Here is a 57,671-nt window from a genome sequence, read left to right as displayed (position 1 = left end):
CCTGGTAGCGGTGATTCGCCGGCATCTTGAGTGCCACTTCTGTTGAGGTCGTTAAATTTAATCCCGCTAATCTTGCCGACTTGGAAGTTCCCGAAGTCTTGACCCACGATCGGCGTATTGCTAACAGGGTTAACTGTATAAAAAGTCGGGCCGCCGGTTTGTGAGAAACCTGCGGGGACATCTTCTCTCACAAAGTGCCGACCGCTGCCTACGCCAGTGAAGCTATAAGTGCCGGGAGCCGCAGGCGCTGTGCCGGAAACTTGAGTGGCGACTGGGGCGTCACTGGTATCTAAAGTGCTGTTATTGTTAGTATCCTTGAACAGGCGAACAGTAGTACCGTTGAGGGGCGTATCGTCAGGACTCAGCCCGTTACCGGTCACGTCGGTTAATACCCTGCCGCTGACGGTGATGTTTTGGAAAATGCCGAAGTTTTGCAGGGTGACGGGAGTACCGCTAGCGGCGGTAACTGGAATTGCCGCAGCGGGGAAAGAGATGCTGGAGTTGGCTGGGGCAGTGGCTTGGATCAGGTACTTGCCCGGGCCGATATCTGGGAATAGGTAATCTCCCGCTCCCGCAGTCGTTTGCGCTGTGCCGACAACTGTATCTGTGGCTGCTTGGAATATGTCGTCGTTGTTGGTGTCTTTGTAGAGATTGACTACGACGCCGTTTAATACGGTGTCGGTAGGAATATCTAAAACGCCGTTGCCGGCGACATCGGTGTAGGTTTTGCCCGCGATCGTGGTTTTCTGGAAATTACCGAAGTTGGCGTTAGAGACATCAGCAGTACCAGTGGTCACTGTTGGTGCTAACGTCTGGACGTAGCCCGGTTGTAACGTTTCTACGATCGCAGTGTTTGCCTTAGTATCCGTGAGGGTGTATTGACCCAAAGTTGCAGCAACCGCAGAGCTAACAGCAGTAGTGACAGATGTAGTAGAAGTCGGGGTTCCTGCGGTAATAGTAAAACCCCCTAGACCTGGATCTGTCGCAGCTTTAACGCCGTCGCCGTTGATATCGTTGAATTTCTGACCCTGGACAACCGGCCCATACTCGTAAGCACCGATGTCAACATTGGGTTTTGCAACGAGAGTATTGTTAATTTGGCGAGGGAAACCTGTGCCGCGTTGGTCTGTAGCTCCAACAATCGCCGTGTTGTCGCCTCCACCAATTGCAGGATTACTGCTAGTGGTGACGACGGGGTTGCCAACTAAGGCAAGGGTGAAAGGAGCGGGAGCAGTTGCGCCGTTGAGTCCGGCAGCGGCGGCTGGTGCTAATACAGTCGCCAGAGGAACCGCTAATGCCTGACCTGTAAAACCCGTGCTAGTGCCGAGAACTCCAATCAGGTTATTGTTCCCTATAAATGCCCCTGTCACATCTGTGTTGGTAGCAGCAGTGTTGCCAGCGACGATCGTATTCTTGACCGTGACAGTACCGCCGTTGTTGTAAATTCCTCCGCCATTAGCAATCAGACTAGGCGGTGCGCCAACAGTAGCCGCTGTGGCAGAGTTATAGGCGATCGTGTTGTTAGTCAGGGTGGCTTGAGCACCAAAGTTGACAAAAATTGAACCGCCTGCGGCTGTACCCGCACCTGCGGTAGCAGCACCAGCATTTCCACCCCTGACTGTATTGCTATACAAGGTGCTGTTGGTCAAGGTTAAGCTGCCGCCACCGACAAAAATCGCACCACCTAAACCAGCACCGCCACCGCCTGCGGTAGCGACAGCAGTCCCACCAGGGGTGAAGAGATTGATAGCAGTGCTGACACCAGGAGTAGCTCCCGCGCCGCCACCGCCACCGAAGCCCCCAGCACCGCCTGCGCCGTTAGCACCAGCAAGAGCAGGGGGAGTAGACGTACCACCAGTACCGCCTGCGCCGCCACCGCCGCCGAAGCCACCAGCAGCACCAGCACCACCAACGCCACCGCCACCGTTGGTGATAGCACCAGTACCGCCAGCACCGCCAGCACCGCCAGCACCACCGCCACCACCAATAGAGCCGATCACACCAGCGCCACCAGTGCCACCACTGCCGCCTACGCCAGCAGGCCCGATCCCATTGCCGCCGGCGCCAGCAGCACCACCACTACCAGCAGGGGCACCTGCGGAGAAGCCAGGAGAACCGCTGTTGCCGGGGTTGCCATTGGGGGTAAAACTACCACCTGCGCTGGCCGCAGTTGGGAAAGCGGTGCCAGGGCTGCCTCCAAAGGGAACACCACCGAAATCAGCAGTGCCACCTTTGCCACCGATTCCAGCAGCACCTGCACCGCCGATCGCCTGGTTGTTCGAGAAAGTCACTCTGTCAACGTTGACTGTGCCGCTGTTGATAAAAAGTGCGCCGCCTAAACCCGCAGCGCCACCACCACCACCAGCCGGTGCGATTCCTCCTACTGCTGTTGCAGAATCAATGGTGAGGTTGGAGATGCTGACTAGGCCGGTACTGTTAACTACAAAGGCTCGGGCTGTGGGACTGCCGGTGATTTTGAAACCGCCGCCAATAATATCAGTAGGGCCGGTAATGCTGGGTAGCAACCCTGTCAGGGTGAAGTTGGTCTTAATGGTGATTGTGTCTGGGCCAGCGTTGGTGTTGGCAACCCTAATAGCATTGTCTAGTTCGCTAAAGTTGTTAACGTCTAGGTTAATCAGCACACCACTATAGGCTTCTCTCGCTGCTGCTGAAAATGCTAAAGGTGTTTCTATATTGCCCGTAGTTACTTCTAGTTCCCAGTCTCCACCGAGGGCCGCACTACCAGTCAAGTTATCGGAAGCGGCAATATTTGCTCCGGTGAGCTGGCTCAGCCTTTGCACGAAGGCGACACCGGCTTCTCCAGCGCCGACGTTGCAACCGTAAAGTAGAATTTCTGGTTTAGCTGTAATTGGAGAGTTTAAGTTTGTCTCTGCTGCTGGTAAAGCAAACCATGTTTCTAAATAATTACGGTAGCTTTCAATGTTGCTGAGATTGAGCTCTGTCGTTCCCAGTTGCAAGCTGGCTGATGCGCCGTGAGATAAAATGTGGATGGCTGCAATGTTTTTTCGCTGTTTAAGTGTTTCGGCGATTTGCTCGATGCCGTCGCGATCGCCCTTCAGGATAACAACTTCTGTATCGGAATTCGCGGTTTCTGTTAAATTTTCGCAATCTGTAACTTGTGAATCTGCAAAAACTATCTGATTTTTCGGTCTTTTGTCGAGTTCCATGATTAAATTCCTCTGGTACACACACACATCAAATTCATAGCACAAACCAAGCGCAGCCGCTTTAGATCTTTTTTCCGCTGCGGATGCCGGTCGTTGGCCTTAGCTTTCGCAATCTAAAGATGAAAGCCCGTCCCTATCGGGGCTACGCCAACCAAGAGGAGCGCCCCCAACTTTTACCTCAATTGAATATTGACAAAAACGTTTGTTTATGCCAAGCCTACCATAAGTGAGTTAGTTTGATTGTTTAGAAGTTTTAAAGGGGGATGTTGTTCCGGCTGTTATAAAAATGTTGGAGAAAACTTGCGCGCTATTTTTTTAGATAATGTTTGGTCACAGAGATGGGATATGTACCAGATTGTGTCAAAATTGTCAATTAAATAATTAACTGATGGCGATCGATATTTGTCAGCTAAGAGTCATCAGTCGTGGCAGGGGGCTGTTAACTGATGTTACTTGGTGTTTTTTAGCTGCTGAATGATATTTTGGGCGATCGCACAACCGCAATAAAATAGGTTTGTAGTGAGGACTTCAGTCCTCATAAAACTACTAGGACTAAAATCCTCACTACAAACCTTTACCAAGTTTCTTCATCGGGATGATTGGAATTGCTCCAGATTTCTACATCTAAATCGTTCAGGTAAATCAAAGCACTTTCAATCTGTTGAGCAGTACCATTAAGTTCCAAATCAAACCAACCATCATCGGTAGTTTTAGCACCCAATAAAGCTGCATTAAAATTTACCGTCAAACCCTGTTGCGAAATCAGGTTAGAGATTACAGGTTCCTGATGGTATTCTTTGGGAACACGAATGCGAATGCGGGTTTGAGTTGGTCTGTTGTCTCCTGACTCAGTGTGCGGGATGTCTGATTGTTGAGTTTGGTGAAAATTGTCGATCGGCTCAAATTCAGATTCGCCAGTATTTTGAGTTAACATTTTAGTCTCCTATGTTACATTTACGAGGATTTGCGATGAGCGAGAGAGCGCAAAAACACATGGTTTGATTTTATTCTTTAACCTCCTTAATGCTCGTTTTTTGTTCCAAAATCTCCTTAAGTACGAGAGTAACCACGGCTAAAAAACCGAGAACAACCGCAGCGGAAAAAGCTGCTTGCGTCGCATACTGTTTATAAGCATCCTCGACAAACAAAGGCAAAGTTTGGGTTTTTTTAGCAATATTTCCCGACACCACAGAGACAGCTCCAAATTCTCCCATTGCTCTAGCATTTGTCAAAATCACTCCGTAAAGCAATCCCCAGCGAATATTCGGTAGCGTGACATTCCAGAAAATTTGCCAATCATTTGCTCCCAAAGTTTTCGCCGCTTCTTCTTGATCCGTTCCCACTTCTTCCAAAACGGGAATCACTTCGCGGGCGACAAAAGGTAGAGTGACAAAAGCAGTAGCTAGCACCATTCCGGGGAAAGCAAAGATAATCTTAATTCCGGCAGTTTCCAGCCACGGCCCGAACCATCCAAGCCGACCGTAAAGCAGTACAATCATTAAACCTGCAACTACGGGAGAGATGGCAAATGGCACGTCTAAAATGGTGATTAATAGGGTGCGTCCGGGAAATTTGTTACGGCCGATTACCCAAGCTGCACACAAACCGAATACTGTATTTACAGGTACAACTATCAGAGCAATTAGCAGGGTAAGCTGTGCTGCTGACAGAAAATCTGGTGAGGTTAAGTTAGTGAAAAATGGCTCGAATCCCTTGCTGAAAGCTTGGTAAAAAACGTTCAGAGCCGGAATAAATAAGACGAGGCCGAGATAGGCGATCGCAATTCCGATCAAAGTTGGCTTTACCCAGGCTTTTTCGTTGCTGCGTGACGAGCCCGCTGGCGGAACTGTGTAGTTTTTAGATAAATTGATATCAGCCGTCATAGCGTCTTCTCCATGCTTGTAAAATATTGATTGCAAACAGCATTACCAGGGAAATACCTAACATGACAGTGCCGATTACTGTGGCTCCTGCATAGTCGTACTGTTCCAATCTTTGGAAAATTAAGACTGGCGTGATTAAATCTTGAAACGGCACGTTGGAAGCTACTATTACAACAGAACCGTACTCGCCAACTGCTCGCGAAAATCCGAGGGCAACTCCGGTTAAAATTGATGGAAATAGCGGCGGTAAAACTACTCGCCAGAAGGTTTGGAATTGAGACGCACCCAAGCACCAAGCTGCTTCTTCGATGTCTTTTTCCATTTCCTGTAAAACTGGCTGTACAGTCCGCACGATAAAGGGTAAGGAAATAAAGATCATTGCTATTCCTACGCCCAAGCGAGTAAATGATATTTTGATTCCCAAGGGTGCAAACAGCGAACCGATCCAGCCGTTATCGCTGTAAACTGTGGCGAGGGTTAAACCTGCTACGGATGTCGGTAGTGCAAAGGGTAAATCGACTGCTGCATCGATAATCCGTTTTAAGGGAAAGTCGTAGCGGACTAATATCCAGGCAATTAATGTGCCGAAGACTCCGTTGATTAAGGCGGCGATTAATGCCGTAAAGAAGGTGACATCGTAGGCGGAAAGGGCGATCGGGCTGGTGGCTATTTTCCAAAATTCGCCGGGGTTTGCTGTGCTGGCTTTTAGCAGCATTGCTGTGACTGGCAGAAATAGCATGAGGCTGAGGTAGCCGATGGTTATTCCCCAAGGTAGGGTGATTTTGCCGATCGCCCTTTTGATATTTGCGATCGGAGATTGAGCGTTAGTTGCTGGAGATGATACTGCCATTTAGGTTTGAGTATTTCTTCGTTTGTAGTCAGGACTTGCTCGTTCCCAGGCTCTGCCTGGGAATGCCGATTTCAAGGCTCTGCCTTGCTTTTTGACGAAACAGCAAGTGAGGAAGATCAGAAAGCTTTACAGGGAGGCAGAGCCTCCGGATCTGCGTTTCCAGGCAGAGCCTGGGAACGAGTAAACGGGTTTCGGGAATTAGCGTTTAATTGAACCTTGGATTTTGTCAAAAGCGGCTCCGTCATCAAAGAATTTCTTTTGAATGTCTCCCCAACCTCCCAAATCTTGAGCTGTAAATAGGGTTTTGACTGCGGGATATTTTTGGACAAATTCTGCTTCTGCGGCGACTGTCGCATCTACTGGGCGAAATCCTGCTTTGGCAAATTCTCGCTGGGCTTCTGGGGTGTACAGAAATTTGACAAATGCTTCGGCGACTTCGCGAGTGCCGTGTTTGTCCACGTTTTTATCGACGACGGCGATCGGATTGTCGATCGACACATTCACGTCGGGAATAGTATAAGTCGGTTTTTCGCCTTTCTGACCTGCCAAAATAATCTCGTTTTCGTAGTTAATTAAGGCGTCACCTTGGCCTTGTTTGAAAAATACGTCGGTGGCTTCGCGGGCGTCTTTGGTCAGGATGGGAACGTTTTTGTAGACTTTGGTGGTAAAATCTAATGCTTTCGTGTCGTCGCCTCCGGTTTTGAGAACCGAGCCCCAAAGTGCTAGGAAATTCCAGCGAGCAACGCCGGATGTTTTGGGATCGGCGGTAATTAATTTCACTCCGTCTTTGCCTAAATCTTCCCAGGTTTTGATGTTTTTGGGATTGCCTTCGCGGGTGACTATTGCTCCTACGGATTTGCTGACTATGCCTTCGTTGGGGACTTCTTTTTCCCACCCCGGTTGGATGAGTCCGGCTTTCTCGATTTTGGCGGTGTCGAGGGCGAGGGCTAGGTGTACGATGTCTGCTTCTAATCCGTCAATTACCGCGCGGGTTTGGGAACCGGAACCGCCGTAGCTTTGGTTAAAGCTGACGGTTTGGCCCTTTTCTTTTTGCCACTGTTCTATAAATTTGGGAATTATCGCTTCGTGGGCGGCTTTGGTGACGGCGAAGGAAACCAGGGTTAATTCTACTTTGCCTTTGTTGGCTGCTGGGGTACCGCCGCCTGGAGTCGTTGCGGAGTTTGTTGGTGTTCCTTGCTGGCAGGATACAATCGCCAGACTTAAAGTTATTCCCACTAAGAATAGGGACACAAATCTTTTAAGCGCAGTCAACGATTGATTTTTGCCGCTCGATCGCTGTTGTGACCGCTGAAAGTGTTGAGTTAGGGGTTGCCACGGAGTCATTATATTTGTGCCTCGACTAAAGTACGGTTATTAGGTCGGAATACCGTAATTATGGTTGTGAAGTACGATTATAAACAAGCGCGGGTAAAAATGGCAACAAAAAAAAACGAATAGGGGCACTCAGGGTCGATCGAATATCCTGAAGTCTTTTCTGTCGGTGGTTTCGCATCATATTCGCGGTAAAATGCAAACAGTATAAACACTATGATTGAGTTAGGGTGCTAAGCCTGTAAAGCTGCACGATCGGTCTTACGGATAGGCTGGCTCCTCGCCCAAATGTAGGGGCAATGCCTTGAGTCCCCGCCCAGCGAGATCGGCCTGACGAAGAGCTCGCCCTTAAGTGAAGAAAAAGTTTTAACTGGTATGTCCTTACCCCGCCCCGTCTCAGATACCCTAATTGAACTGTTGAAGCCTGTAGCCTGCGAATTGGGAGAAAGATTGGGAGCAAGCGCTGTCAACGAACGCTATGCAGAAATTGATCCGTCTGGTTCTTCTGCTTTGAACCAGCAAATCAAAAAAGACCCCCGCTGGATTAAAGCACAAGTGAAGTATTTGCAGCGACAGCAGATCAGAGAACAAGAGTTAATTGCGATCGCCAGCATAGAAGAAGAATGGGTAAAGGCAGAACGCGCTAATCGAGTTAAAGCAGAAGAAGTCAGAGACAAGCGGGTAATTAGCCGGCTTTCCCGCGAGTTGATGCGGGAGTTTCAATCAGAAGCAATTCGAGTCAAGCTGAGCGAAATTCAAACAATTTGGGACAAAGATAACTGGTTTTCTAATTTGAGCAGGCAGGAAACTGAACAGATTTTGCAGCAGCAGCAGCACCGATTGCTGTTGTTAGTTGCTCCGGCAAAAATTAGCCAAGATTGCCCGGATTCGTTTCGCCACAATCTGAATATCGAGCTGCCCGCTAAGCTGAGATCTTTTTTGAACCAGCACTACCCTCAACACGGAGAATTGTGTCCGGTTCAGTTTTACGGAGATTATTTCAAAAAGCCGATTTCTGATATTGATGTGGAGCGGTTGCAGACTGTTTTGTCTCCCGTGCCGACAGCTATATTGTACAGCGATATCAGCGACTATGAAGTTAATTTTCATGTCGGTTTTTGGGGAATCATCAATCAGAGCGTTTCTCTAGTGGCGATGCAGCCTTGGAATTGGGAAGAGGTTTATCACCAGTTGGAGGCAGAGGGTAAAGATGAAAAGGTGAGCCTGCGGATTATTCGGCAAATAATTGTGACTATTCATAAGTTGTTGGCGGCTTTTTTAGCTGATTTGTATTATTTAAATATCGATTTTAATCACGAACCTCAGCTATTTAATTTAGAAGCGGAATTTGCTCAGGAATGGTTTTCTAAAGATTGGGCTCTACCGTATATGGAAACTCTTAAAGAAATTCAGGAGCAGCAGCGAATAACTTATAAGGGAGAGATGCGGCGGCTGGCGCTGCGAGAGGCGAAAGCTAGGGCGGCAGCTAAGCGTTTGGAGGAGGAGGAACTCAAACGCAGAGAGGAAGCTGAGGCGGCAGCTAAACGGGCGAAGGAGTTAGCTCACAAATTCAAAAATCTGAGATGGCGGTGCGTGTACACGCTACCGGGACATTCGTCGTTTGTGAATTCTCTGGCGATTAGTCCTGATGGCAAAATTCTGGCTAGCGGCAGTTGGGATAAAACTATTAAGATTTGGAAGTTAGAAACAGGGGAATTAATTGGCACTCTGACGGGACATTCCGATCGCGTAAATTCGGTGGCTATTAGCTCGGACGGAAAAATGTTGGTCAGCGGCAGTTCGGACGAAACAATTAAGTTTTGGAATTTGTACAACGGTGATTTGCTGTGTACTTTTCCAGGACATTCTATGGAGGTAAATTCGGTGGCGATTAACCCGAAGGGGCAGGTAATTGCTAGCTGTGGCGGGGCTGATAATACGATTAAGCTGTGGAATTTGCGGACGGGTGAGTTGCTGCGGACTTTGAGGGGTCATTCTAACAATGTGAATGCGGTGGTTTTTAGCCCGGATGGTAAGATATTGGCGAGCGGGAGTTCGGATGCGACGAGTAAGGTTTGGGATGTGGAAACGGGTAAGTTGCTGCGGACTCTTTCGGGGTTGAATGTTGGGGTGAATTCTGTGGCGATCGCGCCGGATGGTCAGACTCTGGCTAGCGTCAGCAATGATTATACTATTAAGCTGCGGAATTTGCACACGGGCAGTTTGTTGCGGATTTTAAATTCTAATTCGGCGAAGGGGAATGGTGTAGCGAATTTAGGAATGAATGAGGCGCTGCATATTTTGCAGAATTATGTGAGTCGGGGCGATTCGGTTGCTATCAGTCGGGACGGTTTGACTTTGGCTAGCGGCTGCGATGATAATACGATTAATATTTGGAATTTGCAGACGGGGGAGCTGTTGAGCACTCTTAAGGGGCATTCGGGTACTGTATACTCGGTGGCGATCGCACCTTCGGGCAATTTGCTCGCCAGTGGCAGCGCGGATGAGACGATTAAGATTTGGCGCTGCGATTAATGATGAGTCAGTAGTCATCAGTCAGTAGTCATTAGTTTAGATAATCTGCTTTGGCTGCGAGTCAGCCCGGTTTAAAGCCCGCAGCGAGAAGTTCAACAAAATTTACCCACGGAGGCGAGAAACCGGGTTTCTTGGAAAATTTGGGTTGAGTGACGAGAAATATAGGAAGAAACCCGGTTTCTGAGGTCTCGGTGCGTCCAAGACTCTAAAACACGACTGCGGGATTTAGCTCTCTTGGCGATAATTCCGGTTCTGCCCTTACGGGAAGCGCTTTTGGGCGAATTTGAAAAAAAAATGGCTGGGGGGGTTGCGCTAATGGCTATAAGTTTGCTATATTAAGTTTCACTGCTGGTGTAACTCAGTTGGTAGAGTAGCTGATTTGTAATCAGCCTGTCGCAGGTTCAAATCCTGTCACCAGCTTTATAAATGTGATTTTTGTAGATATAGCTACCTACAGGTCATAACCTCTATGTTGACGATCGAGCAAATTGAAGCCGCTATCCTTGACCTACCGCCAGATAAGTTTCATCAACTTCTGGAGTGGTTTTTTGAGTTGGATTATCGGCGTTGGGACGAGCAGTTAGAACAAGATATTGCTGGCGGTAAGTTGGAAGATTTAGCTATTGAGGCGATCGCAGATTTTGAGGCGGGGCGCTATCGGGAAATTTGATGCACAACACGACTCGTCGATTTTGGGAGTGCTACAACGCTTTACCTGAAGCCGTAAAGCTTTCGGCCGATCGATGTTACGAATTACTCAAAGCCGATCCAACTCATCCATCACTGCATTTCAAAAAAGTCGGCAAGTATTGGTCAGTCAGAGTAGGACAAGACTACCGAGCTCTGGGTTTAGGAATTGAGGAGGGGATTTTGTGGTTTTGGATCGGCACGCACGCAGAGTACGATCGGCTTATTGGCTAACAGTAACATCAACATCAATTTTACCTAACGCAGCCGCCGCTTTTTTCAACCATGCAATTGCTGCTGCATCGAGTACGGGTTCCAGTTTCTCGATTACCGAAGCGTGATAGTTGTTCAACCATTGTAATTGAGTCTTTGACAGCCGATCGACATTTATCAATTTTTGCTCAAACGGAATATACGTCAGCGGTTCAAATCCGTACCAAACAGTACCATTTTTTGACGGCATTTCCCTGACAATATAGAGATTTTCGAGACGAATTCCGCCCCATCCCGGTTCGTAATATCCCGGTTCAATGCTTGTCACCATTCCCGGTTCCAGCGGATATTGGACAGATTTGCTGATGCCATTGGGCCCTTCGTGAACGGCTAAAAATACGCCGACTCCGTGCCCAGTTCCGTGTCCGTAGTCTAGCTGTTGTTGCCATAATACCGCACGGGCGATCGCATCTAACTGCGAGCCCGTTGTACCTTTAGGAAATTGCTGCGCTGCACAGTTGATGTGCGCGATTAACACTGTTGTATAGTGTTCGATTTGCAGCGCCGTCGGTTCCCCGACAATCATGGTTCTGGTGTCGTCCGTTGTACCAGCCAAATATTGCGCGCCTGAGTCTAGCAGCAGCAATTCTCCGGGTTTTAACGTGACTTCGGGGCTTGGGGTGCCGTAATGTACGATCGAGCTATTTGATCCAGCACCTGCGATCGTTCTAAAAGATAAACTCTGAAAATCAGTTTCTTGCTGATAAAAACCTTCGACAGTTTCTTTAACATCAAACTCTGTCAATACATTACCATTTTCTACCTGCTCTGTCAACCACATTAAAGTCAGAGTTTTCGCTCGACTCGCCTTAAAATTAGCCGATTTCATCTGCTCGATTTCCACCGGATTCTTCCGAGCTTTCATCCCTTCTACGGGATTCGGCTCAAAAACTATTTCGATGTTATTTCCAGCTCTTTGCTGGTCTAAAATTAACTGGTACGTGCCTGCTGTGCTGTGTTTCGAGTCCAATAGCACCCGAACTTTTTTCAGCAAACTGACACAAGATACTAAAGTTGACGGATAGTCTGTGTAGGGAAGCAAAGTTACATCCGCCGACAACTCTTGCTTAATTTCTAGTGAAACTCGTTCAGGATTGGTAAACAAAAACGCTGCATCTATGGTGACAATCGCGTAGGATATAAAAATCGGAATGTTGGGAATATCCGAGCCTCGGAGATTGAACAGCCACGCTATTTGATTGAGGTTGCTAATCGGCAGCACATCAATGTTAGCTTTTGCCATCGCTTCCCTGACTCTGGCTAATTTTTGGGCGGCGGTTTCTCCAGTCAGGGATGCAGGTAAGCTAAATATGGGAGATTCGTCAATCGCGGGTAAAGTCTCTACTGTTTGTCGAACTTTGTCTGCTAAATTTTCCGGGCTTGAGACTAGCTCAATTCCCGCAGTTGCAAATTTTTTAACCCAATTTTGATATTGCTCAGTGGATACAGTAAACGGATCAAAGCCAAATCTAATTTTGGTTGATTTCTGGGCAGATTCTGCTGCCAATTTTTCTAAAGTTTCAATCAAGCTTAAATTTTCTTCTAAGCCAAGTTTAGATATTTGAATAATTCCCGTATCGACTTGTAAATCCGCTTGTTCGTAATAGCGAGAATCTACAAACAACCAAGCAGAATCTTTGCCTACTAACAAATCTCCGGCGGAACCGGTAAAACCCGAAATCCAAGCTCGCCTTTGCTTAGCTGCTGGGACTGATAAATTAAAATGTTCGTCAACCGCTGGGATGAAATAGCAATCTAAGTCATATTTTGCCATCATAACTCGCAAATTTGCAAGTTTAGCTGAGATTGAATCTTGATTATTTTGAATAGCTTTGAAGTTACTTGCAATCATATTTCATGCTCCTAAAATTGTTTTCAAACCTTTAACCAATCTGCTAATTCCGGCTGCTGCTGTTGCAGTTTCCAGAGCGCCGTAAGCAACCCGCAAATAACATCCGGTATCCATCCCGAAGGTTGTACCTGGAAGCACTGCTACGTGATGTTCGCGAATTAATCGCTCTACTAATTCCATTGTATCGAGCTGTGTGTCAATTTTCAAGAAAAAGTAGAAAGCTCCGCAGGCTGGGGAAATTGTACACAGATTGGGGATGGTATTGAGTTCGTTTAATACGAGTTGTCGCACAAATGCGATCGCCCTTACATAATTATCGCAGTAAACTCGACCAACTTGCAAGGCTCCCAGGGCTGCATACTGGGAAATTACCGGCGGACAGATTAAGATTGTATCTTGAATTTTCCTCACCGAAACCAGCAAATGCTCTGGAATTACCATGTACCCGATGCGCCAACTCGCAAAACCGTAGGCTTTGGAAAGGGTAAACAGGGAAATTGTATGCTCGCTGCTGTTGGGAAAAGCTGCGGGCGAACAGTGTTTAACACCGTCATAGGTAAAATATTCGTAGGCTTCATCGCTGATGTGATAGATATTGTGTTGGCGGCAAATTTCGTTCACTTCCCGGAGTGCTTCGGCAGAATAAACAACACCGGTTGGGTTGTTGGGTGAAATCGTGACGATGGCGCGGGTTTTGTCGGTGATTGCTTGTTTGATTGCAGGGATATTGAGTTGATAGTTGGCATCTGTTTCTACTATCACTGGCTGGCAATTTGCCATGATTGCTGCCATTTCGTGGTTGAAGTAATAGGGTGATTGGATAATTATTTCGTCTCCCGCCGAGGTGATGGCGAGAATGGCGTTGGTAAATCCCATATTGCTGCCGGCGGTAACGACTATGCAGTTTTTGCTGTTAATCTCTATGCCGTTATCTGTTTTGAGTTTGGCTGCAATTGCATCTTGTAATTCGGGGATTCCTTCAACGGCTTTGTATTTGTGATTGTCGGGATTGGCGAAGAAGTCGGGGATTTTGTTAAATGATTCTTGGGGTGGATTGTAGTAAACTATGCCTTGTCCTAATGATATCGTTCCCGGATTTTGCCGAATTAGTTCGCCTACTACTGGGATGATTGGCGATTGTACCGATTGCATTCGAGTTGGGTGATTTTTCATTTAATTTAACTCTATTTTTAGGATAAAATTTGTTTGTAATCAGATAAGACGGCGGTTGAAACCGCGTCTACAGAAGGGAAGTCCGCCTCCGCGGACTGAAAAAAACAACGTAATTTTAACTACCCAATCTTCAACCCGCGCACCATCCGGGTTTTGCTTGTATAGACGCGGTTTCAACCGCCCTGTCTTCTAAACTCTTACAACTTCTATTCTAGAGCCTTGCGGCGACTTCAACACTTTAACTTGTGCGGGCAATCTTTCGCCCAATCCTTGAACGTGGGTAATCACTCCAATCAGCCTTTCTCGCTGCCGCAAAGATTCTAAAATCTGAGTGACGCTTTCGAGAGTTTCTGCATCTAAAGTGCCGAATCCTTCGTCAAGAAACAAGCTGCCCAATTGAGCTCCTTGAGACAGTTTTTCTGATAAAGCTAAAGCCATTGATAGGGAAGTAGCAAAGGTTTCGCCGCCGGAAAGGGTACGCACTCGTCTAGCTTCGCCACCATTCCAATTATCTGTTACCCAGTATTCGCCTTCGAGGTTTTTTAACTTGTACCGATTGTCGGTTAATTCTTGTAAAATTAAGGTGGCGCTGCCGACTAATTCTGCTTCTAAATGTTCTAAAATGTAGGATTGAAATTCGTTGGATTTGAGATTCTGCGCTAGGGTGTGATAGGTTTGCTCTTGTTCTGTGAAATTTGTGATTTGCTGTGACAGTCTTTGGGCTTGTTCGAGAGTTTGGGCGGCTACTTGAATCCACGCTAAAAGTTCGGCGCGGTTGTTGTTGGCTTGTTTGATGTTTTCTTGGGCGGTGTGTTTTGCCGATCGCACTTGTGCTAAAGTATCTTCATCGGTAGTTCTACCTGCGATCGCCTCACTCAAATCCTTCGCCCGCGTCTCCAACTGAATTTTCGACTCGCGCACAGAGCGAATCGCATTTTCCCACTGCGATTGTTCATTAACGGGCGCCACCGCTGCTAAAAACGTCTCTTCTGTGAAATCAGCCGCTGTTAATTTTGCTAACCAATCAACGCTTAGCTGCTGTTTGTGGCTCGCTGCTCGTGCAAAAACTTCTCCAGCTTGTTGCTCTCTCTCTGCTGCTTGAATAACAGTATTTTGAGCAGTTTGATAAGATTTTTCGGCAACTTTCAGCAGATTTGCCAACTCTTGCTTATCTTCCGCTAAGGCTTGTGCTAAATTAGCATAGGGTTGATATTCGGTAATTTGATAAAGCGCATTGACACAACTTTGCAACTGCTGCTGTCGGCGGTCTGATTCGACGATCGCATCTTGATATTCTTGCTGTTTAGCTGCTTTCGTCGTCGCTGCAAAATTAAATCTTTGTTCGTAATTATTATATTCCAGCGATGCGAGTTGGAATTGCTGCTCGGTTTCTCGGTATTGGCGATCGCTCTCTGCAACTATAACCAACTCCTGCTGCAACTGCAAGACTTCCCACTCGTGATTTTCTAGAACTTGATTGATTTGCTGCTGCAACTGAGCAACTTTATGCGCCGTCACTTCCAACATTTGAGCAATTTCCGACTCTTTTTGCTCGCAGGCTGAAACGGCGCTTTTCCCCTCAGCAGCAGCCATTTGAGCAGCTTGCAAAACTTGACTTGCAGCCGCAACTTTCCGGCGCAAAAGGGCAACATCGACAATTTTTGAAGTCGGCAAAGCAGGGAGCAAATTGCTCTCAGGATGCACGCCTCCGCACACCGGACAAGTATCGCCAGAATTCAGCGACATTCTGACAGCAGCAACACTCTCTAAACGCGCCGCTTCCGCATTAGCAGTTTGGGCAGATTCTAACTCAGCGTCGCACTCTTTCAGCCTGATTTGGGCCGCTGCTAAATTAGTTACCACCTGCGCGTAATTATGTTGAGCGCTTTCTTTGGCTGTGAGTGCTTTTTTGAGTTCTTCCTGCTGAGTTTGTCCCTGCTTGACAATTAGTTGAATTTCCATTAATAAAGGTGCAATTTGTTGCAACTGCTCTAAACGCTCACCACCGGGCGCATACTGTTCTAGCAACGCCGCCGCTCTAGTAACTCGAAAACCCGCCGACTGAATTTTAGTATTAGCAGCTTGCAATTCTTTATCTGCTGCTTGGAAAAAGCGCAGTTTTTCCTGCTGATTTTTTTGGGCGATGGCAACTTCTTTCTCTAATTGAGCGCGCTGTTCTTCATATACTTTTGCAGCAGCCAGAGCATCTTCCCGAGCCTTAATTTGTGGCGCTAATAACTCGGATTTGGCTTGGGAAGCCTCAAGTTTCTGCTGCTCTGCTGCTAGCTCCGAGCGAGCTTTAATCAACCGCTCTCGCGCTGATACAGCGGCAGTTTCGGCAGTTTCATACTGACTGCAAGCCGATCGCACTAAAGCCCAATCTCCCTGTAAATGGTTGGCAGTTTGCGCTCTTTCTAAGCGCTGTGCTAAGATTGTCATATCCGCCGAACTAGCATTTAACTTAGCCAAATCTTGTTCTAGTTCTCGCCAGCGAACGATTTGCGAAAATAGCTGTTCTTGTTCATCAAGAGCCTTTTGAGCTTGGACAACAGCGCGATCGAACTGAGGTAACTGCTGCTCTAAAATCAAAAGTTGCGATCGTTTTAGATCCACCTCATCCGTCGCCGGCGCGCTCAATTCAGCTAACTGCCTTTCCACCATTTCCCGTTCCTGTTTCAGCAGCTTTGCGAGCTCATTTGCCTCCTTCCGCATCTGCTCAAAAATCTCAAATCCCGCTAACTGTCGCAAAATTTCCCGACGCTTAGAAGTATCCCCTTTAATAAACTCATCAAACTTGCCTTGAGGCAGAATAATCGCTCGCGTAAAAGTATCAAAATCCATTCCCAAAATCTGTTCAATCGTATTTTGAACAGCAACAATACTCGTGCCCAACGTTTCCCAGTCGCTGTTTTGCCAACTTTCCAAAATCACCTTATTCTCCGGAGATTTCGGACGAAAACGCCAGCGCCTCGTCACCCGATACTGTGCCGAACCCACAGCAAAACGCAACTGTACTTTTAAATTTTCGCTGCCTTGACTTGCCAAATCCCCTACTTGTTTGCCGCTGCGAGTTGTCATACCAAAAAGCGCGTAAGTCATCGCATCTAGCAGCGAAGATTTGCCGGCACCAGTAGCACCAGTAATTGCAAACAAATCGAGTTGAGAAAAATCTAAACGCTGTTCGCGGCGGAAACTGGTAAATCCTTCGAGCAAAAGTTCTAGTGGACGCATACTGATTTTAAATTTTGGATTTTTACAATTATGTCATTGCGAACGGTAGTGTTAAGCTGTTGCGCTTTTAAATTGCATATTCGGGGCGATGCTCAAAGCCCACCCCACAAGAGTTTAATTACTTATTGACAAACAATTTAAATGCTGCAACAGCTTAGCAATAATTGTCTGAGTTGTGGGATGGGCTTCTAGCCCGTCCTGAGTTGTGGGATGGGCTTCTAGCCCGTCCTGATTAGAAGCCTGAACCACATTCATAACTGACGAAAAAATTGCTATTTACACCCCATTCAACTATTAACTGTTTCCTTAAACTTCTTGTACAAATTATGAAATTCCTCCAATACAGTTGGTTTCGGTGTCGTTCCCAATCGGTTTTGATAATAGTTGCAGAACTCTGCTGCCGGATCGAAATTGTTGGGATCGATATTAGTTATCTCTGTGGGTTCCAGCGCTGCATCCCGATAGCGCGGTTCAATTAACAGCGCTTGAGAACAGATTTGGCGCACGCGATCGGCTAATCCGATTTGCGGGCTGTCCAGTTCGACAATTACCTTCAAGTAACCCGGATGATATTGATGAGCTTCTAAAGCTGCATCAAGATTGTCATTATGACATTGAAGCACTTTTAACGGTTTGTGGCAAGCCACAGGTCTAAATTCCACTTTTGCCTGACTTCCCGGCTCAACTTCTATCAAGCAAAATCCCTTTTCCTGTTCTGCTTCTCCGAAATCTAACTGAATCAAAGAACCGGAATAATAAGCGGGGGAATTTTTAGCAATGCGCTGGTGAATGTGGATGTGTCCGAGGGCGACATACTGAGCTTCCGGTGGCAGAGTTTGCGATGACAGCAGGTATTTATCTCGCGTGTAATAAGCGACTTCGGATTTAGCCAAGCGAGCGCCGTCTATGCTCATGTGTGCCATCAGCATATTCACAGTATTATCTCGAAAATCTGTCGTTAAATTTTGCATTAAATCTGCTACAATGTCGCGGTATTCTTGGCGGCGATCGGCATCGCCAGAGTGCCAGAGAGAATTAGCATCTAACAGTCTTTGTTCGGAAGCAAAAGGCATTGCTCCGACGCAAAGTTTACCGCTTTTTGTATTGAGAGTAATCGTGCCGCCGTCTGCGGAACGCTTGGGTTTGCCTAAAGCGCGAACGCCGGCGAGGGAAAGCAATTGGGCGATGCTGTCGATGCGGGATGCAGAATCGTGATTGCCGGCGATCGCAATTGCGGGAATTCCGGCCGCTTGGAGTTCGCAGAAAAAGTGATAGGCAATGCGTTCAGCGTACGCTGGAGGGTTGGGAACGTCGAAAATGTCGCCGGCTACCAGAACAGCATCGACATCGAGGGCTTTGGCTTGTTTCAAAATCTGTTCCAGGGCGATCGCAATTTCGGAAGTGCGATCGATCCCTCGAAAACGCCGCCCCAAATGCCAGTCAGCAGTATGAATTATTCGCATAATATAAGTGAATTCCAGAGTAGATGTATTCTATAACTTATAATCAATCCGACGGGCGGTTAACTCGAATCAGCATACCTCTTAATGTTTCGAGATTAGAAATAGCCTCATTAATCCGCGCCGCCCGCCGCTCCCTATTTGAATCATCTTTACAAACAATGATACCAGCATGGTCTGGTTGTAATGTATGCAGCTTGATAAAATCACGGCGATTGAGCGTTAAAATAGCGCGGTCAATACTCAATGCAAAAGCTAACACTTCTTCATCAGGAATTTTTTGATTAGCATTTCCTGCTTCCTGTACTGTCATGACATCGTGACCTAAAGTCCTCAGAAATTCCACAACTCGCTTTGGGTATTGTTCATCTGCATAAAAACGTGCCACTTTTCAATCATCCTCATTTTCTTGAATTGCTGTTTCAATCTCATCAGGATATGCCTCAGCATAAGCCCAAGCATTTGCCAAGTCAGCGGCACGCAGAGTCGGATAATCTTCTAGGAGTTCAGATTCAGAAATACCTAAACGGCGAGCATTCACCAGCACCCAAACAGGAATTCGCGTTTGTCTGATGCAAGCATCGCCGCCGCACACGCCAGGAGTCTTTTGAATTCCAGACCAAAAGTTGCTTAAACTTTGGGCTAAAAATTGTATAGCTTGAGTCTTTTCCTCTGGACTTAAAGCCAGGAGTTGCGGTTGCAATTCTTTTAGTGTCATGTTCGTAATTCGTACTAAGTGGTAATAAAAAAAATATGTTTTGTCACCATCAAACTATTCTAGCACTTGTCAGCCCAAATTGTATTCAACATATTTAACGGCTAATTGTAGGGTGCGCACTGCGCACCAAAGCGGAGAACAATGTAACTCAAAACTTTCATTCTACAGGCTTCAAATCGTGAAACCGAGTATAATCAACCACCCGCCCACCATCCGGTTTTCTCAAAACAATATCTACAAACCGCATATTCCAGACAATCTCAGAAGCTACAAAAGAATGCCGCGCGTGAATAGTTTGCGAAACAGTTTCGTCAATTCCCGTTAGCGTAATCACAATTTCGGCTTGGGACTCGATCAAATCTTTTGCAGTAAGTTCGTACAAAGGACTGCTCTCATCAATTGCGTGCATCACCGTCCAACTTAATGCAAAAATAGGAGATTGACTTCGGACTAATTGCAAATCGTAAAAACGCCGCATAAATTCTCCTTCCGATGTTACCTCGTCGCGGATCAAAGTAGCTCGCTGCTGCGCTTCTAAAATTTGGTTGAAGCGCTGATTTCCCGCGCGGTACATCAGAGTCTGAACGCCGTTGAAAGGAGCGATTACAGCTACGCGACTGAAGATAACTCTAGCAGTTGGTCGAGAAAATCTCGAAAAACCGAGTCCCGTAACCATCGCGACTCCCCACAAACCAAAAAACGCTTCGATCGCGACTATAGTATTAGCGTACTCGGTGCGCGGATACATGGCGCCGTAGCCGATTGTCGCCATTGTTTGCACGCTGAAATAAAAGGCATCTTTGAAAGAACCAGGCCGTGCATTAGCAATGCAATCTCCTCCCGCCAAGTAAGCTAAGGCAAATAAAGAATTCGTGAGTATATAGCAGAAACAAATCAGAATGAAAAATTGCGGCCAAGAAAGAATTAACAGCCTGTGGTAGAGGTCGGCAAAATGCAGCCGAGGTACTCCCAACTTGACAATATTTAAGGGGAATTGTCCTTTGCGGGTGACTAAACGAGCCTGTGGTGGGCGGTTGTGGTGAATTTTCATTGCGATTTGTAACTGCGGCTGTGTCAAATTGTAACTATTGCTTGGAGCGGAAAAACTTATCCTTTAGACTGATGTCTAATTCCAAAAATTACGATTAAACCGGAGTTGATAAATGGTTGAGCTTAACTGGCATGACTATCTGGTGATGGTTTCTTTTGTGGCTTCAATTGCGGGTCTAGTGCTGCTGGGCGATAATGGCACCTCGGGCCCGGCGGACGATCGCACTTTGAGCGAAGAAATCTTGATCAAGATGAGCTTTACTTACTGGATAGTGTACTGCATATCTGTTTTCGGGCTGAAACTTCACTTACCAGAGGATAGCTGGTTATTGCACAGTTTGAAGCTGACTACTGTTCTTTCTTACTTGTTGACTGCTTCTAGCATACTCAGCCTGCCACTGCAACGCATGGCTGTCCGACGAGTTGAAGAGTGAAAAAAACAGGTTTGTAGTGAGGACTTCAGTCCTTCCGGTTTGATGGAAGAAGGACTAAAGTCCTCACTACAAACCTATTTGATTTATATTGCTATTAGCTGCGAGTTTGTTTAATTGTTTTTTATGCCAGGAATGCTGACGTAACGCGCCCAAAATGGCTGCGCTCGATCCGAGTTGCAGTTTGAATTACCCTTCTCCTGTGGTTTTCCCTTAAATTCTGAAGTCTCAGAAAAGATCCTCATGCTGCCAATAATCAAGCCTTGGGCATTTCGCAGCGGTGCAGTCGAGATAGAGACATCAATTAACGAACCGTCTTTGCACTGCCGCCTGCACCGCTTGGCAACTTGGGCTTTCCCTGCCAATTCTGACTGAAAGACGAGACGCAAGCCCCTGGCTTTAGACACGGGGAAAAGTCGGCAGCGGTTTCAACCGCCTTGAAAACTTCTTCACATATTGAAATACAATATACAGAGTGGTTAGTGTATACTGTAACAATGAAAGTAAAACTCAAGTCCAATGCCAACGTAACTTACTCCTGTAATTATCATATTGTCTGGTGTCCCAAGTATCGCAGATCGGTATTGATCAAAGGTGTAGATATTCGGTTAAAAGCCATACTACAAGAAGTTTGTACCGAATTCAATGCCGAGTTACTGGAAATGGAAGTCATGCCAGATCATGTTCATGTACTGGTAGGAATAGACCCACAATTCGGGGTCGCAAAATTGATTAGATACCTGAAAGGGCGTTCATCTCGACTACTAAGGCAAGAATTTCCTTGGTTGAAAAGCCGACTACCAACTCTGTGGACAAATAGTTATTTTGTTGCAACGGTCGGCGGTGCACCATTATCTGTCGTTAAACAGTATATCGAGAACCAGAAAAATGTCTAATTACGGCTGTCAGCAAGACTTAATCAGTCCCCATTCTAGTCTGAAAGCAATTTTAGAATTCGTATGCAGTGAGTCAAATAAGTTGGCAAATTGTGCCATCTACTACGGTCGTCAGTTGTATTTTAAGACCAGGAATATTCCTAGAAAACATGATTTACATAAAATGTTCAAGTCGAACTTGCATTTTAAGGCTCTGTATTCTCATGTCGCACAGCAAACTTTAACCAGCGTCGCCGAATCTTTTAGTTCGTACATTGGACTGCTAAAAGGAATTGTATCTGGAACGGTAACGCAACATCCAAAGCTGCCGGGATACAAAAAAGATTCTCTTAAATTAGTTACATTCCCCAAGGCTGATGTCAAATTAAAGGATGGATTGCTGCGCTTCCCATTAGGTAGCAAAGTCAAGCTTTGGTTTGGAGTTGGGGAATTTTTTCTACCAATGCCATCTAATTTGGATTACAAAAAGTTAGTAGAGATTCGGATTCTCCCCAGAAACCGTCGCTTTTATGCCGAGTTTGTGTACAGAACAGAAGAGTTAGCTGTGGACATCAACCCGGATCATGTTTTGGGATTAGACCACGGAATCAACAATTGGTTGACAGGAGTATCCAATGTGGGAACTTCTTTTATTGTTGATGGGCTGCATTTAAAGTCCTTAAATCAGTGGTACAACAAGCGTATCTCTGTCTTGAAAGAGAATCAACCCCAAGGCTTCTGGTCAAATCAATTAGCCCGAATTACTGAGAAGAGGAATCGACAAGTTAGAGATGCGGTAAATAAAGCTGCGAGAATTGTCGTCAATCACTGTATTGAAAACAGAATAGGGAGGGTAGTCTTTGGATGGAACAAAGATCAAAAACAAAGTGTAAATATGGGTAAAAGGACTAATCAAAAATTCGTACAAATTCCCACGGGTAGGTTAAAAGACAGGATCTCTCAGTTATGCAAACAACATGGAATTAAATTTGTAGAAACTGAAGAAGCGTATACTTCAAAAGCCAGTTTTCTCGACAATGATTCACTACCTAAGTTCGGTGAAAAAACTGAAGGGTGGAAAGAATCAGGGAAAAGAGTAACTCGCGGACTGTATCGTTCGGCAGACGGCACAAAAATTAATGCTGATTGCAACGGCGCAGTTAATATTATCAGAAAAGTAGCGGTAAAGCTGGGATTAAATCTTAGTGGAATCAGTAGCGGCGACTTGATAGCGCCTTTGAAAATCCGACTGTGGACTCTTCAAGAATCCCCGTCCCTTTAGGGCTGGGGAGTATCAATGAAGCATAGCACTAAAATCGACAATTTCATCGGTAGGGACGATCGGCAAAAACTCCCCCAAAACTTCAGACTCTTTCCAGCCAAAAATTTGCTCCGCCGCCGGATTCCACAGCGTCACCGCAGCCGACGCATCGATGCCGACAACTGCCAGCGGCAAAGCTGTAATTAACCCTTCTAAAACTTGATTTGTTTCGCACAATGTAGCCTGTACTAACTTTTGTTCGGTGATGTCCTGACAAGCACCGTAAATGCCGACAGCGCGATTCTCGGCTTCATCCCACACAACTTGCCTGCAATCCCACAGCCAGCGGATTTCCCCGGATTTTGTGACAATTCGGTACTCGCTGACTTCCTTGCCGCTGCTAGAGCGAGACTGCATTTGTTCTTGCAACATTTCTCGATCTTCGGGATGAATGCAGTTGCATTCTGGCCAGCCGGAAGTTGCGATTTCTGATGCAGTATAACCTGTAATCTGAGTAAAAGCTTCGGTCATCCACTCGCAGGCCCAAGTTCTATCCGGCAATAAATTAAAAGAATAGGCAAAATCTGAGGTAATTTGCGAGAGAATGCGGTAGCGCGATTCTGATTCCCGCAGAGCTGCTTCGGCTGCTTTAAGTTCAGTAATATCTCTATTTGTGACTAGAATTGCCTCGATGCTGCCCTCCGCGCTCGCAATCGGGCTAAAGATGTAGCTGCTATAATTTTTGCGCCCGGTGCGCGGATTGATAAACTCAGTTTCTGCGGTTACAGTTTGCCCCGTTGCCAGTATATTTTCCCAGCAATTATTGTGCAATTCAATTGCTTCTGGCGGCCAGCCAATCTCTTCTAAAGTTTTGCCGAAAATGTATGCTTCCGACAGCGGAGTTAACTCTAAACCCGCGCGGTTGATATAAGTTAATCGGTGGGAGCGATCGAACATCAAAAGTCTGTCCGGTGTAGTTGAAAGTACAGTGTCGAGCAGCTTGGTTTGCTGTTCTAGCTGAGAGTAGATTTTTTCTAGTGCATTTTCTACTATTTTGCGCTCTGTAATATCTTGAAAGAACACCGATAAGCCTTCTTCCGACGGATAAGCCTCGACTTCAAACCAGATATTGTGCTGCTGGTAATGCCCTTCAAATTTAACAGCAACGTTATGAGATATCGCTTTCTCAAATTCCTTGAAAAAAATCGTATTCGCGGTATCGGGAAACTGCTCCCAAATATTTTTCCCGAGAAGTTCTTGTCGCTTTCTGTGCAAGCACTCCTCTGCTTTCGGGTTGACATGGGTAAACTGCCAATTACGGTCTAGCGTATAAAAGCCATCTGTGATATTTTCTAAGATATTAGCGATTTGCTTTTGCGATTTTGCGAGTTGTGATTCTGAGAGCTTCCGCTGAGTGATGTCGCGGGAATTGATGATGATGCCGTTGATGCTGGAATCGTGCAGCAAATTGTTAGCAATTACTTCTAAATACACCCAATCACCGTTAGCGTGGCGTTTCCGATATTCTATGGGCGGTGCAATCCCCGGCTGTTTGAGCAGTTTGTCAAAATATGCTTGCCAAGCTGGCAAATCGTCTGGGTGCAGCAAATCGCTGTGAAATTTACCAATTTTTTGTTCGGGTTTGTAGCCTAAAATCCGTTCTAGTGCAACTGGACTTTGGTCTCGTATCCGCCCGTCAGCTTCAATAATTGTAATTAAATCGGAAGAGTTTCGCAGGATAGTTTGTAGTTTAGCTTCTCCTTTGGTAAGGGCCTGAGTCACCTTTTTGTACTGCGCCTGACTTTGATGTAAGTCTTTTTCTAACTGTCTAATTATCGCTGCTTGATGTGCAACTTTTGGGTGAAAATTTGAATTTACTTGTTCTCGGTTTGCTCGGGCTGCTTTGGGATTCCCAAGCGGCCCAATCTCTGCCGGTAATTCCTGCAAAGCTGCGGATAAATGGTTAACATTGTTACTTAAAATCGCTTTTTGCTCTGGCGGCAGTTGCTCGATATGTCCCTGCAACTCCTCAAACTGGTTAAATACTTTTTTGATCATTGTAGTAAGCGCTCAAACTTGCGACAGTTAGATTGTCTATTTACTTCCTACAAGGATAGCAGTTATTTTTGTCAAGTATAAAAAGACATCAATTTAAATTCTCAGCGCGAGAGCTAGATTTGCGGTGCTAGTTCCCCGAGGAGGATACAGATAGAAAGTGCCAGAAAGTTCGATCGCTCCAAAAAAATATTGGGCTAAGTAATATTACTGAAAATAGTTGTAAATTTTTAATGTTTAAATTATTTGGTAAGTCCCCGGTGCCGCCGGATTTTGAATTAAAGCTCGATCGAGCTTTGAGCTTGTACCGGAGTCTAGCAGGGGTTTAAACCCCTGCCTCAAAGCTCGCATTCGGTTAAAACCGACTCTCATTTCAAATCCGTTAACTACCGAACGATCGAGCAGTGTAAGCATCGCGCTCATGAGGGGGAAGCTCAGGATTTAAAGCCTTTAGAGGTTTTCTTTTGATCCTGCGGTTTGGATTTTGACTTGTGAACTTCGCCTAAAGCTTGCTGAAATAAGTTGTGCAGGTGCAGGGGAACGCTGGCAATTTCCGGGAGTTCGGGTTCTAAGGGTTTCTTATACTCTTGTAGCAAAGAATCTAAATCAATCTCGATCTGAAAGTCTGTGCGTTCCAATACTGTTTGCAATATTTGTGATAATTTGGCTGGATTAACTTGAGCTAACCGCCGCCAAATCCACACATTAATTGCCGGATCTTCTAGATAGCTGCGAACCAACTTTTCGTAACCGGGAATGGTGGAAAAGTCCTCTGCTGCTAGCAGTTCGGTAAACTGACTGTAATTAGACAAAAAGGTTTGTCCCCAGCGGGGATGAGAAAGTGCTGTCACCTTTTCGGCTTTTTTGAAGCGATCGGGCAATTCAACTTTCGGCGTTACCATTTTTGAACTAGCATTCTTGTCGAGCACCACCTCAACTGCTTTAGTATCGGCGCCTGCTGCTGCGATCGCGACTGCTTTGATTTCTTCAGGATCGACTCCGGCATCTTCAACGATATCCGCCAGAGATTTAGTTTGATCGATGCCAATATCAGCTAGGCGTTTTTTAGTCATTACCTCCTGAAATTCCGCCAACTGTTTGTTCAGGTAATATCCCGATAGCGTCACTTCATCGCTGCCAAAAAATTCGGTAAAATCTTCGTGGTACTTTTCTACCGACTTCCAAGCTTGCTCTAACAGTTCTGGGGCGTCGCTGTACAGGTTATTTTTGTAATTTTGCTTGAAATTGCCGATCGCCACCGCCAGCTTCGGCTTACCCAATTTCCCCATCGGAATCGCAGGCCCTGAGAGTATCCACGAGTCATCGGTGAGGGGCGCAATCCGAGCCCGCAGGATTTCTCCCAGCTTAAAGCGAGACATTTCTTGCAGGAAATTAGCGCTGTTGGGCTTGACAGCGTAGTGCTTCGCCGTCAGCCAGTTCATCAGTTCAAAGCTGTCAGGGGAAATTTGAGTAATTTCAAATAAGCCGGTAAAGCTTCTGTGGCGCCAAGTTTCTAGCAAACTGATCTCGCCAGCGGTTAAATCCGGCTGACTTGCGACAAAAAGGTCGATCGGCGTTTTGTCTCCGACTTTACCTTCGACGGTAAAACTGTCAATCACTTGATTTTGCTGAGCAATATCGTAGCGCTCGCCGATCGATTTAGTTGCGGCAAAAGCTTCCAAAGCTACCGCCAAATCTCCCTCAGCATCCAGCACAAAGTCAATTAAATTTTGCTTGAGTGTCCAAGCTCTTTCCAACATTGCATCCACAAGTTATACCGATTTTGAATGAGAGGATTTAGATTAACAATTATCGGACTTGATGCAGCGGACGCTTTCACGCTCCGGCTGCGATTGCTAGCGCGGATGGCGAACAATGACAGAAATATGCGATCGATGCCTGAGTCCTGAATTAGTTTAATTTTAAGGCTAATTGTCAACAAAAAATGCCTGTCTCAAACTTTTTTGTTAATAAGTTTTTTTGCGATTCAAGCCGCCAAACCAGCCTTGGCAAAATCTTGCTTCCTGAAAAAAACGATTTCCACTCAGTTAAAAATACCCCTCTCAGATGTAGAGAGGGGTAAAAAATCCCCAAGAACTTGGGTAAACTTGCGTTGAAAATAGTGTCAGATATCAAGCACAGTCTTATTTTTGGGGCGTTGCTCCGAGCATCGCCCCACAAGAGTTCAAGAAATAGGATTCTTAAAATTAGATGCGCGTCAGCTTAGCGGCCGTCTTTGTCAATGTCGCCAGGAACAGCCCGTTCTACCCGATCCCAAGCGTCGCGCGTGGCGTGCTTAGCTTTTTCCCAAGTCACATTCGACTTACCGCGATTTGTTTCGTAGTCGCGCTGCAAATCATTTTCGATCTCGTTGAAGCTTTTACCAGTACCGCCATAGCGGCTGTAGCCCTCATAACCGGTGCGGTATGCAGGCTGATAGTCTTCGTAAGTTGTGCTGGTGTCCGCGTAAGAACGGGAGCTGTGGTTGTTTTGCCAGTAAGCATCTTCTACCGTGGGGTCGATCGCCTCTGCGACACCTTTACCCGCCAAACCGCCGCTAAACGCGCCCACAACAGCGCCTACAACGGCTCCCACAGGCCCGCCGATCGCACCGCCGATCGCAGCACCAGCAGCACCCGCACTCGCAGCACCGATACCCGTTCCCACTGGATGAGCCCCTTTTTCCCCGGACAGCGGGTCGAGGTTAGCATCAGGTTGTTTCACCGTTTTTGTGTCATCGCTCATGATATTTTTTCCTTTTATTTAACTGTAACTCTGCTTAAATTTATCTTTTTAATTGCTACTTATTCATCTTCCTTAGGGATGAATCTGCTATCCCAAAAGACAGCTCGCCGGCAGGAAAAAACAATCTGGCCCCAGTCAAGCAAAAAGGTTTGTAGTGAGGACTTTAGTCCGCATAAATTGCGCTAGACTAAAGTTCTCACTACAAACCTTTGTTGTTTCGGTTGTGAGATCCCAAATGATGAATCGCGACCTTTGATATTTGGTCTCCTCACCCAAGCTGCATATTTAGCAACTTGAGTTAGATAGAAAATTTTTAATTTATTCGTTCCCCGTGACCTTTTCGAGCAGATCTTCAGCTTTTTGAACAATGCTTTCTTGCGGGTGTTCTGCATTGTATTCCTTTAAGCTTTCATCGTAAACCTTCTCGACCTTTGCAGGATTTTGAGCGGTTTTGACGATATCTTCGTAAGCTGCTTGGGGATTGAGATCCTCAAAACTTTCTGCGGGGTCAGTAATTTTAGCTGACTGCTGCGCCTGACTGGTGTATTGACCTGCTGCGCGAGCAGCCTGATTTGGTACTGCCACTATACCAGCCAGAGCAATGAAAGCCAGCATACAGACTAGCAAAATGCTTTGACTCAATGTTTGTCCCAGAGCTTTTAAAACCCGCTTCATATCAACGTCTCCTCGTATTTGGTCGCAAAAATTATCGTGTTTGTTGTCCCGATCGGGCGATCGCACATCAAGAACCTTGGTTGAAGCGCCATCTTTGTCGCAGCTACCAGAGAGCGATCGAGCCAAAAGGGATGTTTATCGTGATGTGCAACATATTAAGCGCCTGCTTGTTACCATTACTTCTACCAAAAGATAGATTAGTAGTAGGGTGCGTCAGCAGAGCGTTACTTTTGCGAGGGATCGAGTATCTATGAGCTGACGCACCCTAGAGAATTCCAGTGCTTTCATTACAACCATTCTTGATTAATATTGAGGTTTCTACTCTGCATAGCTCGTTCAAATAGCTCAGTAGAAAGAGCCTGTTCTACCGACCAAACGCCCGGTTTGGTCAGTTTGCCTTCCAACATCAATTGAGCGATGCTGCCAGTACCGATGCCCGTAGCTGTAGCAGCATTTGGGTGTACCGCTGTCGAGCAAACTTTCGCGGCTTGACCGTTTTTGAGGCCGGTCACTTGCGATCGCACAGCCACGCCCACACCGCTAAAATTATTGCTAACAGCGGTCATCCCGTAACTGACATAGGACAAAAACTCAATGACTGAATTATTTTTCAGCCAGCTATCCGGCCAGTATTTGGCAACAAACCAAGTAAGGTGATTGTAAATATCGGGAAAAGTGCCAAATTTAGTAATCACGGTTTTCACGGGGAAAGTTTCGGGCAAAGTAATTGCTTCCGGCATATCGAACCAGTAAACGCCAGTTTTGCCGTAGGGTGCGGGAAATTCTATGGTTTCGCGATCGGTGTAGGGTTTAATCTGCTGTAGTTTGCCATCAACCAAAACATCAAAAGCAGTTTGCAAACCCAAAAAAGTAGTGCGCATGACGGTAACGCCAGCACCGCCGGAACCGCCGACAACATAACTCAAATGGATGTTTTCTGCTGTATCTAATTGCTCCACATCTCGGCGCACCATGCTGTTAGAAACTCCAGGGAAAATCCCCGTGTTAATAATCGCTGTCACCCCGGCATTTTTAGCAAGTTCCCGGCAGTCTAAAGCTCGGCGAGTAAAACTGCGGCTGTCGCTGACATCGGTATAATTAACCCCTGCTTCGATGCAAGTTTTCAATACACCCGCGTCTCGGTAATGAAAAGGCCCGGCACAGTGAATGACCAGGTTAGAGGCTGCAATTGCTTGGGTCAAGCCCGCACTGTCTGCTAAGTCTAACGCTAGATAGCGCGATCGATCCGGCGGCAACTCCGGTGGAAGAGAGCCAGAGGGATCGCGTCCGGTAATAGTAACTTCTGCGTCGGTGTGGGTAACAAGGTCTTGAGCAACGCTGTTGCCAATTCGTCCCCGACCGCCGACAATCAAAACTCGGTTCGTCATCGCTCAAAAAAGGGTAACGCTAATATAAGTTTCTCTATTTTCAGGCATAAATTCCATCTACACAAAGGATGAATTTGTAAGAAATTAGGAGAATGTGGCGATCGACCTCAGCGATTATCCCTTGCCCCCAGTCGAACAAATCCTGAGATTTCTGATGTTGATGGTTCAACAAGGTTAGCGCAGTGAGTTTTCAAAGAGTAGGAACTTGCCCGTTATGTTACAAGGGAAATTAGTCGAGCGTACTAGGTTAGAGGATTTATTGAGGGGCGATCGGCAGTTGGCCTTAACATTATTAGGATTTAAACACTATGGCACAACAGAAACATGACTTCGGAAGGTAACGTCGCCGATACGGGTATAGTAGAAAAAGCGAACCAACTGATCCAAACAGGTCAAGCGCCAGATATGCTTGCAGCCCTCAAAATCCTGAAAGAGCAAGCTAGACAAAATAAAGACAAGGCAGAATTAGATAAAATTAAAACTACCCAGAAAGCATTTGATGATAGAAAAGCAGGCGCAGTGGCAATAAGAAAAAGAGGAAAAAGACAAAGAGATAAGCTTATCAAAAATGAAGTGTGACTGCGAAATCACGAAGCATCTCACTTTGTTAAAGTATTTTTTTACCAATGCGATCGCTAAATATATAAGCAAGCGATGGGGACAGCACTGCCAAACCGAAACTAAGAGGCTCTAAAAAATCATGAATGTCCTGATAACTGAAACACTGCTAGATTATTGCGATTCTGATGATTATGCCCTGCAAACAGAGGCACTCCTACAGCTTGTAGATGCAGAAGTTTATGAGGCTGTACCGAAGATATTAAGATTGCTAAAGTCCTCGGATGAATTAATTCGATCTCATGCAGCAGAAGCCTTGGGTTATCTAGGAATCGAAGAAGTAGAGACAGTTGGCCCTGCATTAATGCCTCTGCTAAAAGATCCTGAAGAACTGGTGAGGTCTGAAACAGTTGAGGCGCTGGGCGAACTGGGTTATACTCCTGCGATCGCACCAATAGAGCATATCTTAAGAAATGACCCTTCGGCACTGGTGCGCGCATCAGCAGCAGAAACTCTCGGATATTTAGAAGACCCTGAAGCAATAAAAACTCTCGAACTTTCGCTGCTTGATGCAGATGAAGATCGAGCAGTTAGAGGCTATGCTGCTAACTCGATAGGGATTTTAGGTACATCGCAGCTATTGCCCAAACTGGAAAAGTATCTAAAATTGGAGCTTCCTTTATCAGTAAAAGCTGAATTGCTGGGTGCAATGTACTGGCTGGGCGCGAAAGAATATCTCAAGCAACTATTAAGTTTGTTGGATAATGCTGATGAACTTCTAGCAATGATAATCCTGAATATTTTAACGGATTTGACGGAACGCGAACCGCGACCAAATCTTGCCAAAGATGCTCCCGATTTAGAAAGGGTATTGAGTGCGATCGCCCAGCGATTTCCTTTGATGCGGCATCAAGCAGACGAAATACTGGCAGACTGCATGAATTAACACAAAAAAACGAAGATATGATTTATCTGCGTTCCTCTTCCTATAGATGTTCTCCACCTTACTAATGTCGCGTTTTGATTTGCTAACTACACAAACTCATAAACAGGGACTTCCAACGTGCGACTTGGCTGTTTTCCTTTCCAGATGATTTGCTGTAGTCGCTCTACTGTTTCTGGTGAGAAAAAACGCTCTCCTGTTTCTACACACAATCGAGCTGGCACATTTTCAACAATGATAAAATTTCCATCTAATTCCAGAGTATAGTTCACTCTTTGTTCAATCATGGTTTCTTTCCAGACTTCATTGCTCATTTTAAGTTCTCCTAACTTTGAAATTCATCCACAGTTCGGGGTTCGGTTCGTATAGGGTAATAATTTTTATCAAAGGGCGAGATGGATAACTACACTGGATGTGCAAAGGTCGAGCTGCTAGGGTAAAACCCAGTATCACGCAGCTTGGGCCATATTTGTCGTCGGGATAATCTTCGATAATTTCACCGCTTGCAATAGCCTCGCGCAGTTCTTGCACGCCGATCTGGCGGACGATGCTTTGATTTAGAGCGTGCTGTGAGAACTCAAACTGGCTTTGAACAATTTTATTGCGGATTTCTTCAATCATTACCAGGCGACATAACAGCTTACGGATTTTGTTTTTATCTAAAACTTAACTTTTAATTATAAATAAAATTACCCTATTTTGCAACTAACCGTACCAGAAGCAGTAGATTGATAAGGGCGGGGAATGCCCGCCCTCTTAGCTTCTAATTACCCCGAAACACCGATTTAGCCGTTGATTTCAGAGAGTTAGCCGCATCTGCTAATGTTTGCGCGATCGGCTGCTGCGAGTGCATGAACACGCGAGCCGTATTGCGTCCGGGCATCCCCGAAATCGAGCCGCCGGGATGCGTGCCCGCACCGGTGAGGAACAAACCGTCGATCGGCGTTTTGTAATTCGCCAACTCCGGTAAAGGACGGAAAAATATCATCTGATCCAGCGTCATGTCAACGTGGTAATAATTCCCCTTCAGCGCCCCCAAACGCTCTCCCAATTCGGCCGGACTTTCCACGCGGCGGCCGATAATTGAATTCTTGATATTCGGCGCGTATTCTGCTAATTTATCAATGCAGCGATCGGCAACTTTGTTCTTCAATTCGTCCGTCCAACCCGTACCATGCTGGCCGGTTCCCTCAGCATTTTCGATTTGGTAAGGAGCAAAAAATTCAATCCAAGCCGTATGGTGTCCGGGAGGAGCCATTGATGGGTCTCGTACCGTGGGAAACACGACATACATCGACGGATCGGAATCGGGGATTTTGCCGATCGCAGGCTGAGTATGAGCAATTTCAACGTGTTTCACCGAGTCTGCAATTAAAACAGAACCCATTAAATATTCATCGCGATGGTTCCAGCGATCGAACTTAGGTACTTCATTCAGAGCCAAGTCAATTTTGAGAATAGTCTCGTTGTTATTAACAATTTTGCGCTCCAATCTTTCCCGCAAGTTCGGATCGGCAGCATCGACATCGCTGTCATCCACTAAGTGCAGAAACAAGCGCTTCGCATCAATATTAGAAATGACGCCTTTAGTAGCTCGATATTCGGTGCCACCTGCAACTCGAACACCGACAGCGCGGCCGCTATCAACTAATATTTTCTCGACGTGCTGATCCGTAAGTATAACACCCGCATAAGTTTTGACTAAATTGACCAGCGCTTGCACCAATGCACCCGTTCCCCCGCGCGGCCTCGCCATGCCCGGATTGTGGCGCATTGCCATCATAATTGCGCCTACAGCAATGGTTTTTTGTGAAGGAGGCGCGCCCAACTCTGCGGCCAGTCTTGCCAAAGGTGCTTTCAGAAATTCCTCATCAAACCACTCGTTGAGAATGTCCTCAGCGCTAGTGAGCATGGTGCGAATAAAGTCCAGCGTTTTGTCTGGGGAACCGATGACTGAAAATAAGTCTTTGAGTTTGGCAATATCGTAGTTGCCAGCAATATCTATAATAGATTTTGGTGGCGCGTTAAACATCGGAATCATTGCACCTAAAGCGCGCTGCCAAAAGTCTGTATATTCGGCATATTTTTTAGCGTCGCGCTCGTTGTAGCGGGCAATTTCTGCACAAGTTTTTTCGACTGAAGTGTGTGCTAAGAAATATTTGCCGTCTGGATGGGGACAAAAAACGACTGGATCGCAGTAAAGATATTCTAAGCCGTATTTTTCCAGTTCTAATTCTTCTACAACCGGCCCTAAATGAATAAATTCGTGGTCGATCGCGCACAAATTGAATTTAAAATCTGGTAATTCGGGAATCGCAGCTTCGGTAGTCGCCGCGCCGCCGGGAACCGAACGTTTTTCTAACAACAGCACGGTATATCCGGCTTTGAGGAGATAAGACGCACAGACCAGTCCGTTGTGACCGGCTCCTATGATAATCACGTCATACGTTTGCATAGATGAAGCTCTGGGGATAGGATATTTTGCTTATTTTACAAATGTTAACAACTTGGCAGTCTCTATCAATAGAAATAGATTCATGTTCAGAGATTAGTTTGAGTATCTTACAAAAGATGGAGTTTTTACCTGGTACTGATGTGCGATCGCCCTTATTTTATCTTGAATTTACCGAGCGATCGCTACTGCCAACTTGCCGCAGGATTATATCACAAGAAAGCAGGTAGGTAACGGATTTTTTTAGAAATTTAACGGATGTAATTGATTACCAATTTCCCATTACCAATTCCCCATTCCCAATTCCCCATTAGTATATTGAGAAATATTACTTCAGTTCATTGAGTGCTGCTTCAGCTTTTTGTGCACCATCATTGTTTCCTTGTTGGCGGTAAGTGTCGAGGGCTTGTTGAAAAGCTTGAATTGCTTCGGATTTGCGATCGCGCGCTTTGAATGCTTTACCCATATTATAATAAGCTTCTGCCCGGTCTGGATCGAGTTGGATCACTCGCCGAAAAGTGATAATCGCTCCTAAAAAATCTTTTTTTTCTAGTTGAATTTGTCCGATCGCAGCGTGTGCTTCGACTAAATTAGGTCGTACCGCAATCGCCCGCTGATAAGCTACCAGCGCTCCGTCGAAGTCGTTTTGAGCCTTGAGAACTTCGCCAATTTCTAACTGCACTTCGGGATTCCTTGGCTCCAATTTAGCAGCTTCTTCAAAAGCTGCTATCCCTTCGGAAGTATTGCCACTGCGGAGCAAAGCAGTACCTAATTTTAGCTGGACGCTGGCTTGTTTGGGAGCGAGTTTGGCTGCTTGTTCGAGTACGGTGACAGCACTGGCAAAGTTTCCCTGCTGGATCAATACTAAACCCATTGAAGAATAAGCTTGCCAACTTTTTGGGTCGAGGGCGATCGCCTCTTGGTATGCTTTAAATGCACCGCTGTAATCTTTTTGCTGAAACAGCACGACTCCCAGACCGATGCGGGCGTTGACATTTTTGCGATCGAGCTGGGCGGCGCGACGGTAAGCGGCGGCGGCGGCGGGATAATTTTGCAGATTCGCCATAGCATATCCCAAGGCGTATTGAAAGTCAGCATTTTTGGGTTCTAGCCCGATCGCCTGTTGGTAAAATTCTACTGAGGCTTGATAGTTGCCCTGACGCGCTTCTAAATAGCCAATACCGGAAAAAATGCGCGGATTTTCGGTATCTAAACGGGCTGCTTGCTGATAAATGGCGATCGCCTGACTGTAATCTCCTGAATTTACCAACTCCCGCCCTTGTCGCAGCAGAGCATCTAAATTTGGATTATTTTGAGGGTTGACTTGAACTGGTGTTTCTGCTGAGAGCGCCCGATGCGGGGCTGCGACAGCGAATCCTGCTACCAACAGCGTACTGAATACCAAGAGACTTTGTTTGTACACGGCCATTTGTTTCAAAGAGTGTGTGGAATAAAAGAGCGGATTGCTGTCAAGTTGCGATCAGTAACAGCTTAGGGTTTGCCTGGAATTTTTGAATAGCGAGATGTAGTAAATCTACAGAACAAGACCAACTCAAAATTTTCGCACTTGAGGCCAACTGATGATTGTAACAACAACTGATATCATTCAAGGAGCAGAAATTCAATCTTACTTGGGAATTGTAACTGCTGAGGTTGTCTACGGCACTAACGCCCTGCGAGATTTCTTCGCGGGCATTCGCGACATCATCGGCGGGCGCACTGGCAGTTATGAGGAAGTGTTTCTCAAGGGACAGCGAGATGCCCTCGCGGAACTGGAAAAACGAGCCCAGCGCCTGGGTGCTAATGCTGTAATCGGGGTGGAAGTTGATACCGGCACGATTAATGTAGACTCTTCTGGCGCTTTGCTGTTGATTACTGCCGTTGGGACTGCTGTCAGATTGCGTTAAGCTGACTTTCCTATATACATCGGCGAAGTTTTTTAACTGGATAAAATAGTTATTGGTTATCGGTCATCAGTCATTAGTCATTAGTCATTAGTCATTAGTCATTAGTCAGCAGTCATTAGCTAATAGCTGTGGACTCAGGGCTAATGACTTTTTTGTTTCTTTCTTCAGACATAGATACTGGTTATTTCCCCAGGCAGATATGGTTTATATCAATCTCAGCCACAATCAATGCTTAGGTGAAAGATTGTTAAAAATAGAACCAACTATCAAAGGAAAGGAAAAGCTATGTCATACGTAAATAGACCAGTAGACAACGTTGTTACCGAGCAGACTCTAGTTAAGCCGGTCATGGAATATCACGATCTAGTGCGGTGGGGCCCGATTTTTTCAGGTTTGGTAATTGCGATCGCCACGCAATTAGTTTTAAGTGCATTGGGCGCTGCGATCGGCTTAAGCAACATCGCTAATTCAGGAGCTCCGCGCAGTATAGCCGGCAGCGTGGGTACTGGAGTCGGAATTTGGTCAATTATCAGTTTGCTGATTAGCTTGGGCGTTGGCGGCTGGGTAACTGCTCGCGCTTGCGGCCCGATGAACCGCAGCACGGCACTTTTGAACGGAGCAATTTTGTGGGCAACTACCTTAACAATTGGCTCTTGGCTGCTAGCAAATGGCGTAGCCGGTACATTTGGCGTAGTAGCTGCGAATGCCGGAGCAGCGATTAATCAAGCGCAGCAGGGTAATGTGAATTTGCCGAACCAAGCGCCTAACGTATCTGCTCAGGATGCTCGCAATATTGCTGAAAATGCTGCGAAAGCTGGTTGGTCATTTTTGTTCGGTTCCCTATTGGGTTTGGTTGCTTCGATGGCAGGAGCATCTGCCGGCGCGCGCGCTCCCCGGAATTACTCGTAAAAGTTTGGTCAGACAATCAAACTTCATGTTCATGAAGCACTTTTTTAAGGTGCTTTTTTATTGGTTTAATTCGTGTATTCTTCCGTCTTTTAGAGAGGGACTTCGTTTGTATAGTAGCGGTTTCAACCGCCGAGTTTTATCTTGTAGCGCAATGCGCTTGTAGGGTGTGCAATGCGCACCAATTGAGCTTGGGTAGGGCCGGGCAGGATGGAGTAAGCTACTTAGATAGAAGTGTTTGCCATTGGTGATATTACATTAGAAATTCATCAAGAGTCCTAATTTTGGCTCAGAAGCGGTCAGTAGTAACGGTCATATCTGGTAAACTGATTGGAAGTACACTGTACTTTATAGATCCTACTCCAAACAAGTAAACTAATAATGACTGACTTAAATAAAAGCACTTCTTCTGAATTAGGCTTGGCTATTGTGCATTATGCAACAGCGCTGAGTGAGTTTGAGGAAGAAGCACCACTACTTTCATCGGAAAAAACTCTGAACGTCCTCCTGGCTCGCGATGCCGTCAGCGTAGCCCTAAACTCACCAACTCAGCCTTCGGGGACAACTATAGCTAGTCTACTTCTATTGGATGAGCGATTAAAAAAACAAGCTGCCGCGATCGCCGAGGCGGGAAAATTAGAAGACTGGCGTAGTAGTTTGAAGCCTCCAGAGTCAGCCTGGTGGTGGTTTTTTCAACCAGCCGAGCAAGCACACCCATTGGATCGCTTCGATAACCTCTGGAATGGCTTAAGCGTCGTCTGTTTAACTGCGTTTGTCGCCTATATGACAGGCCTTGTGCCACGCTTTGCTGTGGGTGGGTTTAGCGTGCTGGAATCTTTTGGTATCATCGGCCCAAGCGGGTTGATGGCAGTGGCTTTGTCCAGTTTGCAGGGCGGGGGAGGGGAGAAAGTGGTTAAGAATGTGATGAAGAAACTGAGGATTCCCTCTCATTTACAAAGCGAAGTTACGTTGGGATTTTCGGCAACACTATTGCTAGGCGCGATCGCCACTCAAGCGAACTTGCCCAAAATCGCTGACTCCTACTATCAGCAGGGACGCAACTATTATAAGGATGGTCTATTGAGAAAAGCAGAGGATAAGTACCTACAGGCACTCAAGCTCGATCCAGACCATGACAAAATCAGCATTGCCTTGGGCGAAGTTTATGAATCCGTGGGAAATTTGGATCTAGCAGAAAAAATGTACAAAGAGTCCTTAGAATCTGGAGAGCTTTTAGCTTTTAATAACCTGGGGCGTGTCTATCGCCACCAAAAAAAATTAGTGGCAGCAGAAGCATTTTTTCGCATGGGTTTGAGGCAGCTTAGCGAGGATAACCCAATAAACTATCAACTCCACAGAAATCTGGGATGGGTTCTATTAGAGCAAAAACAATATGACAAAGCTGCCTTGGAGCTAGAATCTGCTATTGCACTCGACAAAAAGATGAATCAGGGTAAGGGTCAAATAGGCGGCGGGATGGCGCACTGCCTGCTAGCCAAGGTACAAGAAATTCAGAAGAACAAAGAAAGAGGGCGGCAAGAGTGGGAGAATTGCCAAAAATTAGCTCGTCCAGAAACCCTCAACGAGTATCAATGGTTAGTTGAAACTCGGAGAGATATCGCATCCACGGTTGATACTTCGTCAGTAGTAGCAGGCGATCAAAAACCAGAGGCTCCAAATGTTGCCTCCCCCTCTTCCACGCCAATTACTACAAAACCCACTCCTTAAATATCATACCAAATCCGCTTCAGACGATTAGAAATCGCGGCTATACAAACAAAGTCAGCATAAAAAGGTGCGCACTGCGCACCCTACAAATTAAGCGGTGAAGTATTTAGCTGCTGGGTGATAGGTGATAATGGCGGTGGTTGATTGTTCGGGATAAAGTTGTTCGCTTTCATCCATGTGCAAGTTTATACGATCGCACTTTAGCAATTCCAGTTGCTTGTACTGATCCGCCATATTCGGACAAGCCGGATAGCCGAAACTGTAGCGCGAACCGCGATATCGCTGCGCCAGCATATCCCGAATATTGTCCGGTTCCTCGCTACCAAAACCCAATTCCCGCCGAATTCGCGCGTGAGTCCATTCTGCTACCGCTTCCGCTGTCTGTACCGCCAACCCGTGGAAGTAGAGATAATCGGTATATTGATTGTTAGCAAATAGCTTTTGGGCGTACTCCGTCGCAACTTCTCCAACCGTCGCTACTTGCATCGGAAATACATCGATTTTACCCGATTCTTTCGGCGCGAAAAAGTCGGCAATGCACAGCCGACGCGCCGATTTTTGCCGGGGAAATGTCAATGTCGCTGCGGGTGTCGATAAATCTTGCCCGTTACTCATAATTTCCGGATCGTACAGATGCAATGAATTGCCTTCAGCTTGACAGGGAAAATATCCGTAAATTGCTTGCGGATGCAGTAACTTTTCAGTGATGATTTTGTGTTTCCATTCTTCCAATATCGGATAAACTTTCTCCGCTAAGAAAGCATCGTATTCTTCCCGCGATTGGTCTTTTGGCTTGCGGAATTGCCACTGTCCCGCAACTAATGCTTGCAAATCCAAGTGCCAGAAAAGCTCTTCAAAGGGAATTTCTTCGGGCGACAATAGCTTTGTACCCCAGAAAGGAGGATTTGGGCGATCGATATCTGCGTCAACTGCTTCCGATCGCCTGGTATCAATAATCACCGGAATGTCAGCCTTCTTAGCATCCTCAACCGCAGTCTCTGCCGAAGTTTTAGCTGCTTTAACAGCCACATTCTCAGTCCCGACTTCATCCAAGAATCCTTGCAAATCTTCCCAGTTACCAGCAGATTTGGCTGGCATGAGTTTCTCCATAAAGTTCAAGTCAGAAAACGCATCTTTGCCGTAAACAACTTTACCTTTGTAGGTATTTTGGCAATCTTCATGCACAAACTTGGGAGTCAAAGCCGCGCCGCCTAAAATCACAGGTACGGTGATTCCTTTCTGGTTGAATACTTCCAGATTTTCCTTCATAAATGCGGTAGATTTTACAAGCAAACCACTCATTGCAATACAATCAGCTTTGTGCTTTTCGTAGGCTTCGATAATGTTGTCAACCGGCTGTTTAATTCCCAAGTTAATCACTCGGTAGCCGTTGTTTGATAGGATAATATCAACCAAGTTTTTGCCGATGTCGTGAACGTCGCCTTTGACAGTCGCGATCAGGAATGTGCCTTTGGCATTATCCCCGGATTCTGACTTTTCCATGTACGGTTCTAAATAAGCAACGGCCGCTTTCATGGTTTCTGCTGACTGCAATACAAATGGTAGCTGCATTTGTCCCGATCCGAACAATTCCCCTACTACTTTCATCCCGTCTAGCAAGAAGGTATTGATAATTTGCAGCGGCGGATAGGTTTCTAATGCTTTGGCGAGTTGGATGTCGAGTCCAATTCTTTCGCCGTCGATGATGTGCTGCTTAAGGCGTTCTTCGACCGGGAGGTTTGCGTCTTCTGTCCGATCGCGCTTGGTAGTTTTGCCAGCAAACACCGTTGTCAGGTCGCCCAAGGGGTCATAAACGCAAATATCGCCGTCGAACTCCCGTTCGTCGTAGATCAGTTTACGGCAGATTTCCTGGTGTTTGGGGTCGATTTTGGCGATCGGCAAAATCTTGTTGGCGCTGATAATTGCCGAGTCCATCCCCGCCTGCATCGCTTCGTGCAAAAACATGGAATTGAGAACTTGCCGCGCCGCCGGATTCAAGCCAAAGGAAATATTAGAAACTCCTAAAATCACGTGACAACCGGGCAATTCTTGGCGAATGCGGCGGATCGATTCAATCGTAGCTTTGCCGTTTTTTCTGTCTTCTTCAATCCCGGTGGAAATTGGCAAAGCCAGGGTGTCAAAAAAGATTTCTTGGGCGGGAATTCCTCTTTCGACGGCGGCGTTATATGCGCGTTGGGCGATCGCAAATTTTTGGTCAGCAGTACGCGCCATCCCATCTTCATCAATCGTCCCGATAACTATAGCAGCGCCGTATTTCTTCGCCAAATCCAAAACTTGATAAAAACGCGGTTCTCCGTCTTCATAGTTAGTGGAATTAAGCAAACATTTGCCACCCGCAACTTTCAAGCCAGCTTCCATCTTTTCCCACTCGGTGGAATCCAACATTAAAGGCAGAGTTGCATTAGTCACAACGCGGGAAACTAACTCTTTCATATCGCGCACGCCGTCGCGCCCGACATAATCAACGTTGACATCAAGAATGTGCGCGCCTTCTCGCACTTGTTCCCTAGCCATTGCTACTAAACCATCCCAGTCTTCGGCATTCAGCAAATCGCGGCATTTTTTGGAACCGCTGGCGTTGAGTTTTTCGCCGACAATTAGGAATGAATTCTCTTGTTCGTAGGGTTGGGCGCTGTAAATTGAAGCGGCGGATGGTTCCCAAGTAATTTCGCGAATTTTTGGTGTCAGAGTTGCGCCGATTTCTGATAGCTGTTGGATGTGATCGTAGCGGGTTCCGCAGCAGCCGCCGATGACTTGCACGCCTAAGTCTTCGACGAAGCGCATCAAGGCCATTTTTAATTCGATTGGCGTGAGTTTGTAGTGCGCGTGACCGCCGATGTTTTCGGGTAAACCAGCGTTGGGAATGCAGGAAACCACGAAGGGCGAATGTTCGGACAGGTATTTGACGTGTTCGGCCATGCGATCGGGCCCGGTGGCGCAGTTTAATCCTAAAATATCTATGGGATACGGCTGCAAAATAGCTAAAGCGGCGCTGATGTCGGAACCGACTAACATTGTGCCGGTGGCTTCCATTGTGATTGACACCATTAATGGAATCCGCGCACCTTTTTTCTTAAATACTTCTTCAATGGCATTTAATGCTGATTTAATTTGCAGCACATCTTGACAAGTTTCCACAAGAAATAAGTCAACGCCGCCGTCATAAAGTCCTTCTGCTTGTTCGGCAAAAGCGGCGGTGAGTGTGTCAAAATCAATGTGTCCTAATGTTGGCAATTTGGTGCCTGGCCCGATCGATCCTGCGACAAATCTCGGCTTTTCTGGCGTGTCAAATTCGGCGGCGATTCCCTTGGCGAGTTCTGCCGCTGTTTTGTTGAGATAATAGGCTTTGTCTGCTAAATCGTACTCGGCGAGCACGATGGAAGCCGCCCCGAAGGTGTCTGTTTCGATGACATCAGCGCCTGCTTCGAGGAATCCCCTGTGTACGATGGCGACGGCTTCCGGTTTGGTGTGCACGAGATATTCGTTACAGCCTTCGTATTCTTTGCCGCCGAAGTCTTCTGCGGTGAGGTTTTGGACTTGCAGGTTGGTTCCCATTGCGCCGTCGAAGACGATGATGGGGCGCGAGGGGTGGTGGAGTCGATCGAGAAATCTGCTATTCATCGGCGGTAAAAAGACGTAGGTTATATATTTACAATTTTATCCATTGTGCAATATTCTCAACAGTTATGTGAATCTTGGGGAACGGCTGATGACTGAAGGATTTAATGCTGCTGACAATAGTTCGATCACACCTGTGATTTTACCGATCGCCCTGGATCATTGTCAAAATTCTGCTGTGGGCGAGGCTGTGGGCGCAAAACGGGCGATCGACTGCGAGGGGTTTTTCCGCTTAACTGTTGAGGAATTTTCCGCAAATGCGATCGCGATCATTAAACGAGTCATGCAAAAGGGCGATCGTTTTGTCTTGCAGCAAGCAGGGAAAGATCTAGCTGCGATCGTTCCCGAAACAGAATTTCACAAGATAGATTATCTCATGGAAGATCTCAAACCCTCACAATTCTTTCCTGACGAAGAAGCATATTATGAAGATGATGGAGCAATCCACTGCATTTACCCGGACGAACTTGTAGAAGACCTTGATAATATCTTAGCAGATGTCAAGGAATTCGACGAATTATTTGGTTTACTGCCCACTGAGGAAATGGGAGAGAATGTTGATATTTTCATCTCTGTAGCTATTCTGATGTCTGTCGATCGATTTTGGGTACCGGAGTACCTGATTGCTGAGCAAGCCAGACTAAAAATGTTATCATAATACTATTCGTAGGGTGTGTCGCCATATAAAATACGTCGCATCAGATCGACAATCTCATAGCGACGCACCTGACAAAATAGTAAAAAACACTTTTTTCCTAACACGGCTGTCTATAACTGGCATAAGTTTGTTCACCTTTGATCGCAAAACCAATACAGAGGAATCGCAAGATGAACGCGCAAACAATAACTCCGTCTCCTCCCGTACAAGAGCAAATTATCCGAGAGTCAAAGGTTGTTTTGAAAGGCGTTAGCTGGCAAACTTTTCAGGCGTTGCTGGCTGATGTCGGAGACGATCGCGCGTGGAGAATTGCCTATGACAATGGAGTATTAGAAATCAGAATGCCATACCAAGAACACGAAGTCCCTAAACGAATGCTAGAAACCCTAGTTGAAGGGATAGCAGATGAGCTAGAAATCGAGGTAATGAGTGTTGGTTCTTTACTTTTAGAACGAGAAGATTTAAGTCGCGCGATCGAACCAGATAGCTGTTTTTACATCCAGAATGAAGCTTTAGTCAGAAGCAGAGATATTGACTTGGAAACCGATCCGCCACCAGATTTGGCTGTAGAGTCCGACTACACGAATTCTTCTCTAAACAAATTCGCAATTTATGCCGCTTTGGGAGTTCCAGAAATTTGGAGATATCGCCGCCAAACTCTAGAAGTTTATCAACTTGTAGATGGCAAATACGAGACTGTTGCTGAAAGTGTAGTTTTTCCATTTTTGCCGATCGCAGAAGTACCCGGATTTATTGAACAAAGTAAAGCGATCGGACAAAGAGCCGCCGTGCGTCTATTTCGGACAAGAATTAGAGAGATTTTGCCAAATATCGACCTATAAAAAATGCACAAAAAAGGTTCGTAGTGAGGACTTCAGTCCGCATCAAATCAAAGGACTGAAGTCCTCACTACGAACCTTTTAATGTTAAAAAACCTGAAAAGATTTCAGGATTTCTTTCTCACCTTTCTCTGCGAACCTCTTTTCCGCAGGTGGTTAATTTCACTTTCGCCGGGAACTTCAACTGCTTCTACAACTTCTAAATCAACAATTTCTACATCACCGCTGATTGTTTTAGCTTCCTCAATCTCCTCTAAATCCTGCTGACTTTCGATTAATTGCACTCCCAACCCAGAATATACAATCAGCAATTCATCAACTTCTTGACCAATCTCAGCTTCTGCAATCCCATCCTCTATTACCGCCGCTAAATCTTCCTCGACGGATCTATCGATTGCATTTTCTCTAATTTCCTTTTCAGCCAACTGCGCCGATAACTGCTGATTTTCCCCGGACAACTGCTGAATCTGAGTCGCTTGAATTCTTAGCTGTTCATTCAAAACGCGAATTTCTCGATTTTGCTGCTGAATCATTTCTTCGCCATCAGCAATCGTGCGATTTCTCTCTAATATCACCTCATTTCTAGTTTCTAATTCCAAAGCGCTCATGGCTGCTTTAATCACATTATAAAAATGCGGCTTAGACACATCAACTTGCTTAGCATTATGGCGACTTTTCCCCAAAAGCCCAATCTTTGCACCTTGCTTAACAGCCAACACAAAACCTTGATAATTTTTAATTTTTAATTCTTTGACAAAATCAACTTGAACTAAACTGCAAATATATTTGTGACAGTCATAATAAAATTCTGCTTTCATAAAAAAGCACCCCTTTCTGCTACAGTCCCGCAGAATTATAGCACGAACAACGTTAAAACTCGAACAAAATCTCTAAACCTATGGTGCGCGCGGATCTGCGTCCCCTAATTTCAAATCTATGCGATGTCAAGAGTTGCTGCTAAAATTAATCAAAAATAAAGGATCGATCGCCATTTCAATCAAAACGCCAGCTAACATTAATAAATAATATCTTCCTCCAAGTCGATCACACCCGCAATCAACTTCCAACAAGGGTCATCCCCTTCCCAATCATCAGGCCGCCAAGGCATACTTAAACTGACTGTTATCAAACAAGCTTTTTCCGGGCGATAGCCCAAATCCAACCTTCTAGTAAACACGGGATCAGTAATTGTTGCCGTCAATTTTTGATTGTATGCCGTAACAATAGATCCTTCCCATTTATTCCCACCTTCAAATCTTTGACCGACTATTTTTACGGTAAACTTAACTGCTTTTATTAATTGTAAAGTTATGCGGTTTTCCGTTGGCAAAGACTGCATATAATTCACCGTCACAAATCGCAAATCATTATGTAAAATGTATGCCTGATCACGGAAATATTTCAGCAAAAACGCTGACGAAACCTTCCCAACGTGCTGCCATTTTCCCGGCAAAATAGACAGATTTTCGCACTCGAAACCAAAGTCCGGCCCCGTTTTTGCCAAAGGAATGTCTATCACATCTAACAACGCCGGTTCAAGTCTATTTATCTGCCGTATTTCTTTGGGAATCTGGCCGTCTGGTAAGTCGGAAATTGGACGTACCCAGTTACCATTAACTTCATTAATTCCAGCGATGCACCTGTCGCCGTGTTTCCAAGAATTAGCAAGGCAAATTATCCGAGTCATGAGATTTTAGATTTTAGATTGATTCCTCTGTAAGGTATACACTGCACACCAGCTATCTAATGTAGCGTGTGGACTGCGCACCTACTATCTAATACCATTTGTCAAAAATTGTGCTGTAAAACTATTGTTTGGTTTGTTTACTTAAGTATTTGGTAAGGTGCGTCGCAGTCATATTGTCGATTTAATTGAGGGATTGTTTATGGCGACACACCCTACGAATACTGTTGCATCAATCTTGAAAACTGGTATAATTTAAAGATGACTAATCTTGACATTTTGCCACTTATTGCTGAGATATTCAGCAACTAAACGGCGGTGACAGTTGTGAGGTTTTGGTTCGCTACAAAGCAGACACCCGCAGTCTAGAAGATCCTGCGAAATTTTTTGCTCAATTTGTCGATCGCGAATCAACTGCAAAAACTGCTGTTCATAAACATCCCAATCTCCCTTTTTCTTTTTATAATTATCCAAAATCTCTTGAGTCGGGGCTAAATCCAGAATATGAACATACTCAATATTGCCAATTGTCCGCAAAAAATATTCTAAATCTTTCCGCTTAGCAAAACCCGCCAACTGCGACACATTATTCAGCCGCGTATCTATCACCCTGCGGACTCCCGCTTTCATCAAAGTATCAAAAAACTGCTCAGCACTTTTTTGAGTAAAACCAATGGTAAATAAATTAATTGCTTTCTTTTGTGACATAAGCGATTGCTAATCCGTGACGATAATAAGCTGTTTCTAAATCAACTATTTGATCTTTAACTTGAGGATCTAATTCAAACAAGCTTAACTGAATTGGCTCATTATTATTTTTGCCTTTGTTAAACTTGCTCAAAAGCCTTGCTTCTAAATCCTGGTGCGATTCTAAATTTCCATCGGACAGAATATGATTGATCTGCAAATTAAATTCTTTGAGTTTGTGGCACACTAAAATAGTCCGATGACAAGTAATCGGGTCTTTTTCCGCACACATTAAACTGATTTTATAATTTTCTGCGCCTTTGAGCAAGCGCTGAATTCCTGCGGCAAATACAGGAGTGGCTGCTATGCGATCGTACAATGCTTTACCGCCAGTATCGTAACAGCTTAAATCTTCCGGCCTCGCACCCAACTCTTGCCCCAAAAAAACGTATTGAATCCCAGCAGCAGACAAGGAATCTGTAATTTCGGATTTATTGAAATGAGGTAAATAGCGGCTGAAAGGATGCGATCGCACGTCCGCAACCGCTGTAATTCCGTGTTTTTGCAGCAGCAAAACAAACGCTTCAATGCTCAGATTGGAGTGCCCGATCGTAAATAATTCCATTGCTTTGACCTTACTGTTCAGTCTTTGCCTTGCAGGTGAGAGTTTGTGCAGCCCTATGGTTTCAAGCTGTGGTTTTTTTCACCAACTTTTGAATCAAAAGTTGCAAAGCCAACAGCATCAAACCCACAGATGCAAAAGCAAAAACGCCTCCACCCAACGCCACAATTCCCATGACTAATGTTCGCACGGCCGCCGCAATATTAATCACAGTTGTATTGTCAGAATGAATCGGCTTGTTAGCAAAAGTTTGGGCTACCGACAAAGTTAGGGCGTACAAAGCCGCGGCAAATCCGCCCGCCATTAGCGAACCAGTCACGCACCGCAAAACCGTCGGCGGCGAAGCAGATGCGGGTGTTTTATCCCCAGCCGAACTTAGAGATTGAGAAGTAGAACTTGGATTAGTTAAATCAGTCATTGCAATTTGAGATTTGAGATGTTAGATTTTAGATCTCGGCTTAATTGACCAAGAATAAAATCCGTGTTTCATGTCATTTTATCAGTTCTGCGAGCTCAATAGACTCTTCGCAAACTTAGATTGAACTCGACCGATCGCACAATCTGCCAGTTACACCCTCGCAATACCGGGTTTCGGATCGTTTTCCTCCGAAAAAATCCGAATTCCAGTATTGCTAAACTTTGCCACCCAAAAATCCAAATCGGGAGAAGCGATCGCACTTTTAACCCGTTCCATAGCCTGCTGAGCCTGCTCTTGAGACTCACAGAGTGCAAACACCGTCGGCCCGGAACCCGACATCATCGCGCCCAAAACCCCCGCTGCATCAAAGGCTTCCCGCAATTGCAACACCTGCGGATACACGGGTAAAGCAACTTTTTCTAAATCGTTGTGCAATAATTTACCAATTTTCGATCGATCTTTTTGGGCGATCGCCCCCACCATCGGCCCCGAATGCAGCCGTTCCCGGCGACAGTCCAAATCCTCCGACGCACAATAGGAACTACTGAACTGCTGGCGATAAGTTTGATACGACCATGCAGTAGAAATACTGAGATTGCGAAACTTCGCCAGCACCACAGAAAAACCTCCCAAATCAGGCAGCGGCGACAGTTTATCCCCGCGACCAGTTGCCAAAGCCGTACCTCCAGCAATGCAAAAAGGCACATCCGAACCCAAAGTTCCTCCCAACTCTTGCAACTCCGAGTGAGTCAGCCCCAATTGCCACAGCAAATTCATTCCGACTAAAACCGCGGCAGCATTTGCAGAACCGCCGGCGAGCCCAGCAGCCACCGGAATCTGCTTGTGAATGGCAATCTCAACTCCGCCGTATTTCGCCAAAGCATCGGGGAATTGCTGCGCCAACAAATCCGCCGCCCGGTAAGCGAGGTTATTCTTATCCGGCGGGACTTGCGGGTGATCGCAGCGCACGCGGATCGTGTCCGTACCGATCGCGCGCAAGTCAATTCGATCGGCTAAGTCTATGCTTTGAAGAACCATCGCCAGTTCGTGATATCCGTCGGGGCGATCGCCTATAATTTCCAAATACAGATTGATTTTTGCTGAAGCTAGCAGAGAATATGAACGCATAGGTGATTAAGCCGCGGGTGAAAGAAACCCCTGGTTGAAATTAATTGATACCAGTCAGAGTCCATTTTCTCACAACTCAAAGGCAATATTATGCAGGAAATGTGGAAAACTTTTTTTAGTTCCGGGTCATTTATTCCTCACGGGCACTGCTATCTGTGGCAGACCAAGTTAGTCTGGCTTCACGTAGCCTCAGATTCGATCATTGCACTGGCGTATTTTTCCATCCCCATTACACTGATTTACTTTATTTCCAAACGTGAAGATTTGCCTTTCAACTGGATCTTTGCCATGTTTGGAGCCTTTATCGTCGCCTGCGGGATCACTCACATATTTGAAGTCTGGACGCTGTGGCATCCTACCTATTGGCTTTCAGGAACCATGAAAGCAATTACCGCCATTATTTCCTTCGCTACAGCCATACTTTTAGTAGACTTAATCCCTCAAGCCCTAGCCCTTCCCAGTCCCGCACAGTTAGAATTGGCAAACAGCCTCCTACAAGCGGAAATAGTCGAGCGCCAATCAGCAGAAACAGCACTAAAAAAAGCTAAAGACGAGCTAGAAATTAGAGTAGAAGAACGCACCGAACAGTTAAAACAACAAACTCTACAGATCGAAAATTTTTTGTTAGAATTGCAGCGCGAAAAAATGTCATCTCTGGGGCAATTAGTAGCTGGTGTCGCCCACGAAATTAACAATCCTCTCAACTTCATTTACGGCAATCTGGCTCCCGCTAGCGACCATGCAAATAATCTGCTGGAACTGGCCGATATCTACGAACAGCAGTATCCCAATCCCCTACCGAGAGTTAAAGAAAAACTCCAATCTGTAGATTTAGATTTTATCATAGAAGACTTGCCAAAAATCTTATCTTCCATGAAAACAGGGGCTGACAGAATCCGCGATATTGTCAAGTCGCTGCGGAATTTTGCTAGGCTTGATGAGGCAGAAATGAAATTAGCTGACATCCACGAAGGTATTGACAGCACGCTGATGATGTTGCAAAACCGCATGAATCCTAAACCCGATTATCCCGGCATTGAAATTATTAAAAAATACGGCGATTTACTGAAAGTCGAGTGCTATCCCGGACAGCTCAATCAGGTATTTATAAATATATTCAATAACGCTATTGATGCTTTCGAGGAAGATAACGAAGACCCGCCGCTTCCCGCCCGCAAAACCAATTCCAAAATCCTCAGAATTTCTACCAGAGTTTTAGACGGAAAATGGGTAGAAATCAGAATTTTTGACAATGGATTAGGCATGACCGAGGCGGTAGTCGAGCAGATATTTAATCCTTTTTTTACAACGAAACCTGTAGGTAAAGGTACGGGACTGGGTTTGTCGGTCTGCTATCAAATTATCACAGAAAGACACAAAGGTGAATTGTTATGTATTTCAACACTGGGACAAGGTACAGAGTTTATTATAAAAATTCCGATTAGCGTGACACGACTTACGCAGAAATAGGCTCTTTTTAACGAACATACTTCGTTAAATCCCTCGCCAACAGATAACCTACGTATGGAAAGCAAGCAACCCGGAATGTCCGTATAAGTATGTAGGTTATGCGTCCAAGACTGATAAAATAACTGCTCCGAGCGCTCGGAACACAGATAAGTAGGTAGGCGAAAATAAACTTTACTACGTAATATCCTTTCCCCTAGAACGCGATCGCAATCAAACCGTTTTGATTGCGCGTAACTTACCGGAAACGATATCAGATCGTTTCCGGTTGCATCGGAATTATATATTTGAATTGTCGAGAGTGCGAACACTTCAAGAACTCGCGGATTGAGGCCGCGAGCTCTCTAAAGCACTACATAATTCCGATGTTACCGGATTTGATATTACACCTTAAACTTCTCTCCAATCCGTCTCATAGCTTCCTCCACATTCTCGCGACTGTTAAACGCCGAAATGCGGAAATAACCCTCGCCCGCCGCACCGAAACCAGAACCCGGTGTCCCCACCACATTTACAGTTTGCAGCAACTTATCAAAGAACTCCCAACTCGTCAAACCGTGAGGCGTTTTCACCCACACATAAGGTGCATTTTCGCCACCATAAACCTGGATGCCTGCGGCTGTCAATTTCTCGCGAATAATCTTCGCATTTTCCATATAAAAATTGACTAACGCCTGAATTTCTGCTTTACCTTCTGAGGAATAAACCGCCTCTGCACCGCGCTGCACGATGTAAGAAACACCGTTAAACTTAGTAGATTGGCGGCGGTTCCACAATTTCCAAATTTCTACATCGGAACCGTCGGCAGCTTTTCCTGTCAAAGTCTTCGGTACTACTGTAAAGGCGCAGCGAGTACCTGTAAAACCTGCATTCTTTGAGAATGAACGGAATTCGATCGCACAATCGCGCGCTCCTTCAATTTCGTAGATAGAATGTGGTAGACTCGGATCGGAAATATAGGCTTCGTAGGCTGCATCGAAGAAAATAATCGAACCGTTCGCCTTAGCATAGTTTACCCAAGCTTGCAAGTGTTCCTTGGTTGCGGTTGCGCCCGTCGGATTGTTGGGGAAACACAGGTAAATTAAATCGACTTTTTTGTCTGTAGGAATTTCGGCTGTAAAATTGTTGTCTGCGGAAATTGGCAGATAAACAAAGCCTTCGTATTCGCCTTTTTCGTTGGCATCTCCCGTGTGTCCGGCCATCACGTTAGTGTCTACGTACACGGGGTAGACTGGATCTGTAACTGCGATCGTGTTATTGTTGCCAAAGATATCCAGAATGTTGCCGCAGTCGCACTTAGAACCGTCAGAAATAAAGATTTCCGCAGCATCAATCTCGCATCCGCGCGACTGGAAATCGTGCTGGGCAATTTTCTGGCGCAGCCACTCATAACCTTGTTCCGGGCCGTATCCTTTGAAGGTATCCCGCGAGCCCATTTCTGCCACCGCAGCCACCATCGCCTCGCGACAAGCAGCAGGTAGCGGTTCCGTCACGTCGCCAATCCCCAGCCGGATGATGGGTGCACCGGGATTCGCATCCGCAAAGGCTTTCACCCTGCGCCCAATCTCGGGAAACAGGTAGCCGGCTTTGAGTTTGAGGTAGTTGTCGTTGATAGTTGCCATAGTGCGATCGCTCTCAATGTCGTAGAATAGCTTACTGCTAATTGGATGTTAACGGTTGACGGTTGACTGTTGACGGTTGACGGTTGACGGTTGACTGTTGACTGTTGACGGTTGACTGTTCACTGAAAAATCCCTGGATTCATCCGTTAGAGTAATTTTAAAATATAAAATTGGTAGAAAATTGACAAAAAAATCAACCAGCTTGTATAATCAGAATAGTGTGCAGCGCAGAAACTATTATGGACGAGATCGAATATGCCAAACTCTATCAAGAACTGGCGGCAATTCTGAATGAGTTTAAATTGGATTGGGTCGTTGAACAAGTAGCGGATACTGTAGAGATAGGTAAAGTAATTGAAGAGCGATCGCTCAAAAGAAAAACACCCCTGCTGAAGATAGAAGATTATACCGCAAAAGAACAGCTTTTGCTGTTAATTGATGCTGTCGAGCAAGCGACAGTGAACACTTCCGAAATGGAAGACGAAATTGCTTATTTCTTGAAAGTAGAATCAGAAACCTCTCCCCTCGGCACAAAAATTACATTTGCGAATTCCGGTGCAGAAGCAGCCCAAACCATCGAGTTTACCTCCAGCGTGACAGCCCCGCGCCACAAACAGGCGATCGCCCTCAAGCAACTGCTCGAAAAACTGCCCTCCGCCCCCAGCAACTACGCCATCAATGCCGAAATTAAGAGCAAATTAAAAAGCTCGATCGATCCCGATTTTAACGGAGCGGCAGAACAAGCAAACATTTTTGATGCTTACCTATTCACCATTCTGCTAAAAGCAGTGGCTAATGAAGGCGGGAGTATTTATTACAACAATGTTTTAGACGACGAAACACCGAAGTATTTAACATTTAGAAAAACAGCGGGAAAAATCCACGGAACTGCACATCCATACACTCATGCTGTGGTGGAATTTCCCGACAAACCAGCGCTAGAAGTTCACCTGGGAGTAAAAGTCCAAGGTAGAGCCGGAGTGCTGCACAACTGTAACGTTTTAATTCTGTACCAAAAAGAAGCGAATATCTGCCGATTGCTCAACCGCGAACCCAGACACTCGCAAGTGATTTTAGCAGTAAAGTCTCAGCACTGCACCTCGGAACTGCAACTAGAAATGGCCGGTGCTTTTATTGGATTAGCGTCAGATATTCGCTACGAAGGCGGCAGCTATTTCATTTCCAACAGTTACTCCCAACCAGTAGCAAAACTGCTAACTATCGCTCGAAAAAAATGGGAACTCAACATTTTTCCGAGAGCCACAAACGATGTCCATCGGCTGATGTACTCATTTCAAACTATCTTTAAAGACTTTAAGGCTAGAAACTAACATTAGGGCATTGGGCATTGGGCATTGGGCATTGGGCATTGGGAATAGTTAGTGTAGGAATTCGCGTAAATACGAAATAAACCGGGTTTTTCACCAGTATTAAAGGCGAAAATGCACTATTTAGTAAAAAAACGGTTTCCGTATCTAGGACTATAGTGATTAGTGGTTAGTGGTTACTTGTTAGTAGTTTTTCTAATAACAAATAAAAAATAACAAATTACCAATGCTCTTCGGCCCCATGCTCTTCGGCCCCATGCCCGATGCTCCATCCCTCCGCTTCGCTTCGCCCAATCCCCAATATAATTTATGATGTTGCGAGCACCAGAACCTTACGAATAATGTTTAAGAAAGATAAATCTTCCCTGCTGTTTACGATCGGAGCCGCCACACTTCTGATCGGTTTAGGCTTTCTCGCGTACTCGATCGTCATTTCCCGCGGCCAGGCCAAAGATTTGCCACCGGGAGCAACCGTTGTCCCCCAAGATACGATGATGGCCATATCCATCAGCACCGATGAATCGCAGTGGAATAGACTGCGAGAATTTGGTACGCCGGAGTCAAAAGCTGCGTTTGAAAGGTTTTTAAGCGAAATGCGCGATCGCCTCCTGACAAACAACGGTTACGCATACCAGCAAGACATTCAGCCTTGGGTGGGTAACACGGCAATGGTGGCTTTTCTGCGCAACAAAACAGCAATACCAGTCCCCCCGCCCGCACCCAACGCCCCCCCGCCTGCGCCAATTCAACAGTCAGTCGCAATTATCCTGCCAATTGCCAACCCGATCAAAGCCAAAGAATTATTAGCAAAACCCAGACCCCTCAACCAAGGAAAAATGGTTGAGCGCAATTACAAAGGAGTACAAGTTACAGAAACTCAAGGTATAGCCGATCGCAATTTCTCAGTCGCGGTACTCGGCACCAACTATCTAGCAGTCACCACAGATCCCAGCGCCACAGACAGAATCATCGACACCTACAAAGGCGAACCATCCCTCGCCAAAACCCCCGGCTATGCAGACGCCATCCAACAAATAAAAAATTCCGCAGCCTTCGGTCAAATCTACGTCAATATGCCCGTTGCAGCCGCCTATACAGCCGCCAACTCATCCCGAGAAATTTCGCCGGAAAACCTCGAAAAACTGCAACAAAATCAAGGATTTGCCACCACAGCGACGCTGGATGCAGAAGGAATTGAATTCAAATCAATCTCTTGGCTAAAACCAGACTCTACCATTCGTATAGCAGTAGAAAACAACGCTCTAAAAATGGTGAACCGCCTTCCCAGCAATACAATCATGATGGTATCCGGCGGCAACTTGCAGCGTTTGTGGCAAGACTACGTATTGGGAGCCGATGCCAACCCGCTGTCCCCGATTAATCCTCAAGTTTTGCGCACCGGTTTAAAATCCACTATTGGATTGGATTTAGATAAAGACTTCATCAACTGGATGGCGGGAGAATTTTCTGTATCATTAATACCAGCTCCGGCGCAGAATCCCAAAGATAAATTTGCTGCTGGATTTGTATTTATGGTGGAAACAAACAACCGCGGCGCCGCCAACAAATCGCTGAAACAGCTCGATGAAACGATGAAAACGAAAGGGTTTAGAGTTGAAGAAATTCAAGTCGGCGGCCAACCTGCAACTAAATGGACATCGCCGTTTGGAGGGATTGCGGTAACTCGCGGCTGGATGAACGATGTGGCGTTTATTACAGTCGGAGCTCCCGTGGTTGACGCGATTGTTCCGGCGCCGAAAAGTCCGCTTTTAAGCAGCGAATTGTTCCAAAAAACTGTACGATCGCAACTCAAGCCTCACAACGGCAATTTCTTCATCGACACCGAGACTGCGTTTAACCCGAAAAACCTAGCTTTACCGGAGTTTCCTCCCAACCAAAAAATCTGGATTGACGCCACGCGGTCGATCGGCGTTACAGCGGCCGTCATTGGCGATCGTACCACCCGCTACGACGCTTTTGTCGGTCTCAAAAAATCCGACCAATCCACTCCTTCTCCCAATCTCTCACCAAGCCCTGCTTCACCAAGCCCTGCTTCACCAAGCCCTGCTTCACCCAGTCCCTCGCCCACCGTCCAAACTTCTCCAAATTAACTCTTAAATCATTCCACAAATCTGTCACGACCACCTTTTAAACAGCAACGCCGCGCGATCGATTAAAATCGAAAAGCAGCGGCTCGAAACCGACAATAGCGGATTTGACTGTCAAAGGGAAATTGAGCCGAATTTAAGTAGTTTTACTGTACTCTCACGTCACAGAAAAAATCGAAAAACCCGGTTTGTTAAATAAACCGGGTTTTAGAACACTTTATAATTTTGAATTACCAGAAATAATTGGTTTAAAGCCCCAAGCCCTAAAGGCGAGAAATTAAAAGAAAACTATTCATTACTCCAATCCTCTTCCTTATGATTGTCAAGTGCTGTCAACTGTCAACTGTCAACTGTCAACTGAATTACTGATTCTTGTCATAATTTTAATGGCAGACAATTGTAGAGGATGATTTTTTTTATAAAAAACTCAATATTTTTTACCGAGATTTTTCCGGGTCAGTGTTGGACGCAGAAACCGGCTTTTTTAAGCCACATAATTCGTTGTAACTCTTAATAATAATTAAACAACCAGGTTTCTCGGCGTCGGAGTCCGGCTGGGACTGCCTTTTTTTTTAAAATATGTCATGCGGAAGATACAGCTTCTAGGCATTGCAAGTTATATTGAGATAGGGTAAAAGATCCGCTCGGTTAATTGCATATGCTGCGGCCATCTTTGCTCCTTGAGTCCTCAACGCACTTGCCGTCAGCAACTAGGTTGCTTCATACATATAGGGTCTTTAACCGAAATTTTTTGTAGAAAGCGGGTGTCTGTAACAGATTCCTGTGATTTATATATTTTACTTAAAAAGCTATGAAAAACGCCAAAAGAAATATGCAAACTCAGGCGAAATTCCTGTCTAAAGAAAGAATCAGCCAACTGGCACTTTCTCTGCAAATAGTCTTAATAAATCTTTACTTTTTGCAAGCAAAAGCCGAAGGTCAAACTATTGTGCCAGCGGTGGACGGAACGGGCACTACAGTCACTCCCGCACTCCAAACCGGAACTCCTGCACCGCAAACTCGCTTAGACATTCAAGGCGGACAATTATCGAGCGATCGACAAAATCTTTTCCACAGTTTTACACAATTCGGGTTGTCGCAGAATCAGATTGCCAACTTTATCTCAAACCCCAACATTCGCAACATTTTAGCGCGCATCGGCGGCGGCAGCCCCTCGATTATTAACGGCTCAATTCAAGTAACCGGCGGCAATTCTAACTTGTTTTTGATGAATCCATCCGGCATCATATTTGGCAACAGTGCCAGCTTGAACGTGCCGGCTTCTTTCACAGCAACCACCGCCACGGGTATTGGATTCGGTTCTAACTCGTTTAACGCAGTCGGTACAAACACCTACACATCTCTGACAGGCGTGCCCAATTCCTTTGCTTTTGGGGCCGATCGAGCCGGAGCAATTATCAGCACCGCCGACTTAGCAGTCAAGTCAGGGCAGAACTTAACCTTGCTCGGCGGCACCGTTGTCAGCACCGGCAACCTTTCGGCCCCCGGCGGTCAAATTACCGTCGCATCAGTCACGGGGACAAATTTAGTGCGAATCATCCAGGGAAACAGTTTGCTGAGTTTAGAAATCAAGCCGTCGTCAGCGACAAGCAGCCCTGGAACAGCGATCGCATCCTTGCCCGAACTGCTGACAGGCATCGGTCAAACGAACGCTACAGGCATCAGCGTCAATGCCAGCGGTCAATTGGTACTCACGGCGTCTAACAACCGAGTAGTAGCTGCGGGGGACGTTGCAGTCAAAGGTGCAAGCGCTCGGGCGATCGAAATTCAAGCAGCCAACAGCATTGCAGCCAGCGGAAACCTGACGAGTGCCCAAGGCGCGATCGTCCTAGAAGCCAGGGGCAATATTAGCACACTCGCTCTCGACTCCAGTTCCACCACCGCAGCAGGCGGCAACATCACCCTCCGCAGCATTACAGGAAAAGTAGAAACAGGCAATATCAACACAGGCTCCAGCGACAAAACCGGCAACGCCGGAAACGTTAGTATTGAAGCACCCTCAAGCAGCATTCAAACAGGCTTCATAGAAGCCAACTCCGCAGAAAAAAAAGGTGGCGAAGTCACCCTCAAAGCCAGCAACGACATCCAAGTAACCCGTATCAACACCGAAGGCGGAACAGCCGGAGGAAATATTAACATTACAGCCGGCCGTTATTTCCGAGCCACAGGCACTTTCACAAACAATAGCAACTGCTTGGCGCAACCTTGCAGCATTTCCGCCGCCGCGACTATTAGCGCTAACGGTGGAGATATCACCATCAGCCACGGGGGCCAACAAGCCTCGAATAGTCTTTTCAGCGTCGGGCGCGACTATAACAGACTCAACGGTACTGCTGGCAGCATTTCGACTGGGGGCCCGAAGAAGGAAAATACGATCGCATCCGGAGTTTATTCCAGCCCCGGCCCTCAGATAGTACAGCCGACGCAAATTAGGATTACGGCTTCTTCAGGCTCGCCGACACCAACACCCGCACCAACACCCGCGCCAACACCCGCACCTGCACCAACACCCGCACCAACACCCGCGCCTGCACCAACACCCGCGCCAACACCCGCACCTGCACCCGCGCCAACACCCGCACCAACACCCGCACCTGCACCCGCACCAACACCTGCACCAACACCCGCACCCGCACCTGCACCCGCGCCAACACCCGCGCCAACACCCGCGCCTGCGCCAACACCTGCACCTGCACCAACACCCGCGCCTGCGCCAACACCTGCACCTGCACGAATTCCCGCGCCAACACCCGCGCCTGCGCCAACACCTGCACCTGCACCAACACCCGCGCCTGCGCCTGCACGAATTCCCGCGCCAACACCCGCACCCACACCTGCACCCACACCTGCACCCACACCTGCACCTGCGCCAACACCTGCACCCACACCTGCACCTGCACCCGCACAAACGCTAACGCCGACGCCAGCGCCGGTGTCAAATTTGCCAGCAGCACCGACAATTACTGAACCCACCGCGCCAGTATCAAATTTGCCAGCAGCACCGACAATCGTCCAAAATCCAGCGCCGGTGTCAAATTTGCCAGCAGCACCGACAACTACTGAACCCACCGCGCCAGTATCAAATTTGCCAGCAGCACCGACAATCGTCCAAAATCCAGCGCCAGTATCAAATTTGCCGATCGCACCGACAATTACTGAACCCACCGCACCAGTATCAAATTTGCCAGCAGCACCGACAATCGTGCAAAATCCCGCGCCAGTATCAAATTTGCCAGCAGCACCGACAATCGTGCAAAATCCCGCGCCAGTATCAAATTTGCCAGCAGCACCGAC

At 46.2% G+C, this 57,671-nt stretch carries 49 protein-coding genes and 1 tRNA gene (1 of these 50 only partly in view); 19 read left to right on the top strand and 31 right to left on the bottom strand.

The annotated features are described in order from the left end of the window. The 5 genes from QUB68_RS08925 to QUB68_RS08905 form a co-directional block, all read right to left on the bottom strand. On the bottom strand, nucleotides 1-3,188 hold the 5' portion of the coding sequence (locus QUB68_RS08925) for a DUF4347 domain-containing protein (RefSeq protein WP_332991422.1). It extends 1,924 nt beyond the left edge of the window; 3,188 of the gene's 5,112 nt are visible here — the first part of the coding sequence; it begins with the start codon at nucleotides 3,186-3,188; the stop codon falls past the left edge of the window. Nucleotides 3,189-3,762: 574 nt separating this feature from the next. Further along, the gene (locus QUB68_RS08920; protein WP_332991420.1) at nucleotides 3,763-4,122 is read right to left on the bottom strand and encodes an NIL domain-containing protein; all 360 of its coding nucleotides are present in this window, start codon (nucleotides 4,120-4,122) and stop codon (nucleotides 3,763-3,765) included. Nucleotides 4,123-4,192: 70 nt separating this feature from the next. After that, a complete protein-coding gene (gene cysW / locus QUB68_RS08915) occupies nucleotides 4,193-5,071 on the bottom strand; it encodes a sulfate ABC transporter permease subunit CysW (protein ID WP_332991418.1) in 879 nt (292 codons plus the stop codon). Beyond that, nucleotides 5,061-5,921, bottom strand: a complete 861-nt coding sequence (gene cysT / locus QUB68_RS08910) for a sulfate ABC transporter permease subunit CysT (protein ID WP_332991417.1) — start codon at nucleotides 5,919-5,921, stop codon at nucleotides 5,061-5,063. The genes cysW and cysT overlap by 11 nt, the downstream gene beginning before the upstream one ends. Before the next feature lie 198 nt (nucleotides 5,922-6,119). Then, nucleotides 6,120-7,265 (bottom strand): sulfate ABC transporter substrate-binding protein, encoded by a 1,146-nt coding sequence (locus QUB68_RS08905; protein WP_332991414.1) that lies wholly within the window; start codon nucleotides 7,263-7,265, stop codon nucleotides 6,120-6,122. Between the two features lie 363 nt (nucleotides 7,266-7,628). On the opposite strand from QUB68_RS08905, the gene QUB68_RS08900 reads away from it, so the two are divergent. From QUB68_RS08900 to QUB68_RS08885, 4 genes are all read left to right on the top strand, one after another. Beyond that, nucleotides 7,629-9,788: a WD40 repeat domain-containing protein gene (locus QUB68_RS08900; RefSeq protein WP_332991413.1), complete on the top strand. Its 2,160-nt coding sequence runs from the start codon at nucleotides 7,629-7,631 to the stop codon at nucleotides 9,786-9,788. A 347-nt stretch (nucleotides 9,789-10,135) separates the two neighbouring features. Beyond that, nucleotides 10,136-10,208, top strand: a tRNA-Thr gene (locus tag QUB68_RS08895). 49 nt (nucleotides 10,209-10,257) lie between these two features. Further along, nucleotides 10,258-10,458, top strand: a complete 201-nt coding sequence (locus QUB68_RS08890) for a hypothetical protein (RefSeq protein ID WP_332991412.1) — start codon at nucleotides 10,258-10,260, stop codon at nucleotides 10,456-10,458. Then, nucleotides 10,458-10,709, top strand: coding sequence for a ParE family toxin-like protein (locus QUB68_RS08885; protein ID WP_332991409.1), 252 nt, complete (start codon nucleotides 10,458-10,460; stop codon nucleotides 10,707-10,709). Before QUB68_RS08890 ends, QUB68_RS08885 begins: the two co-directional genes overlap by 1 nt. On the opposite strand, the gene QUB68_RS08880 is transcribed toward QUB68_RS08885, so the two are convergent. From QUB68_RS08880 to QUB68_RS08845, 8 genes are all read right to left on the bottom strand, one after another. After that, the gene (locus QUB68_RS08880) at nucleotides 10,699-12,600 is read right to left on the bottom strand and encodes an aminopeptidase P family protein (RefSeq protein ID WP_332991408.1); all 1,902 of its coding nucleotides are present in this window, start codon (nucleotides 12,598-12,600) and stop codon (nucleotides 10,699-10,701) included. The two genes, QUB68_RS08885 and QUB68_RS08880, sit on opposite strands and share 11 nt — an antisense overlap. 3 nt (nucleotides 12,601-12,603) lie before the next feature. Further along, on the bottom strand, nucleotides 12,604-13,773 hold the full coding sequence (locus tag QUB68_RS08875) for a pyridoxal phosphate-dependent aminotransferase (protein WP_332991406.1): 1,170 nt from the start codon (nucleotides 13,771-13,773) through the stop codon (nucleotides 12,604-12,606). Nucleotides 13,774-13,962: 189 nt separating this feature from the next. Then, the gene (locus tag QUB68_RS08870) at nucleotides 13,963-17,004 is read right to left on the bottom strand and encodes an SMC family ATPase (protein WP_332991405.1); all 3,042 of its coding nucleotides are present in this window, start codon (nucleotides 17,002-17,004) and stop codon (nucleotides 13,963-13,965) included. 114 nt (nucleotides 17,005-17,118) lie between these two features. Next, the gene (locus QUB68_RS08865) at nucleotides 17,119-17,259 is read right to left on the bottom strand and encodes a hypothetical protein (RefSeq protein ID WP_332991404.1); all 141 of its coding nucleotides are present in this window, start codon (nucleotides 17,257-17,259) and stop codon (nucleotides 17,119-17,121) included. 32 nt (nucleotides 17,260-17,291) lie between these two features. Beyond that, nucleotides 17,292-18,467 (bottom strand): metallophosphoesterase family protein, encoded by a 1,176-nt coding sequence (locus QUB68_RS08860; RefSeq protein WP_332991401.1) that lies wholly within the window; start codon nucleotides 18,465-18,467, stop codon nucleotides 17,292-17,294. Between the two features lie 43 nt (nucleotides 18,468-18,510). Beyond that, entirely contained in the window at nucleotides 18,511-18,852 is a 342-nt protein-coding gene (locus QUB68_RS08855; protein WP_332991399.1) for a DUF5615 family PIN-like protein, read from the bottom strand. Between the two features lie 3 nt (nucleotides 18,853-18,855). Further along, nucleotides 18,856-19,182, bottom strand: a complete 327-nt coding sequence (locus tag QUB68_RS08850) for a DUF433 domain-containing protein (RefSeq protein ID WP_332991398.1) — start codon at nucleotides 19,180-19,182, stop codon at nucleotides 18,856-18,858. A gap of 157 nt (nucleotides 19,183-19,339) precedes the next feature. After that, on the bottom strand, nucleotides 19,340-20,233 hold the full coding sequence (locus QUB68_RS08845; RefSeq protein WP_332991396.1) for an ion channel: 894 nt from the start codon (nucleotides 20,231-20,233) through the stop codon (nucleotides 19,340-19,342). A gap of 112 nt (nucleotides 20,234-20,345) precedes the next feature. On the opposite strand from QUB68_RS08845, the gene QUB68_RS08840 reads away from it, so the two are divergent. From QUB68_RS08840 to QUB68_RS08825, 4 genes are all read left to right on the top strand, one after another. Then, nucleotides 20,346-20,666: a hypothetical protein gene (locus QUB68_RS08840; RefSeq protein ID WP_332991394.1), complete on the top strand. Its 321-nt coding sequence runs from the start codon at nucleotides 20,346-20,348 to the stop codon at nucleotides 20,664-20,666. A 240-nt stretch (nucleotides 20,667-20,906) separates the two neighbouring features. Beyond that, entirely contained in the window at nucleotides 20,907-21,038 is a 132-nt protein-coding gene (locus QUB68_RS08835) for a hypothetical protein (RefSeq protein WP_332991392.1), read from the top strand. Between the two features lie 122 nt (nucleotides 21,039-21,160). Then, on the top strand, nucleotides 21,161-21,559 hold the full coding sequence (tnpA, locus tag QUB68_RS08830) for an IS200/IS605 family transposase (RefSeq protein WP_332991390.1): 399 nt from the start codon (nucleotides 21,161-21,163) through the stop codon (nucleotides 21,557-21,559). Further along, on the top strand, nucleotides 21,552-22,820 hold the full coding sequence (locus QUB68_RS08825; RefSeq protein WP_332991388.1) for an RNA-guided endonuclease InsQ/TnpB family protein: 1,269 nt from the start codon (nucleotides 21,552-21,554) through the stop codon (nucleotides 22,818-22,820). The genes tnpA and QUB68_RS08825 overlap by 8 nt, the downstream gene beginning before the upstream one ends. A 12-nt stretch (nucleotides 22,821-22,832) precedes the next feature. On the opposite strand, the gene QUB68_RS08820 is transcribed toward QUB68_RS08825, so the two are convergent. From QUB68_RS08820 to QUB68_RS08795, 6 genes are all read right to left on the bottom strand, one after another. Continuing rightward, nucleotides 22,833-24,857, bottom strand: coding sequence for a PAS domain-containing protein (locus QUB68_RS08820; RefSeq protein WP_332991386.1), 2,025 nt, complete (start codon nucleotides 24,855-24,857; stop codon nucleotides 22,833-22,835). A 234-nt stretch (nucleotides 24,858-25,091) separates the two neighbouring features. Further along, nucleotides 25,092-25,277 (bottom strand): hypothetical protein, encoded by a 186-nt coding sequence (locus tag QUB68_RS08815; RefSeq protein ID WP_332991384.1) that lies wholly within the window; start codon nucleotides 25,275-25,277, stop codon nucleotides 25,092-25,094. A gap of 11 nt (nucleotides 25,278-25,288) precedes the next feature. Beyond that, on the bottom strand, nucleotides 25,289-26,614 hold the full coding sequence (locus QUB68_RS08810) for a hypothetical protein (protein WP_332991933.1): 1,326 nt from the start codon (nucleotides 26,612-26,614) through the stop codon (nucleotides 25,289-25,291). 463 nt (nucleotides 26,615-27,077) lie between these two features. Further along, nucleotides 27,078-27,599, bottom strand: a complete 522-nt coding sequence (locus tag QUB68_RS08805) for a hypothetical protein (protein WP_332991382.1) — start codon at nucleotides 27,597-27,599, stop codon at nucleotides 27,078-27,080. A 318-nt stretch (nucleotides 27,600-27,917) separates the two neighbouring features. Beyond that, on the bottom strand, nucleotides 27,918-28,400 hold the full coding sequence (locus QUB68_RS08800; protein WP_332991381.1) for a hypothetical protein: 483 nt from the start codon (nucleotides 28,398-28,400) through the stop codon (nucleotides 27,918-27,920). Nucleotides 28,401-28,561: 161 nt separating this feature from the next. Then, nucleotides 28,562-29,662: a saccharopine dehydrogenase family protein gene (locus QUB68_RS08795; protein ID WP_332991379.1), complete on the bottom strand. Its 1,101-nt coding sequence runs from the start codon at nucleotides 29,660-29,662 to the stop codon at nucleotides 28,562-28,564. Between the two features lie 324 nt (nucleotides 29,663-29,986). Here QUB68_RS08795 and QUB68_RS08790 point away from each other — a divergent pair, with 324 nt between their 5' ends. Both QUB68_RS08790 and QUB68_RS08785 read left to right on the top strand, forming a co-directional pair. After that, complete coding sequence (locus tag QUB68_RS08790) at nucleotides 29,987-30,241, top strand: polymorphic toxin type 34 domain-containing protein (protein ID WP_332991377.1); 255 nt, start codon at nucleotides 29,987-29,989, stop codon at nucleotides 30,239-30,241. Between the two features lie 121 nt (nucleotides 30,242-30,362). Further along, the gene (locus QUB68_RS08785; RefSeq protein WP_332991375.1) at nucleotides 30,363-31,166 is read left to right on the top strand and encodes a HEAT repeat domain-containing protein; all 804 of its coding nucleotides are present in this window, start codon (nucleotides 30,363-30,365) and stop codon (nucleotides 31,164-31,166) included. Nucleotides 31,167-31,252: 86 nt separating this feature from the next. Here the strand turns inward: QUB68_RS08785 and QUB68_RS08780 are convergent, their stop codons facing one another. The 4 genes from QUB68_RS08780 to QUB68_RS08765 all read right to left on the bottom strand — a co-directional run bounded on the left by QUB68_RS08780 (nucleotide 31,253) and on the right by QUB68_RS08765 (nucleotide 35,044). Continuing rightward, the gene (locus QUB68_RS08780; protein ID WP_332991373.1) at nucleotides 31,253-31,477 is read right to left on the bottom strand and encodes a YgiT-type zinc finger protein; all 225 of its coding nucleotides are present in this window, start codon (nucleotides 31,475-31,477) and stop codon (nucleotides 31,253-31,255) included. 1 nt (nucleotide 31,478) lies between these two features. Beyond that, the gene (locus QUB68_RS08775) at nucleotides 31,479-31,784 is read right to left on the bottom strand and encodes a DUF4258 domain-containing protein (protein WP_332991370.1); all 306 of its coding nucleotides are present in this window, start codon (nucleotides 31,782-31,784) and stop codon (nucleotides 31,479-31,481) included. A 142-nt stretch (nucleotides 31,785-31,926) separates the two neighbouring features. After that, nucleotides 31,927-33,618 carry a beta-carotene ketolase CrtO gene (gene crtO / locus QUB68_RS08770; protein ID WP_332991368.1) on the bottom strand — a complete coding sequence of 564 codons (1,692 nt, stop codon included), beginning with the start codon at nucleotides 33,616-33,618 and terminating at the stop codon, nucleotides 31,927-31,929. A 325-nt stretch (nucleotides 33,619-33,943) separates the two neighbouring features. Further along, nucleotides 33,944-35,044: a tetratricopeptide repeat protein gene (locus QUB68_RS08765; protein ID WP_332991365.1), complete on the bottom strand. Its 1,101-nt coding sequence runs from the start codon at nucleotides 35,042-35,044 to the stop codon at nucleotides 33,944-33,946. A 151-nt stretch (nucleotides 35,045-35,195) separates the two neighbouring features. Here QUB68_RS08765 and QUB68_RS08760 point away from each other — a divergent pair, with 151 nt between their 5' ends. The 3 genes from QUB68_RS08760 to QUB68_RS08750 all read left to right on the top strand — a co-directional run bounded on the left by QUB68_RS08760 (nucleotide 35,196) and on the right by QUB68_RS08750 (nucleotide 38,156). Continuing rightward, nucleotides 35,196-35,522, top strand: coding sequence for a YbjQ family protein (locus tag QUB68_RS08760; RefSeq protein WP_172184303.1), 327 nt, complete (start codon nucleotides 35,196-35,198; stop codon nucleotides 35,520-35,522). Nucleotides 35,523-35,807: 285 nt separating this feature from the next. Next, the gene (locus QUB68_RS08755; protein WP_332991364.1) at nucleotides 35,808-36,431 is read left to right on the top strand and encodes a hypothetical protein; all 624 of its coding nucleotides are present in this window, start codon (nucleotides 35,808-35,810) and stop codon (nucleotides 36,429-36,431) included. A 378-nt stretch (nucleotides 36,432-36,809) separates the two neighbouring features. Then, nucleotides 36,810-38,156, top strand: a complete 1,347-nt coding sequence (locus QUB68_RS08750; protein WP_332991363.1) for a tetratricopeptide repeat protein — start codon at nucleotides 36,810-36,812, stop codon at nucleotides 38,154-38,156. A gap of 90 nt (nucleotides 38,157-38,246) precedes the next feature. Here QUB68_RS08750 and metH read toward each other — a convergent pair whose 3' ends face one another. Beyond that, nucleotides 38,247-41,798, bottom strand: a complete 3,552-nt coding sequence (gene metH, locus QUB68_RS08745) for a methionine synthase (RefSeq protein WP_332991362.1) — start codon at nucleotides 41,796-41,798, stop codon at nucleotides 38,247-38,249. Nucleotides 41,799-41,886: 88 nt separating this feature from the next. On the opposite strand from metH, the gene QUB68_RS08740 reads away from it, so the two are divergent. Both QUB68_RS08740 and QUB68_RS08735 read left to right on the top strand, forming a co-directional pair. Then, nucleotides 41,887-42,453: a type II toxin-antitoxin system Phd/YefM family antitoxin gene (locus QUB68_RS08740; protein ID WP_332991360.1), complete on the top strand. Its 567-nt coding sequence runs from the start codon at nucleotides 41,887-41,889 to the stop codon at nucleotides 42,451-42,453. A 170-nt stretch (nucleotides 42,454-42,623) separates the two neighbouring features. Then, nucleotides 42,624-43,295, top strand: coding sequence for a Uma2 family endonuclease (locus tag QUB68_RS08735; protein ID WP_332991358.1), 672 nt, complete (start codon nucleotides 42,624-42,626; stop codon nucleotides 43,293-43,295). Between the two features lie 104 nt (nucleotides 43,296-43,399). Here QUB68_RS08735 and QUB68_RS08730 read toward each other — a convergent pair whose 3' ends face one another. From QUB68_RS08730 to ispE, 6 genes are all read right to left on the bottom strand, one after another. Next, nucleotides 43,400-44,110 carry a hypothetical protein gene (locus QUB68_RS08730; protein WP_332991356.1) on the bottom strand — a complete coding sequence of 237 codons (711 nt, stop codon included), beginning with the start codon at nucleotides 44,108-44,110 and terminating at the stop codon, nucleotides 43,400-43,402. Between the two features lie 197 nt (nucleotides 44,111-44,307). After that, on the bottom strand, nucleotides 44,308-44,979 hold the full coding sequence (locus QUB68_RS08725; RefSeq protein WP_332991354.1) for a dual OB domain-containing protein: 672 nt from the start codon (nucleotides 44,977-44,979) through the stop codon (nucleotides 44,308-44,310). 252 nt (nucleotides 44,980-45,231) lie between these two features. Further along, nucleotides 45,232-45,684 (bottom strand): DUF488 domain-containing protein, encoded by a 453-nt coding sequence (locus tag QUB68_RS08720; RefSeq protein WP_332991352.1) that lies wholly within the window; start codon nucleotides 45,682-45,684, stop codon nucleotides 45,232-45,234. Continuing rightward, entirely contained in the window at nucleotides 45,662-46,288 is a 627-nt protein-coding gene (locus QUB68_RS08715; protein ID WP_332991350.1) for a DUF488 domain-containing protein, read from the bottom strand. The genes QUB68_RS08720 and QUB68_RS08715 overlap by 23 nt, the downstream gene beginning before the upstream one ends. Nucleotides 46,289-46,349: 61 nt before the next feature. After that, nucleotides 46,350-46,703, bottom strand: a complete 354-nt coding sequence (locus tag QUB68_RS08710) for a DUF3082 domain-containing protein (RefSeq protein ID WP_332991348.1) — start codon at nucleotides 46,701-46,703, stop codon at nucleotides 46,350-46,352. Between the two features lie 150 nt (nucleotides 46,704-46,853). After that, entirely contained in the window at nucleotides 46,854-47,831 is a 978-nt protein-coding gene (ispE, locus tag QUB68_RS08705; RefSeq protein WP_332991346.1) for a 4-(cytidine 5'-diphospho)-2-C-methyl-D-erythritol kinase, read from the bottom strand. 90 nt (nucleotides 47,832-47,921) lie between these two features. Between ispE and QUB68_RS08700 the strand changes: the two genes are divergently transcribed. Next, entirely contained in the window at nucleotides 47,922-49,301 is a 1,380-nt protein-coding gene (locus QUB68_RS08700) for a sensor histidine kinase (RefSeq protein WP_332991344.1), read from the top strand. Between the two features lie 380 nt (nucleotides 49,302-49,681). Here the strand turns inward: QUB68_RS08700 and QUB68_RS08695 are convergent, their stop codons facing one another. Further along, nucleotides 49,682-50,920, bottom strand: coding sequence for an LL-diaminopimelate aminotransferase (locus QUB68_RS08695; RefSeq protein ID WP_332991342.1), 1,239 nt, complete (start codon nucleotides 50,918-50,920; stop codon nucleotides 49,682-49,684). A gap of 239 nt (nucleotides 50,921-51,159) precedes the next feature. Here QUB68_RS08695 and QUB68_RS08690 point away from each other — a divergent pair, with 239 nt between their 5' ends. From QUB68_RS08690 to QUB68_RS08680, 3 genes are all read left to right on the top strand, one after another. Continuing rightward, nucleotides 51,160-52,251: a hypothetical protein gene (locus tag QUB68_RS08690; RefSeq protein ID WP_332991340.1), complete on the top strand. Its 1,092-nt coding sequence runs from the start codon at nucleotides 51,160-51,162 to the stop codon at nucleotides 52,249-52,251. Nucleotides 52,252-52,589: 338 nt separating this feature from the next. Then, nucleotides 52,590-54,359 carry a DUF3352 domain-containing protein gene (locus tag QUB68_RS08685; RefSeq protein WP_332991339.1) on the top strand — a complete coding sequence of 590 codons (1,770 nt, stop codon included), beginning with the start codon at nucleotides 52,590-52,592 and terminating at the stop codon, nucleotides 54,357-54,359. A gap of 808 nt (nucleotides 54,360-55,167) precedes the next feature. Beyond that, nucleotides 55,168-57,671: two-partner secretion domain-containing protein (locus QUB68_RS08680; RefSeq protein ID WP_332991337.1), on the top strand; the 2,504-nt coding region annotated here is incomplete at its 3' end.

It is taken from the genome of Microcoleus sp. A006_D1, from assembly GCF_036702805.1.
Classification (GTDB): Bacteria; Cyanobacteriota; Cyanobacteriia; order Cyanobacteriales; family Microcoleaceae; genus Microcoleus.
Note: the sequence above shows the minus strand (reverse complement) of the source record. Positions and strands in the feature narration are given on the sequence as shown.

Excerpts from the sequence above, each read along its gene's own strand:
- QUB68_RS08905 (WP_332991414.1), bottom strand. The coding sequence starts at position 7,265 with ATGACTCCGTGGCAACCCCTAACTCAACACTTTCAGCGGTCACAACAG.
- QUB68_RS08810 (WP_332991933.1), bottom strand. The coding sequence starts at position 26,614 with ATGTTGGAAAGAGCTTGGACACTCAAGCAAAATTTAATTGACTTTGTG.
- QUB68_RS08775 (WP_332991370.1), bottom strand. The coding sequence starts at position 31,784 with ATGATTGAAGAAATCCGCAATAAAATTGTTCAAAGCCAGTTTGAGTTC.
- tnpA (WP_332991390.1), top strand. The coding sequence starts at position 21,161 with ATGAAAGTAAAACTCAAGTCCAATGCCAACGTAACTTACTCCTGTAAT.
- crtO (WP_332991368.1), bottom strand. The coding sequence starts at position 33,618 with ATGCAAACGTATGACGTGATTATCATAGGAGCCGGTCACAACGGACTG.
- QUB68_RS08880 (WP_332991408.1), bottom strand. The coding sequence starts at position 12,600 with ATGATTGCAAGTAACTTCAAAGCTATTCAAAATAATCAAGATTCAATC.
- QUB68_RS08720 (WP_332991352.1), bottom strand. The coding sequence starts at position 45,684 with ATGTCACAAAAGAAAGCAATTAATTTATTTACCATTGGTTTTACTCAA.
- QUB68_RS08900 (WP_332991413.1), top strand. The coding sequence starts at position 7,629 with ATGTCCTTACCCCGCCCCGTCTCAGATACCCTAATTGAACTGTTGAAG.
- QUB68_RS08870 (WP_332991405.1), bottom strand. The coding sequence starts at position 17,004 with ATGCGTCCACTAGAACTTTTGCTCGAAGGATTTACCAGTTTCCGCCGC.
- QUB68_RS08755 (WP_332991364.1), top strand. The coding sequence starts at position 35,808 with ATGTCATACGTAAATAGACCAGTAGACAACGTTGTTACCGAGCAGACT.
- QUB68_RS08805 (WP_332991382.1), bottom strand. The coding sequence starts at position 27,599 with ATGAGCGATGACACAAAAACGGTGAAACAACCTGATGCTAACCTCGAC.
- cysW (WP_332991418.1), bottom strand. The coding sequence starts at position 5,071 with ATGACGGCTGATATCAATTTATCTAAAAACTACACAGTTCCGCCAGCG.
- QUB68_RS08695 (WP_332991342.1), bottom strand. The coding sequence starts at position 50,920 with ATGGCAACTATCAACGACAACTACCTCAAACTCAAAGCCGGCTACCTG.
- QUB68_RS08820 (WP_332991386.1), bottom strand. The coding sequence starts at position 24,857 with ATGATCAAAAAAGTATTTAACCAGTTTGAGGAGTTGCAGGGACATATC.
- QUB68_RS08735 (WP_332991358.1), top strand. The coding sequence starts at position 42,624 with ATGAACGCGCAAACAATAACTCCGTCTCCTCCCGTACAAGAGCAAATT.
- QUB68_RS08785 (WP_332991375.1), top strand. The coding sequence starts at position 30,363 with ATGAATGTCCTGATAACTGAAACACTGCTAGATTATTGCGATTCTGAT.
- QUB68_RS08715 (WP_332991350.1), bottom strand. The coding sequence starts at position 46,288 with ATGGAATTATTTACGATCGGGCACTCCAATCTGAGCATTGAAGCGTTT.
- QUB68_RS08920 (WP_332991420.1), bottom strand. The coding sequence starts at position 4,122 with ATGTTAACTCAAAATACTGGCGAATCTGAATTTGAGCCGATCGACAAT.
- QUB68_RS08890 (WP_332991412.1), top strand. The coding sequence starts at position 10,258 with ATGTTGACGATCGAGCAAATTGAAGCCGCTATCCTTGACCTACCGCCA.
- QUB68_RS08835 (WP_332991392.1), top strand. The coding sequence starts at position 20,907 with ATGCTGCCAATAATCAAGCCTTGGGCATTTCGCAGCGGTGCAGTCGAG.
- QUB68_RS08780 (WP_332991373.1), bottom strand. The coding sequence starts at position 31,477 with ATGAGCAATGAAGTCTGGAAAGAAACCATGATTGAACAAAGAGTGAAC.
- QUB68_RS08850 (WP_332991398.1), bottom strand. The coding sequence starts at position 19,182 with ATGACACTAAAAGAATTGCAACCGCAACTCCTGGCTTTAAGTCCAGAG.
- QUB68_RS08815 (WP_332991384.1), bottom strand. The coding sequence starts at position 25,277 with ATGAGCGCGATGCTTACACTGCTCGATCGTTCGGTAGTTAACGGATTT.
- QUB68_RS08865 (WP_332991404.1), bottom strand. The coding sequence starts at position 17,259 with ATGAATGTGGTTCAGGCTTCTAATCAGGACGGGCTAGAAGCCCATCCC.
- metH (WP_332991362.1), bottom strand. The coding sequence starts at position 41,798 with ATGAATAGCAGATTTCTCGATCGACTCCACCACCCCTCGCGCCCCATC.
- cysT (WP_332991417.1), bottom strand. The coding sequence starts at position 5,921 with ATGGCAGTATCATCTCCAGCAACTAACGCTCAATCTCCGATCGCAAAT.
- QUB68_RS08765 (WP_332991365.1), bottom strand. The coding sequence starts at position 35,044 with ATGGCCGTGTACAAACAAAGTCTCTTGGTATTCAGTACGCTGTTGGTA.
- QUB68_RS08795 (WP_332991379.1), bottom strand. The coding sequence starts at position 29,662 with ATGACGAACCGAGTTTTGATTGTCGGCGGTCGGGGACGAATTGGCAAC.
- QUB68_RS08760 (WP_172184303.1), top strand. The coding sequence starts at position 35,196 with ATGATTGTAACAACAACTGATATCATTCAAGGAGCAGAAATTCAATCT.
- QUB68_RS08825 (WP_332991388.1), top strand. The coding sequence starts at position 21,552 with ATGTCTAATTACGGCTGTCAGCAAGACTTAATCAGTCCCCATTCTAGT.
- QUB68_RS08685 (WP_332991339.1), top strand. The coding sequence starts at position 52,590 with ATGTTTAAGAAAGATAAATCTTCCCTGCTGTTTACGATCGGAGCCGCC.
- QUB68_RS08730 (WP_332991356.1), bottom strand. The coding sequence starts at position 44,110 with ATGAAAGCAGAATTTTATTATGACTGTCACAAATATATTTGCAGTTTA.
- QUB68_RS08710 (WP_332991348.1), bottom strand. The coding sequence starts at position 46,703 with ATGACTGATTTAACTAATCCAAGTTCTACTTCTCAATCTCTAAGTTCG.
- QUB68_RS08840 (WP_332991394.1), top strand. The coding sequence starts at position 20,346 with ATGGTTGAGCTTAACTGGCATGACTATCTGGTGATGGTTTCTTTTGTG.
- QUB68_RS08725 (WP_332991354.1), bottom strand. The coding sequence starts at position 44,979 with ATGACTCGGATAATTTGCCTTGCTAATTCTTGGAAACACGGCGACAGG.
- ispE (WP_332991346.1), bottom strand. The coding sequence starts at position 47,831 with ATGCGTTCATATTCTCTGCTAGCTTCAGCAAAAATCAATCTGTATTTG.
- QUB68_RS08790 (WP_332991377.1), top strand. The coding sequence starts at position 29,987 with ATGACTTCGGAAGGTAACGTCGCCGATACGGGTATAGTAGAAAAAGCG.
- QUB68_RS08700 (WP_332991344.1), top strand. The coding sequence starts at position 47,922 with ATGCAGGAAATGTGGAAAACTTTTTTTAGTTCCGGGTCATTTATTCCT.
- QUB68_RS08885 (WP_332991409.1), top strand. The coding sequence starts at position 10,458 with ATGCACAACACGACTCGTCGATTTTGGGAGTGCTACAACGCTTTACCT.
- QUB68_RS08845 (WP_332991396.1), bottom strand. The coding sequence starts at position 20,233 with ATGAAAATTCACCACAACCGCCCACCACAGGCTCGTTTAGTCACCCGC.
- QUB68_RS08750 (WP_332991363.1), top strand. The coding sequence starts at position 36,810 with ATGACTGACTTAAATAAAAGCACTTCTTCTGAATTAGGCTTGGCTATT.
- QUB68_RS08740 (WP_332991360.1), top strand. The coding sequence starts at position 41,887 with ATGACTGAAGGATTTAATGCTGCTGACAATAGTTCGATCACACCTGTG.
- QUB68_RS08875 (WP_332991406.1), bottom strand. The coding sequence starts at position 13,773 with ATGAAAAATCACCCAACTCGAATGCAATCGGTACAATCGCCAATCATC.
- QUB68_RS08690 (WP_332991340.1), top strand. The coding sequence starts at position 51,160 with ATGGACGAGATCGAATATGCCAAACTCTATCAAGAACTGGCGGCAATT.
- QUB68_RS08860 (WP_332991401.1), bottom strand. The coding sequence starts at position 18,467 with ATGCGAATAATTCATACTGCTGACTGGCATTTGGGGCGGCGTTTTCGA.